Annotated in this window: 45 protein-coding genes, 1 pseudogene and 1 CRISPR repeat array (1 of these 47 cut by a window edge); of the genes and pseudogenes, 27 read left to right on the top strand and 19 right to left on the bottom strand. The window is 37.4% G+C overall.

Annotated elements, in window-relative coordinates; genetic code table 11:
- The first annotated feature begins 99 nt into the window (after positions 1-99).
- From GO621_RS09595 to GO621_RS09585, 3 genes are all read left to right on the top strand, one after another.
- Positions 100-624 carry a hypothetical protein gene (locus GO621_RS09595; protein ID WP_157566420.1) on the top strand — a complete coding sequence of 175 codons (525 nt, stop codon included), beginning with the start codon at positions 100-102 and terminating at the stop codon, positions 622-624.
- A gap of 204 nt (positions 625-828) precedes the next feature.
- Complete coding sequence (locus tag GO621_RS09590) at positions 829-1566, top strand: hypothetical protein (RefSeq protein ID WP_157566419.1); 738 nt, start codon at positions 829-831, stop codon at positions 1564-1566.
- A gap of 248 nt (positions 1567-1814) precedes the next feature.
- On the top strand, positions 1815-2264 hold the full coding sequence (locus GO621_RS09585) for a hypothetical protein (RefSeq protein WP_157566418.1): 450 nt from the start codon (positions 1815-1817) through the stop codon (positions 2262-2264).
- A 147-nt stretch (positions 2265-2411) separates the two neighbouring features.
- Here GO621_RS09585 and GO621_RS19215 read toward each other — a convergent pair whose 3' ends face one another.
- A complete protein-coding gene (locus GO621_RS19215) occupies positions 2412-2540 on the bottom strand; it encodes a hypothetical protein (protein ID WP_262884989.1) in 129 nt (42 codons plus the stop codon).
- Here GO621_RS19215 and GO621_RS09580 point away from each other — a divergent pair.
- From GO621_RS09580 to GO621_RS09550, 7 genes are all read left to right on the top strand, one after another.
- Entirely contained in the window at positions 2539-3018 is a 480-nt protein-coding gene (locus GO621_RS09580; RefSeq protein WP_157566416.1) for a response regulator transcription factor, read from the top strand. The genes GO621_RS19215 and GO621_RS09580 overlap by 2 nt on opposite strands.
- Positions 3019-3127: 109 nt before the next feature.
- Entirely contained in the window at positions 3128-3658 is a 531-nt protein-coding gene (locus GO621_RS09575; protein WP_157566414.1) for a DUF4199 domain-containing protein, read from the top strand.
- Positions 3659-3701: 43 nt separating this feature from the next.
- A complete protein-coding gene (locus GO621_RS09570) occupies positions 3702-4085 on the top strand; it encodes a VOC family protein (protein WP_157566412.1) in 384 nt (127 codons plus the stop codon).
- A gap of 318 nt (positions 4086-4403) precedes the next feature.
- Positions 4404-4796: a hypothetical protein gene (locus GO621_RS09565; RefSeq protein ID WP_232335627.1), complete on the top strand. Its 393-nt coding sequence runs from the start codon at positions 4404-4406 to the stop codon at positions 4794-4796.
- 121 nt (positions 4797-4917) lie between these two features.
- Positions 4918-5718, top strand: coding sequence for a LiaF transmembrane domain-containing protein (locus GO621_RS09560; RefSeq protein WP_157566410.1), 801 nt, complete (start codon positions 4918-4920; stop codon positions 5716-5718).
- A gap of 161 nt (positions 5719-5879) precedes the next feature.
- Complete coding sequence (locus GO621_RS09555) at positions 5880-6947, top strand: sensor histidine kinase (protein WP_232335626.1); 1068 nt, start codon at positions 5880-5882, stop codon at positions 6945-6947.
- A 3-nt stretch (positions 6948-6950) separates the two neighbouring features.
- The gene (locus GO621_RS09550; RefSeq protein ID WP_157566408.1) at positions 6951-7694 is read left to right on the top strand and encodes a LytR/AlgR family response regulator transcription factor; all 744 of its coding nucleotides are present in this window, start codon (positions 6951-6953) and stop codon (positions 7692-7694) included.
- 85 nt (positions 7695-7779) lie between these two features.
- Here GO621_RS09550 and GO621_RS09545 read toward each other — a convergent pair whose 3' ends face one another.
- Entirely contained in the window at positions 7780-8484 is a 705-nt protein-coding gene (locus tag GO621_RS09545; protein WP_157566406.1) for a DUF2490 domain-containing protein, read from the bottom strand.
- Positions 8485-8635: 151 nt separating this feature from the next.
- Here GO621_RS09545 and GO621_RS09540 point away from each other — a divergent pair, with 151 nt between their 5' ends.
- Positions 8636-10624, top strand: coding sequence for a M1 family metallopeptidase (locus GO621_RS09540; protein WP_157566404.1), 1989 nt, complete (start codon positions 8636-8638; stop codon positions 10622-10624).
- A gap of 735 nt (positions 10625-11359) precedes the next feature.
- Here GO621_RS09540 and GO621_RS09535 read toward each other — a convergent pair.
- Positions 11360-13369, bottom strand: a complete 2010-nt coding sequence (locus GO621_RS09535; RefSeq protein ID WP_157566402.1) for a glycoside hydrolase family 127 protein — start codon at positions 13367-13369, stop codon at positions 11360-11362.
- 162 nt (positions 13370-13531) lie between these two features.
- Here GO621_RS09535 and GO621_RS09530 point away from each other — a divergent pair, with 162 nt between their 5' ends.
- The gene (locus GO621_RS09530; protein ID WP_157566400.1) at positions 13532-14011 is read left to right on the top strand and encodes a DUF4126 family protein; all 480 of its coding nucleotides are present in this window, start codon (positions 13532-13534) and stop codon (positions 14009-14011) included.
- 191 nt (positions 14012-14202) lie between these two features.
- Here the strand turns inward: GO621_RS09530 and GO621_RS09525 are convergent, their stop codons facing one another.
- From GO621_RS09525 to GO621_RS09505, 5 genes are all read right to left on the bottom strand, one after another.
- A complete protein-coding gene (locus GO621_RS09525) occupies positions 14203-15102 on the bottom strand; it encodes a nucleotidyltransferase family protein (protein WP_157566398.1) in 900 nt (299 codons plus the stop codon).
- An 89-nt stretch (positions 15103-15191) separates the two neighbouring features.
- Positions 15192-16307: a M42 family metallopeptidase gene (locus tag GO621_RS09520; protein WP_157566396.1), complete on the bottom strand. Its 1116-nt coding sequence runs from the start codon at positions 16305-16307 to the stop codon at positions 15192-15194.
- A 125-nt stretch (positions 16308-16432) separates the two neighbouring features.
- Positions 16433-16843: a GNAT family N-acetyltransferase gene (locus GO621_RS09515; RefSeq protein WP_157566394.1), complete on the bottom strand. Its 411-nt coding sequence runs from the start codon at positions 16841-16843 to the stop codon at positions 16433-16435.
- 148 nt (positions 16844-16991) lie between these two features.
- Positions 16992-18836 carry a chloride channel protein gene (locus tag GO621_RS09510; protein ID WP_198170197.1) on the bottom strand — a complete coding sequence of 615 codons (1845 nt, stop codon included), beginning with the start codon at positions 18834-18836 and terminating at the stop codon, positions 16992-16994.
- 134 nt (positions 18837-18970) lie between these two features.
- Positions 18971-19594: an NYN domain-containing protein gene (locus GO621_RS09505; RefSeq protein WP_157566392.1), complete on the bottom strand. Its 624-nt coding sequence runs from the start codon at positions 19592-19594 to the stop codon at positions 18971-18973.
- Positions 19595-19899: 305 nt separating this feature from the next.
- Here GO621_RS09505 and cas9 point away from each other — a divergent pair, with 305 nt between their 5' ends.
- The 3 genes from cas9 to cas2 all read left to right on the top strand — a co-directional run bounded on the left by cas9 (position 19900) and on the right by cas2 (position 25884).
- Positions 19900-24399, top strand: coding sequence for a type II CRISPR RNA-guided endonuclease Cas9 (cas9, locus tag GO621_RS09500; RefSeq protein ID WP_157566390.1), 4500 nt, complete (start codon positions 19900-19902; stop codon positions 24397-24399).
- Positions 24400-24525: 126 nt separating this feature from the next.
- On the top strand, positions 24526-25551 hold the full coding sequence (gene cas1 / locus GO621_RS09495) for a type II CRISPR-associated endonuclease Cas1 (protein ID WP_157566388.1): 1026 nt from the start codon (positions 24526-24528) through the stop codon (positions 25549-25551).
- 3 nt (positions 25552-25554) lie between these two features.
- The gene (gene cas2, locus GO621_RS09490; protein ID WP_157566386.1) at positions 25555-25884 is read left to right on the top strand and encodes a CRISPR-associated endonuclease Cas2; all 330 of its coding nucleotides are present in this window, start codon (positions 25555-25557) and stop codon (positions 25882-25884) included.
- 261 nt (positions 25885-26145) lie between these two features.
- Positions 26146-35370: a CRISPR direct-repeat array (repeat unit 46 nt; unit sequence GTTGGGTTAAATATCAGTAATTCAAAGAATGAAAGCAAATCACAAC).
- Positions 35371-35659: 289 nt separating this feature from the next.
- Here cas2 and GO621_RS19465 read toward each other — a convergent pair.
- The gene (locus GO621_RS19465; RefSeq protein WP_449406764.1) at positions 35660-35842 is read right to left on the bottom strand and encodes a hypothetical protein; all 183 of its coding nucleotides are present in this window, start codon (positions 35840-35842) and stop codon (positions 35660-35662) included.
- Between the two features lie 408 nt (positions 35843-36250).
- Here GO621_RS19465 and GO621_RS19035 point away from each other — a divergent pair.
- A pseudogene (locus GO621_RS19035) lies at positions 36251-37537 on the top strand (DUF6807 domain-containing protein).
- A 55-nt stretch (positions 37538-37592) separates the two neighbouring features.
- On the opposite strand, the gene GO621_RS09390 reads toward GO621_RS19035, so the two are convergent.
- The 5 genes from GO621_RS09390 to GO621_RS19210 all read right to left on the bottom strand — a co-directional run bounded on the left by GO621_RS09390 (position 37593) and on the right by GO621_RS19210 (position 40789).
- Positions 37593-38648: a nucleoid-associated protein gene (locus GO621_RS09390; protein ID WP_157566346.1), complete on the bottom strand. Its 1056-nt coding sequence runs from the start codon at positions 38646-38648 to the stop codon at positions 37593-37595.
- Between the two features lie 121 nt (positions 38649-38769).
- Entirely contained in the window at positions 38770-38919 is a 150-nt protein-coding gene (locus tag GO621_RS18795; RefSeq protein ID WP_198170195.1) for a hypothetical protein, read from the bottom strand.
- Positions 38909-39370 carry a PIN domain-containing protein gene (locus GO621_RS09385; protein WP_157566344.1) on the bottom strand — a complete coding sequence of 154 codons (462 nt, stop codon included), beginning with the start codon at positions 39368-39370 and terminating at the stop codon, positions 38909-38911. Before GO621_RS09385 ends, GO621_RS18795 begins: the two co-directional genes overlap by 11 nt.
- A 425-nt stretch (positions 39371-39795) precedes the next feature.
- Positions 39796-40560 (bottom strand): ThuA domain-containing protein, encoded by a 765-nt coding sequence (locus GO621_RS09380; RefSeq protein WP_157566342.1) that lies wholly within the window; start codon positions 40558-40560, stop codon positions 39796-39798.
- 106 nt (positions 40561-40666) lie between these two features.
- Positions 40667-40789 (bottom strand): hypothetical protein, encoded by a 123-nt coding sequence (locus tag GO621_RS19210; RefSeq protein WP_262884988.1) that lies wholly within the window; start codon positions 40787-40789, stop codon positions 40667-40669.
- 118 nt (positions 40790-40907) lie between these two features.
- Here GO621_RS19210 and GO621_RS09375 point away from each other — a divergent pair, with 118 nt between their 5' ends.
- The gene (locus tag GO621_RS09375; protein WP_157566340.1) at positions 40908-41120 is read left to right on the top strand and encodes a hypothetical protein; all 213 of its coding nucleotides are present in this window, start codon (positions 40908-40910) and stop codon (positions 41118-41120) included.
- A gap of 68 nt (positions 41121-41188) precedes the next feature.
- On the opposite strand, the gene GO621_RS09370 is transcribed toward GO621_RS09375, so the two are convergent.
- The 3 genes from GO621_RS09370 to GO621_RS09360 form a co-directional block, all read right to left on the bottom strand.
- Entirely contained in the window at positions 41189-42028 is an 840-nt protein-coding gene (locus GO621_RS09370) for a sugar phosphate isomerase/epimerase family protein (protein ID WP_198170194.1), read from the bottom strand.
- A gap of 62 nt (positions 42029-42090) precedes the next feature.
- Positions 42091-42573 (bottom strand): CYTH domain-containing protein, encoded by a 483-nt coding sequence (locus tag GO621_RS09365; RefSeq protein ID WP_157566338.1) that lies wholly within the window; start codon positions 42571-42573, stop codon positions 42091-42093.
- A 219-nt stretch (positions 42574-42792) separates the two neighbouring features.
- Positions 42793-43593, bottom strand: coding sequence for a CHAD domain-containing protein (locus GO621_RS09360; RefSeq protein ID WP_157566336.1), 801 nt, complete (start codon positions 43591-43593; stop codon positions 42793-42795).
- Between the two features lie 323 nt (positions 43594-43916).
- On the opposite strand from GO621_RS09360, the gene mnmE reads away from it, so the two are divergent.
- The 8 genes from mnmE (at position 43917) to GO621_RS09320 (ending at position 52995) form a co-directional block, all read left to right on the top strand.
- Positions 43917-45311 carry a tRNA uridine-5-carboxymethylaminomethyl(34) synthesis GTPase MnmE gene (mnmE, locus tag GO621_RS09355; protein WP_157566333.1) on the top strand — a complete coding sequence of 465 codons (1395 nt, stop codon included), beginning with the start codon at positions 43917-43919 and terminating at the stop codon, positions 45309-45311.
- Positions 45312-45402: 91 nt separating this feature from the next.
- Entirely contained in the window at positions 45403-46506 is a 1104-nt protein-coding gene (locus GO621_RS09350) for a Fic family protein (protein ID WP_157566331.1), read from the top strand.
- 148 nt (positions 46507-46654) lie between these two features.
- Positions 46655-48382: a restriction endonuclease subunit S gene (locus GO621_RS09345; RefSeq protein WP_157566330.1), complete on the top strand. Its 1728-nt coding sequence runs from the start codon at positions 46655-46657 to the stop codon at positions 48380-48382.
- Positions 48375-49427, top strand: coding sequence for a PDDEXK nuclease domain-containing protein (locus tag GO621_RS09340; RefSeq protein ID WP_157566328.1), 1053 nt, complete (start codon positions 48375-48377; stop codon positions 49425-49427). Before GO621_RS09345 ends, GO621_RS09340 begins: the two co-directional genes overlap by 8 nt.
- Complete coding sequence (locus GO621_RS09335; protein WP_157566326.1) at positions 49420-49671, top strand: hypothetical protein; 252 nt, start codon at positions 49420-49422, stop codon at positions 49669-49671. Before GO621_RS09340 ends, GO621_RS09335 begins: the two co-directional genes overlap by 8 nt.
- A 212-nt stretch (positions 49672-49883) precedes the next feature.
- Positions 49884-50675, top strand: a complete 792-nt coding sequence (locus GO621_RS09330) for a HipA family kinase (RefSeq protein ID WP_157566324.1) — start codon at positions 49884-49886, stop codon at positions 50673-50675.
- Positions 50656-51036, top strand: a complete 381-nt coding sequence (locus GO621_RS09325; protein WP_157566322.1) for a DUF3037 domain-containing protein — start codon at positions 50656-50658, stop codon at positions 51034-51036. The genes GO621_RS09330 and GO621_RS09325 overlap by 20 nt, the downstream gene beginning before the upstream one ends.
- A gap of 39 nt (positions 51037-51075) precedes the next feature.
- Positions 51076-52995, top strand: a complete 1920-nt coding sequence (locus GO621_RS09320) for an AAA domain-containing protein (protein ID WP_157566320.1) — start codon at positions 51076-51078, stop codon at positions 52993-52995.
- 309 nt (positions 52996-53304) lie between these two features.
- Here the strand turns inward: GO621_RS09320 and GO621_RS09315 are convergent, their stop codons facing one another.
- A complete protein-coding gene (locus GO621_RS09315) occupies positions 53305-54444 on the bottom strand; it encodes a cystathionine gamma-synthase (protein WP_157566318.1) in 1140 nt (379 codons plus the stop codon).
- Positions 54445-54561: 117 nt separating this feature from the next.
- Complete coding sequence (gene proS, locus GO621_RS09310) at positions 54562-56034, bottom strand: proline--tRNA ligase (RefSeq protein ID WP_157566316.1); 1473 nt, start codon at positions 56032-56034, stop codon at positions 54562-54564.
- Positions 56035-56135: 101 nt separating this feature from the next.
- Between proS and GO621_RS09305 the strand changes: the two genes are divergently transcribed.
- A complete protein-coding gene (locus GO621_RS09305) occupies positions 56136-56855 on the top strand; it encodes a hypothetical protein (RefSeq protein ID WP_157566315.1) in 720 nt (239 codons plus the stop codon).
- Between the two features lie 37 nt (positions 56856-56892).
- Positions 56893-57671, top strand: partial view of an OmpP1/FadL family transporter gene (locus GO621_RS09300; RefSeq protein ID WP_157566313.1) — the 5' portion only. Its footprint extends 727 nt past the window's final position; only the first 779 of its 1506 coding nucleotides appear in the window; it begins with the start codon at positions 56893-56895; its stop codon lies beyond the right edge, outside the window.

Raw genomic sequence — 57671 nt, 5'->3', positions numbered from 1 at the left:
TGCGTTTATTTATGAGTTGGCTGCAAGGCGTAAACTGCGGCTCTTAAAAAACCGGAAATTTCTATAAAAACAAGATGAAATTAGAATGTTAAAAACATAATGAATAAAAAAGAAATTGAACAAATTAAAAGAACGAAAAAGTCGAAACGCAATGTTGAAGATTATATAAACTATTTCATTTTTATCTTTCCTTTAAGCATTGCTTTTATTGGATTCATTTTGCTCTTAAGTTATTTTATGCATAACGCGGAAACTCAATCGCTTTTAATTTCGCTAATTATGATAACATTAGGTTTACTCTTTGCTTACTTCACCTTAAAAAGGCTTAATGAAAATGTAACGTTTGAAACAATTGAAAACCAAAGCAACTTAAATCTAATCGAACTAAAACAACAAATACAAAATACCTTTAGACTAAACTCTATATTTATTTATGAAAAATTAGGAACAATTGAAGCTTTGACAAAACTTACAGGATTTTCTTGGGGAGAACTAATAACAATAATTCAAGACGGAAATACATTTTTAGTAAATAGCAGACCAAATGGAACAAACCAACCTGTTACAGTTTATAAAGACAGAAAAAATATAAAGAAAATAAGAAACATACTAACACAAAAATAGCCCTGCCGCTAACATTGGTTTGGCAAAAAACTGGCGGACGAATTAAACATTAAACTTTTATTTTACTATTTTGCTTTAGTTCCAGCAGAAGGAACAAAATTTAGCCGGTAAAGAAGCATCAACTTTTAATTATTAATTTAACTTTAGTTTTGGCTGACGAGTTTCAAATCCCAGTTCTTCGCCAAGCCTTTTCCGTTATGCACAATGCGCCTGCCAATTCATATGACGACAACTCGACTGCTTCTATTATTGACAATTTTGCAAGCTTTCATTGTTACAAGTTGTAAGCAGACAAACTCAATTATTCCAAATGAATTTCATGAAACAGTTCTGCCCAAAATTGGTAGCAATGAATGGTACTCAGTAAATTATTCTCAAAATAGTTTTAGTGTTAATATTGCTAATGAAAAACTTAAAATTGAACAAGTTAAAGAAATAAATAAATGTGAACTTAAAATTACCGGCGGAACTCTCGTTAGAATAAATAGAGGCGAATGGGGCGGAAAATTAACCTTTAAACCTGCTGACACAACCAAAAAAGCAATTGAAATTAAGAGTGGAAATATTAAGTATATATTCAACTTTAAAAATAAAATCTATTTTATAGAAGGACTTGCGCACGATGGTTATAGTGAAGGCGCAATATTTGAACTCAATAAACAAAACGACAACTTTACATTTACTAAACTTGTTGACTTTGACGATGCTCCTGAAGCACTTGCTATTTATAAAAACAAGTTTTTTATTGCGACATATAAAAACTTTTACATAATTCAAAACTTTAAAAAAGACCTCATTTTCAATGATGCATTTTGGAGTGGTTTATATCCAAACTCAATTGCCGTTCTTGACGAAAAAAATGTATTTTTAGGAATAAGAAGTGGAATTGCAAAACTCGACTTAATAAACAAGACATTGAAGTTTTATAAGTACGAGAAATAGAACACTGCACATAACATTGGTTTGACAAAAAACTGGCCGACGAATTAAACATCAACTTTTATTTTGCTATTCTGCTTCAGTTCCAGCTTAACGAATAGAAATTTAGCTGATAAAAGAAGCATCTGCTTTTAAATATAAATTTAACTTTGGTTTGGACGGACGATTTTCAAATATCAGTTCTTCTTCCAAGCCTTTTCCGTTGATTGCAACCTACCAAGACGGCACTAATTCTTTCATAATTTAACAAAATGAGCGTAACAAAAACAATTCTACTCGACATGGTTTGGCCAGCACTTTATGTCAGTGAAACCTTTTGGAAGTTTTGGTTTTTGGTTTTTGGAACGATTGTTATTGAATTATTCGTAATTAAGTACTTTCTAAAATTTTCTTGGAAAAAATCTTTTTTTGCTTCATTAATTGGTAACTGTGTTTCTGGTTTTGCAGGAACATTTGTTATGACTTGGGCAATGCTTTTTTGGCATTTAGTAGTAGACAACTTTGTTCATGGAACCTTTAATACAATAAACTGGGTTGCAACTTATATTTTGATGTGTTTAGGAAGTGTATTTTTAGAAACAATGACAATTAAAATTATTTACAAAGAACCAATTAAAAAGCTGTTTCTTCCAATGTTGACTGGCAATTTTTTAAGTTATGTTTTTATTGCTTTTATATTGATTACTAAAAAACATCAATAATTTAAAAAGAAAGCAAGGCTGCAGCCAATATTGATTTGGCAAAACTGCCGGACGAATTAAATATCAGCTTTTGTTTTACTATTTTGCTTCAGTTTCGGCTGATGAACCAGAAATTTAGCCGGTAAAAGAAGCATCAGTATTTGATTATTAATTTAACTTTGGTTTCGGCTGACGGGTTTTAAATTCCAGTTCTTCGCCATGCCCAAACTTTAACAGCAATTCTATGGCGACAGTGTAAATATTGAAATAACTGAAGATTTGGGATATTTGTGCCATGACAGATAACATTAACTTTTGGGGGAAACATAAGGCAACAATAATTTACAGCATCAGCTTGGCTTTTCTGCTGTTTCTTCTCAAATGGTTAGAAATCCGTTATATAATATTTGACTATTCATTTGAAATCTACATCGGGTTTATTGCAGTCATCTTTACTGCATTAGGTATATGGCTTGCCTTAAAACTTTCAAAACCCAAAATTGAAACCGTAGTGGTAGAAAAAGAAGTATATGTAAACAGAAATGGAAATTTTGTTCTAAATACATTACTTGTCTCTCAACTTGAACTAAGCAAACGAGAGTTGGAAATATTGAGTTTGTTGGCACAAGGCCTCAGTAATCAGGAAATTGCCGCAAAAATTTTCGTTTCATTAAGCACCGTTAAAACGCATAATCAAAATCTCTTTGAAAAGTTAGATGTGAAAAGACGGATACAGGCAGTTGAAAAGGCAAAAAGATTAAATCTTATCCCTTAAAACCTCATACTTGGGTATGAAAATAAGCGGGACAGGAGAAAAATAGCCGAAAGTATGACCCGGAAAAAGCTGCGCAATAATCACATTTGCATCAACAAAAATTAAAAAAATGACAAAGAATATTATTATCTACGGGCTTATCGCAGGCATTGTTGTTTCTTTTCTAATGCTGTTTTCTGTAAACCTAAGCAATGCTGCAGGTCACATTGATTATGATAAAGGCCTGCTCATTGGGTATGCTTCTATGCTCATCGCCTTTTCACTTGTGTTTGTTGGCATCCGCAATTACAGGGATAAATACAATGAAGGAATTATCAGTTTTGGCAAAGCCTTTAAAATAGGGATTATGATTGTTTTAATCGCTTCCACCATTTATGTTGTTGCCTGGCTAATTGACTACTTTTTTTTCATACCCGATTTTTTAGAAAAATATTCAGCACACATGATTGATAAGTTGAAAGCAAGCGGAGCAAGCCAAATAGAAATAGATAAGCAAACAAAAGAAATGGCAAGTTCTGTCAGAATATATAAAAATCCATTCTTTAATGCGGCAATGACTTATGTAGAAATTTTACCTGTCGGTTTAGTTGTTACGTTGATCAGTGCACTCATTTTGAAACGAAAATCAGCTAAAAATTAAGGCATATCAAATGAGGTTCGTAAATTATAAACCATAAATAAAAATGAAAAAAGTAACAGGTATTGGCGGCATTTTCTTCAAATGCAAAGACCCTAACAAAATGAAAGAGTGGTATAAAACCCATCTTGGTTTAGATACTAACAACTATGGAGCAACTTTTGAGTGGCGAGAAGATGCCGACCCTACCAAGAAGGGTTCTACAACTTGGAGCCCATTTACAAACGAAACCAAGTATTTTGAACCTTCAACCAAAGATTTTATGATAAATTACCGGGTTGAAGACCTTGAAGCACTTGTTGATGAATTGAAAAAAGAAGGTGTTACTATTGTAGATACGATAGAGGCTTATGACTATGGTAAATTTGTTCACATCCTTGACGCAGAAGGAAACAAAATTCAATTGTGGGAACCTAATGATGAAGTGTGATAAAATACTTCTGTATAAAGTGTTAATTTGAAACCAACAATGAGAAATTAACGGTGACAAATTCCAAACAAGTTAGATAATTCAATTCTTTTTATAGAAATTGTTAAACTTACTTTTGGGCTGTCTTTTTTAGGGTTGATGCTTCTTTTATCACCTAAAAATATTGGGGCATTTTTTTTGATTTATTTAAATCGATGCAAACACCAGTTTTTATAGGGTAAAAGAAGCATTGCATTTTTCATTGTAAAAATTTAAACAGGCTTTAATCCTTGAAATACTCCCTGTCATTTTTCCCTGCCGCTTGCAACGATAAGAAAAATGAGTATATTTAGATACGCTTTAATATTCATGCCAACAACAGAACGCCAATGCTTAGATTGCGGAGAAACCATACACGGCCGTGCAGATAAAAAGTTTTGCAACGACCAATGCAGAAGCAATTTTAACAATCAACTAAACAGCGACAGCCATAACCTGGTACGCAACATTAACAATATTTTACGGCGCAACAGGCGTATTCTCCAACAGCTTAATCCAACCGGAAAAACCAAAACTTCCCGTAAAAAGCTCGATACGCTGGGCTTTAACTTCAATTATTTTACCGGTATTTATCAAACCAAAGCTGGAAACACCTATAATTTTTGCTATGATTACGGTTATTTAATTTTAAGCGAAGAAGAAATTTTAATTGTAAAACGAGAAAACCAATAAACCGTAAAAACAACTCGCCGAAAATTTAACGTTGTTTACCGATTAATTAAAACGAGTTGCCTGTTTGGTGTTTAAACAACAAAGCTGTTCAGATACATTTGTATTGCATTTAAAATAAAACATGAATAATTTCCATTATAATCCTTCAAAAAAATCTAACAAATCATTAGCCGGACTTATCCTGACGGTGGTTGGCCTGGCATTGCTGGTACACCAACTGGATTGGTTTTTCTTCCCGAACTGGCTGTTTAGCTGGCCCATGATCCTGATTATTATCGGGCTGGCAAAAAGGGCAAATAACCGTTCCAAAAACAATTCTTCCTGGCTGATCCTGATTGTAATTGGATGTTTATTTTTACTGGAAAGAATATTTCCGGCAGAAAACGTAGTACACCTGGGCTGGCCGGTTATCCTGATTGCCGTGGGTTTATGGATTATTTTCGGCAGAAACCAGGAGAAGGTGAACTATAAGCAACCGTTTTCTAAAGAGGCTTTTGTAAATAATGATTTTTTAAACCCCGATCCTGAAGAACCGGCAGCAACAGAACCTTCCTATACAAATCAAACCAGAACAGAAGGCAATGAAGATTACCTGAACTCTTTTTCGATGTTTGGCGATGTAAAAAAGAGCATTATGTCTAAAAATTTTAAAGGTGGCGAAATTGTGAATATTTTTAGTGGCACAAACTTAGATTTCAGTCATGCTGATATTAGCGGACGGGTAGTTGTAGATGTGGTACAACTTTTTGGCGGCACCAAATTAATTGTTCCGCCGCATTGGCAGGTAGTATCAGATATAGCGCCTGTTTTTGGCGGCGTTAACGACAAGCGCATACCTCATACTGATATGGCAGCTAACGGAAAAGTGTTGGTTTTAAAAGGGGTTTCTATTTTTGGAGGCGTAGATATTAAAAGCTTTTAAGCTTCTTTTAACACCTATTTTTGTATATTAAACACAACTAATATCAGGGTTATGCCTCAGCCAAACTACTTCCAAAACAAAGGACTTTTATCCGGTTTTTGCCCCCTCTCCTCTGGAGAGGGCTGGGGTGGGACAACAGCATCTGCCTAAACTAACACAAATTGGAAAATCAGCCTTCTTTATTTAACAAGTTCCGTTTTATTGTAGGTGCCGGTTTATTGGCCTGGTTTGCCTTGCAAAGTTACCTTTTGTACGATTTTGGCTTTAGCTGGAAAGTGGCCAGCACCGATGCCGGCACTACCAGCGTTTTATTGGCTGCTGCCTGCTACCTCATCAGCAATAACCTTAAATATTACCAGCCCGAAAAAGGGCGTTCGGTTTTTATCCTGGTGCTTTGTTTGGTTTTAACTTTTCTATGGATAGTTGCCTGCCGCTGGCTGCTGCCGCAATTAATTCCGGAACCGGCATACAAATCTTTTCTGATACAATCTTTAACTATCCGTTTTTCTATTGCATTCCTCATCATCACTTGCATGGCCATGCTCAGTGCATTGCGGTACATGCAAAAAGACCAGAAAGCCAATGAGGCACGCAAACTGGCTGCCGAAACTTTAGCACGCGATGCAGAACTTTACAAACTCCGCCAGCAATTGCAGCCGCATTTTTTATTCAACAGCCTGAACTCGATCAGTGCATTAATTGGTTTTAAGCCGGATGAAGCCCGAAAAATGATCCACCAGCTATCCGATTTTTTGCGGGGAACGCTGAAAGAAGAACAGCAATGGGTAACTTTACAGCACGAATTGCAGCATTTGCAATTGTACCTGGATATAGAAAAAGTACGGTTTGGCCACCGGTTAACAACCATTTTGCGCCATAATGATACTGCGGATGCTATGCTGATCCCGCCCATGCTGCTGCAACCTTTGGTAGAAAATGCCATTAAGTTTGGGTTGTACGATACCATTGGCGATGTAACGATCAGTTTAGATGCTGTTGTAATTAGCAATCAGCTGCAAATTACCATCAGCAATCCATACGATCCGGAAACAGCTTATCCAAAGCATGGAACGGGATTTGGGTTGAGTGGTGTAAAACGACGGTTATATTTGCTGTTTGCCCGCCATGACCTGATCGAAATTCAAACCCGAAATAGTATTTTTAGTATTACGCTTAAAATCCCGCAAACTGTAAACCCTCAAAATACCGATCTTAAACCCAATGCTTAATTTATGCAGGTAAAAAAAGTATTAATTATTGATGATGAGCCGCTGGCACGTTCTATTGTGCACGAATATTTACAGCAGTTTCCGCAAATGGAAGTGGTGCAGGAATGTGGCGATGGTTTTGAAGGTGTTAAAGCGATTATGCAGCACAAACCGGATTTGATTTTTCTGGATGTGCAAATGCCCAAAATCAACGGTTTTGAAATGCTGGAACTGGTTGATCAATCGCCAGCTGTTATTTTTACCACCGCTTTTGATGAATACGCGCTAAAAGCTTTTGAAGCGCACGCAGTTGATTATTTACTGAAACCTTTCAGCAAAGAACGTTTTAACAAAGCGATAGAAAAATTCTTAGAAAATCAGCCTAAAAAACCGGAAACAACAGTGGCTTTACTGGAAACAGCAGCCAGCTCTCCGGCACAACATGACCGTATTGTGGTAAAAACGGGAACAAAAATCAAAGTTATCCCTATTCAGGAAGTAATTTATCTGGAAGCTGCGGATGATTATGTCAATATTCATACCGCTGCCGGTGCTTTCCTCAAAAATAAAACCATGAGTTTTTTTGAGAAGATACTGGACCCAGATTTGTTTACCCGCGTTCACCGCTCTTACATTGTCCGGGTGGAGCAGATTACACGCATCGATCCTTACGAGAAAGAAACACATATTTTGATTCTAAAATCAGGCGCGAAAATTCCGGTAAGCAAAGCTGGTTATGCTAAATTAAAACAGGTTTTAGGGATTTGAAAAGGTTGTTGTGATTTCATTTTTTTTGTCATTTCGATTACGGAATGACAACGGACACACTAACTTTTATCCTATAAAAACAGCATTAAAAATCAGTATAAATAGCAACTTGAAACACATTATTCCGTAAATTGCCATTCGGGTCTTTAGAATATACGTACTGGTAACCCAATTCTGTATCAATCTTTTTATTTAATCGGTAACCAAAAGAAATATACGAGCGGTTTTGATCTAAAAAACTATTGCTTGCTCTTTCCTGATGCTGCACATTTACAAAAAGTTCATTCTGCAAAGCCATATATATCCCCTTTTTAAAGCTATCTTCAACTTTAACCAACGGAACCTGGCTGCGGATGTAATAACGCAAACGCTGCGAAAATCCGCCATTTTCCATATTGATAAATCGCTGTTCTAATCGTAACCGGTTTGATAAAGTTGCTTTTCCAATTTTAGCATCAATCTGGTATTGCTCCCAAATTCTGTTCTCTGCATAAAAAATCCGGCTGCTTTTTTCATCTTCATAACTTCCGAAAAAAGCATAACCTGCGCCTGCGGCCTGGTTTTTACTAACATCATAACTAATTCCCGGCCTTAGCAAATAAGCGCTTGTATTGCTAAACTGTTTATCGGTACGATATTGCGCGTCGAATAGATAACCCCATTTTCCGGTAAGTTTCTGCTTATGGTAAATTGCCAGCCAGCCAGAATATTGGTTTTCGGTGGATTGACTATAGCTTTTCGTGATCAAACTTAAAAGCAGGCCAGTTAAGATCAGGTATTTCTGTTTCATCGTTCCTCATTAAAGAAAATTACGGGCAAATTAGTTTTGCTTATTACTATAAAAACTTACAGAAACCGGATTACGGCTTGCATAAATAATCTTGTAACACTACTTTAGCAGCATGCTGTTTTTATACCGGTAAAAACAGCATGATTAAAATATGATGAAACAAAAGCTCACTTTTTTACTACTGATTTTTTCTGTCACCCAATCTATTGCACAATCCAACCGTTGGCAGCAGCGCGTAAACTATACGATGGTTGTGAACATGAACGTGCAGACCAACCGTTTTACAGGAATACAGAAACTGGAATACACCAATAACTCGCCCGATACTTTAAAACGTGTTTTTTATCATTTGTACTGGAACGCTTTCCAGCCCAACAGTATGATGGATATGCGCAGCCGTGAATTAGGGAATACCATCATCAACAAAAAACAGGATTGGGATGCCCGCGTGAAAGACCGGATCCAAAAGTTAACACCGCAGGAAATTGGCTATCAAAAGGTGCTTTCGTTAAAGTTGAACGGCATCGCCCAAAAGTATAAAACGGAGGAAACAATTTTAGTGGTTGATCTGGATAAACCGATTCTGCCACACGGAAAAGTAGTTTTTGATATGGTTTTTGAGGCACAGGTACCGTTACAGATCAGAAGAAGCGGGCGCGATAATCCGCAAACCGGCGTGCGTTATTCCATGAGCCAGTGGTATCCTAAAATGTGCGAATACGATTACGAAGGCTGGCATCCAACTCCTTATGTTGCACGCGAATTTTACGGGGTTTGGGGAGATTATGATGTAAAGATCACCATTGATAAAAAGTACCTGATTGGCGGAACCGGTTATTTACAAAACCCGCAGGAAATTGGGTTTGGTTACGAAGCGCCGGGAACAAAAGTAACACAACCGGCAGGAAATACTTTAACCTGGCATTTTATTGCACCAAATGTGCATGATTTTATGTGGGCTGCAGATCCTGAATTTAAGCATTTATCTGCCCAAACTGCTGATGGCAAAACCATCAACGTTATTTATAACCGCGACCCAAAAAAGTTGCAGCAAGAGTTTGAAGCGTTAAAGCCGGAGAAAAAACAGAATTATCAGAACGCAGCAGATTATATTAAAAACTGGGACGACCAATGGCAGGAAGTGCTTCATGCGGCTGTAACTGAACTGCCTTATATCCAGAAAACTTTTGGCCCTTATCCCTGGAAACAATATTCTTTTGTTCATGGTGGAGATGGCGGCATGGAATATCCGATGGCTACTTTAATTAATGGCCCAGGTTTAGGTACTGTTTTTCATGAGTGGATGCATAGCTGGTACCAGGGCATGATGGGTACAAATGAAAGTGAATATCCGTGGATGGACGAAGGTTTTACCAGTTATGCTGAGGATTTGGTGAGCCGGGATTATACACAATTTAAGTATAAAAATCTGATTGCTGCTAATCCAAATGACCCGAGGTTAAAAATATTGGATTCAGTTCTAAATAAACAACCGCATGAAGATGCTTACAACAGCTATTACAACCTGGTAAAGTTAGGTTTACAGGAACCGTTAACCACGCATGCTGATCATTACGAAACCAACGCAGCTTACAGTATTTCTTCTTACTCTAAAGGAGAAATATTTTTGGAGCAGTTAGGCTATATTACCGGCGCGCAGGTACGCGACCAGATCTTACTGCAATATTACCGCGAATGGCGATTTAAACATCCTAATGCCAATGATTTTATCCGCGTAGCAGAAAAAGTAAGCAATATGAAGCTGGACTGGTACAAAGAGTACTGGATCAACACCACAAAAACGATCGATTACGGGATCGACAGTGTTTGGCAGGAAGGCAATAAAACGAAGATCAGGTTAATTAACAACGGCAAAATGCCCATGCCCATTGATTTGCAAATTACTTTTTTGAACGGGAAAAAAATGTTGCATTATATTCCGATGTATTTGATGTTTGGCGAAAAACCTGCTGAACCTGGACAACCATTACGCGTTGTAGAACAAGCATGGAAATGGACACATCCAACCTATACTTTAGAACTGAATGGAAAATTAGCTGACATGTGGCGGATTGAAATAGACCCAACTAAACGAATGGCAGATGTAAAACAGGAGAATAATTTATGGCAGGTGAAGTAAACAGAAATAGCTGAAATAGTATGGCTTGTTATATATACTGGTTTAAAGATTTTTAGGCGATAAAAGAAGCATCCATTTATGATCTTAACTGTTGGCCATTCCTAAAACGATCATCAGAAAGATGATTAAAAAGATCATGTTGATGGATAATGGCTGAGTTTGTTTATGTTGGATATTCATGTGGCAATACTTTAATTAAAACAAATAATTTTCTCTGTAGGAGAACTTTATAACGTTTTACAAAAGTTGCACCAAAATTTATTCCTGCTTCATTAAAAATTGATTTAACTGTTTAAACCGCATTTAGAAACAAAATTTTTACATTTCTTTTATCCTGAGCAAAGTTTTTGCCGATGCTTCTTTTACCACCTAAAAATCTGAGTGCTGCTTAGTTCAGCAATTCGTACAGCATAAATTTCGGACAAACAGTTACAATTTCAGGCTTAACCGTAAAAACTTTGTTTGGTTAACCACTTTTATTATTGGAGGTTGTTTAAACTTTTTGGCACCAATTTAAATTTGGTCCTTCGGCATGCCCGGGTTTGATGCCCATGCTTCTTTTACCGGATAAAATTGATGTTTACATTTAATCACTAACTGGACCTATAAGGTTTTGAAAACCTTATAGGTCCAGTTAGTGAATGGTTAACATTTTTTAGGTGATAAAAGAAGCATCGATCCCTAAAAACAAACCTAACGACCAACATTTTTAGTTGATAAAAGAAGCATAGACTTTTACTTCATCGTTTTCTTTTCTGAAACCGTACCTGTTCCTGCAACCTCCGGAAACCAAACCGTCATCTCCCCTTTTCCGCGGTTTGCCCAGGAGTAGTAGGGAATGGCCGTAAACCGAACAGGCTGTATTTTGCTTGTATCGCTTGTGTCAGCTTTTAAAACATGTCCGCTTAAAACGGTTAAACCGTTCAGCAGACCAGCATGATAAGCAGGTGTAAAAGTTGTCCCTTTCGGGATGACGATATTACTTACCTTGCCATCATTATCTTTCCATTCGGCACAATACATAATTGGCCCGCGCTGTAAAGCAACTTTACCTGCATCTTCTGCCAGGCTTGGGCTGGCTATTACTTTTTTAACCTCCATCGGCAAATTCACTGCAAGCCGATCGTTCTTTTTCCAAACCCTGCTGATCACGGCATAACCGTTTTGCATGGCATATTTTACAGGTTTTCCGTTTACTTTGATGGTTACAGAAGCTGGCTGATTCTTTTCAAAAGAATAAAGACCGGATGGGATTGCCTCATTTCTCACCCATCCCGGAATACGTACTTTCAGGGTAAATGCTTGCGGTGTTTCCGGTGATAAGGTAAACGACAGCAAACCGTTCCATGGGTAATTATTTTCCTGGATGATCTTAACCGCTTTTTTGTTGACCTGCAGATTTGCCTGGCTGCCCACAAAAAGGTTGATAAAAACAGCATCGCCTTTCTGTGCATACACATAACCCGGAAGAGCGGGAAGCAAACGGGCCAGGTTGGTTGGGCAGCAGGAACATTCAAACCAGCCAGACCTTACCGCTTCCAGGGATTTATTTACTTTCGATCCGGGGTTAACCTGCATCGCGTTGGTATAGAAAAAGGATTTTCCATCCAAACCAACACCGGAGATCAAGCCATTGTAAAGCACTTTTTCCATCAGGTCGATGTATTTTGAATCCCCGTGCAGCAGAAACATCCGCTGGTTCCAGAAAACGTTTCCTACTGCTGCGCAGGTTTCGTTATAAGCAGTTTCGTTGGGCAGTTCAAAGTTCGATCCAAACCTTTCCCCGCTTGGTACAGCACCAATTCCTCCCTGCACATACATTTTTTTGGAAACCATGTTGTCCCAAATCCGGTCGGTAGCGGTTAGATACTCCTGGTCGCCAGTTAATGCAGCTACATCTGCCATGCCTGAATATAAATACATTGCCCTAACCGCATGGCCTTCAGCTTCGTCCTGGTCTGTAACCGGCTCGTTATCCTGCCAGTACATGCCGTTTTTCCATTCATCGGTGCTTGTTTTATCGTAAGTTCTTTTGCCCCGTTCATCAATAAAGAATTTGGCTAAATCCAGGTAATCCTTTTTACCGGTGATGCGGTACAACCTCACCAAACCCATTTCCACAATTTCGTGCCCTGGCGCAACATGCCTTTTGCCCGGACCGAATGTTTTGACCAGCAGATCAGCATTTTTTAAAGCGATGTTTAAGAAATTACGTTTCCCGGTTGCTTGATAGTGCGCTGCAGCAGCTTCAAACATATGGCCGGAGTTATATAATTCGTGGCTTAACTCGTTTTCCCTAACCCAGCGTTCCGGGCCTGCCCAGGGATGCGGATGCAGCGGATCAATCGTTCTTGCCGTATATAAATAACCATCGGGCTCTTGTGCTTTGCCTACAATGGTAATGATGGAATCCAGGTAATGGTCCAACTTTGGATCGGGATGAACGGCCAGCGAATACGATGCACCTTCTATGGTTTTGTAAATATCGGTATCATCAAAAGGGAATTTAGTACAAAACTTTCCGCTTTTTGCTGCCGCCATTTCAAAGTTTTTTACACGGCCGGTATTTTCACATCGTTCAAAAGAAGCCGGAATAGTAACCGTTCGGTTGGTTTCTATTTTTGGCAGCCAGAACTGGTCTGCCAGCTTAACTTTGGTAAACGATACCGGACTAATTGTATAGTCTTTGTTTTGTGCACAGGCAACACTACTGTACAGCAAGACAGCAAAGAATAGCTTTTTCATTTTTTTCGGTCTATAGTTAACGTTCTGGTTTGGTTTCCAGAGCAATGGTTGATGCTTCTTTTATCAGCTAAAAATAATAACAAATTAGCATATTTAGTAGATTATGTTAAAAAGCAAACCATAAGAGCTACTGCATGTTAACTCTCCAATTAAACGAACATTATGACAAATTCGAAGAAGATAATTGCAAAAGCAATCGGACTTGGCGCCGTAGCCGGAATGCGTGCAACAGTTGCTCCAACCGCCCTCAGTTTCTTTTTAAACAAACATCCAAGTAAAGCCTTGGCCAAATCAGGCCTGAGCTTTTTGCAATCACCAATTACGGGCGTTATCACAAAAGTGTTAACGGCTGGCGAATTTTTAGGCGATCAATTGCCTAACGGGCCGAACCGCATTATTTTTCCGCAGGTAGCTGTACGTGTTGCATCAGGCGCTTTGGCTGGCGCAGGTTTGTTCCGTGCAAATAAAGCCGGAATTGCAAAAGGTTTAGTATTAGGCGGCGCTTCTGCTTTGGCAGTTACTTTCGCTACTTTTTACTTGCGGAAATATGTAGATAAAAAATTACACGCTAAAGATTCGATTGTTGGCGGCATTGAAGATTTGATCTCACTTGCAAGTGGTTGGGCAATTATGAAAAGATAAGAAGCAAATCCACAAGCCTCACCCTAAATCCCTCTCCAGGGGAGAGGGCCGGGGTGAGGCAAAAAAACAGCCGGTAAAAGAAGCATCCAAAATTGAATGCTTCTTTTACCGGCTAAAAATGATGATCGATTTTTTTTTGGATGAAGAACTGGAACAAGTTCAGCCCCGGGCAAAAAACTGGGCTTAAAATCTTATCCCCACAAATTACCTGGATAAGTTCCGCTGGCTACCAGTTCTGATATTTTTTGCTGAACAACCGGTTTATCTTCTTTATAAGTTACACCAAACCATTGTGCCGAAGTTGGGATCACTTTAAAAGATGCTTTTCCGGCTTTAATCAGCTCATCTGCTACTTTTGGCAGTAAAAATTCTGATTTCGGATCGGCGGCATTTTCCCCCACAAATTCTTTAAACAACGGTTCCATCAATCCATAAATGGCCGGAGAAAATCCCCAGAAATTCATCGAAGCACGTGGATCTTCATGCAATGGCGTTTCTACCCCGTTTTCTTCATACACAATCACGCCGTCTTTTTCGTAAACTTTCAAGCGCTCGTTAATTTCTAACAGGTTGTTGTTTTCATCAACCTTACAAACGCCGCGTGAAACAGAACCATGCTCAGATAAAGTTTTATCTATGCGGTAACCCATCAGCGAGAAATGGTTATCGGTAACTTCCCCGGTTAAAAACGCTGCCATTTTTTCAAAAGCTTCCGCGCCGTAAAAGTCGTCTGCATTAATTACGCAAAACGGTTCCTGTACCTGGTTTTTGGCTTCCAGTACCGCATGTGCCGTTCCCCAGGGTTTAGAACGTTCAATTTCCTGGTCGATGCCGTAAGGTTTTAAATTAAAGGTTTGAAAAACGTACTCGGTTTCAATTTTACCATTCAGTTTTGGCTCGAACTTAGATTTAAAGCTATCCACAAATTCTTCCCGGATGATGAAACTGATCTTGCCAAAACCGGCCTTGATCGCATCATAAATAGAATAATCAATAATGGTTTCGCCGTTCGGGCCAAAGCCATCCACTTGTTTCATGCTTCCGTAACGGCTTGCCATCCCGGCTGCCAAGATTAAAAGTGTTGGTTTCATTGTTTTATGTTGAATTGAAATTTAAAGTTTAGATTTTTATCCGATAAAAGAAGCATGATACTCTTTTTATCAGCCGAAAGTTTGTTTTTTTATTTAAAATATTTAAAATCCTGGCCATCCTGAATGTTCAGCAAACTTTGATAGATCAGGCTGATTACATTGTCCACATCTTCTTTATGCACCATTTCTACCGTGGTGTGCATGTAGCGCAAAGGCAAAGAAATCAAGGCTGAGGGAACGCCTGCGTTGGAATAAGCAAAAGCATCGGTATCGGTGCCGGTTGAACGGGAAGAAGCCTGGCGCTGGAACGGAATGTTGTTTTTTTCTGCCGTTTCCACCAATAATTTATTGACGTTTCGTTGTACTGCAGGCGCATAAGAAACAACCGGGCCACGGCCGCAAGCCAAATCACCTTGTGTTATTTTATTGATCATTGGTGTTTGCGTATCGTGGGTAACATCGGTAATAATGGCAACATCCGGTTCAATATATTCAGCAATCATGGCTGCGCCTTCCAGTCCGATCTCTTCCTGCACAGCGTTAACGATATACAAACCGAAAGGCAGTTTTACGTTGTTTTCTTTTAATAAGCGTGCAACTTCGGCAATCATGAAACCGCCAACACGGTTATCCAACGCGCGGCCAACGTAATAACGGTCGTTCAGTACCATAAATTCATCTTCATAAGTGATCACGCAGCCTACGTGCACGCCTAATTTTTCTACTTCTTCTTTGGTGGTGCAGCCGCAATCCAGACAAATGTTTTTTAAAGTGGGCGCTTCTTCCTTTTCGCCGCCGCGGGTATGAATGGCCGGCCAGCCGAATACTGCTTTTACCACCCCTTTTTCGGTGTAAATATTTACGCGTTTGGAAGGCGCAATTTGATGATCGGAACCGCCGTTACGGATCACATAAATTAAACCATCGCTGGTAATATAATTAACGAACCAGGAAATTTCATCTGCATGTGCTTCAATTACCACCCTGTATTCAGCATCAGGGTTGATAATTCCTACAGCCGTTCCATAATTATCTACGTATTGTGTATCGATATAAGGCTTTAAATATTCCAGCCACATTTTCTGGCCTTCTGCTTCAAAACCGGTTGGCGAAGAGTTATTGATGTATTTTTCTAAAAAAGAAAGGGATTCGGGTGTTACAACGGGCACGTGTACTTTTTCGGGTTTCTCTGTATTTTCGGGCATGTTTTCTATAAAATCCTTTTAAACGGTTTGTTTAAAAGCAAATATAGTAATCCAACTAAAAAGCGGGGAAAATGTTTAGCGCCCTTTTAAGGTGAGGCCATGCTTCTTTTATCAACATAAAACTGTTAAAGCTGCTTTTTCATCATCACAAATTCATGGCCGTTCTGCTGCCAGCTTTCTCCGGAAACCTCCAAACCAAAAGTTTTATAAAATTTTGATGCGGTTAATCTTGCATTGCACCAAATAGTTTCGAGGTTTTCTGCGGATGCCAGGTCAAGAATAAATTCCATCATTTGCCTGCCGTAACCTTTTCCTTGTTGTGCTGTCAGCGTTGCTAATTTTCGGAATTGTAAAGCTTCATCTTTAACAAAAAGTGAAACCACTACGGTTAATTCATCTGCAACAAACAAGCCGAAATGGCGGCCTTGTGCATCGTCGGCAAGTTTTACTTTATCAATTTCAAATTCAGGATACATTACTTTTTGTCTGATTGGCCAGGTTTGTTCCGCAGTAATGGATTTAATTATTGCTGACATTTTAAAAGGTTTACAGCTATCAGCAATCGGCTTTCAGCTAAAATTTAACGAACAAAAATATAGTATTCACAAAAAACATTAGTTAAAGCTATATACGAAGTGTGCTTTTTTTCTTTCGCTGATGTCTGACTGCTTAAAGCTAATAGCTTCAAGCAGAATAACCTTTTAGCAACTCGCGGTATTGGTTTAACACGGTTGATTTGGAAATAAAACCAACAAAGTTTTCGCCTGCAACAACAGGCAAATTCCAGGTATTGGTATCGTCAAACTTGCGGATAATGCTGCGCATATCATCTTCCAGTTGTATGGTTGCCGGCGGCGCTTTCATTACTTTTTCCACATCCAATTCTTCGTACATTTCGTGGTTAAACATCACGGGGCGAATATCATCCAAAGTAATAATACCAACCAGGGTACTGTTTTCGAGCACGGCAATAAAATTACGATGGCCCTGCCTCACCAGATCAAGCAACTCTGGAAAAGAAGCGTGCACGTTAATGGTTTGGATGTTTTTTTCGATCAGGTCTGGCGTATGGAGCAGCGAAAGCAGGTTACGGTCGTGCTCGGTTGTAAAAATTTGTCCTTCTTCCGCCAATTGTTTCAGGTCCGGGGAGATGGGCGAGAACCATTTGGATATTACAAAAGAAATAACCGAAACGATCATCAGCGGAATAAACAGGTCGTAACCAGAACTCGCTTCTGCAATTAAAAAAATAGCTGTTAAAGGCGCATACATTACGCCACTCATCACACCTGCCATTCCAACAATAAGCAAGTTATTAACCGGAACGTTAGGAAAACCCAACTGCACATAAACCGAAGCCAGGAAAAAACCAAGCGTGCCACCACAAACCAATGAAGGTGCGAAGTTACCGCCTACGCCACCACTATTAATAGTAATAGAAGTAGCAAAAGCCTTGAAGATGCAAACACAGCCCAAAAACAGCAGGATAAACCAGGAATGATACGGGAAATATTTTAAAAAACTAACGGAAACAACCGATTGCACTTGTCCGTTCGCCAGGCTTTTTACCGATTGGTAGCCTTCGCCAAAAAGCGGCGGCAATAAAACGCACAGCACCGAAAGCATCAGCCCGCCAATAACGGCTTTTTGAAAACGGTTTCTTTTTAAATGCTTGAAAAAATGTTCTACCTGCTGTGAGATCACCACAAAATAGCGGGCATAGAGGCCGCAGCAAATCCCTAAAATAATATAATAAGGGATATTGGTATAATCAAAAGGATGGCGTGTACGAAACTGAAACAAGGTAGCTTCGTTCAGGATAATTTTAGAAAGCAAGCTTCCGCAAACGGCTGCTACAACCAGCGGAATAAAATCGGTAAAGACCACGCCTGTCAGCAAAATTTCAAACGCAAACATAATTCCGGCCATAGGCGCATTAAAGGCTGCCGCAATACCCGCAGATGCGCCTGCTGCCAGCAACAAAGTCCGCTCCCGATAATCCAGTTTATAAGTCCGTGCAAAGTTAGAACCAATGGCAGAACCGGTTACCGCAATGGGGCTTTCCAGACCGGCAGAACCGCCAAAACCAACGGTTAAAGCGCTTTGTACAATTTGCGAGTACATTTTTGTAGAAGCAACGAGGCTGGAATTTTGTGCAATTTCATATAAAATTGCTGGTACGCCTTTTCGTTTTTCTCCTGTGAAAAAAGTAATAGAAGCTAAAGTGGTTAAAACGATACCGATAACCGGAAACAGCATGTAGTAAATCACCTGCTCTTCAAAATGGACTTTATCATGAATGAGGTATTCGATGTAATGCACCAGCGATTTGAGGAAAACGCCTGCCAGGCCGGAAGTAAGGCCAACAAAAATACCCGAAAGCAGCAGGAACTGGCTGCGTGAAACATTGTTACGGACCCACATCAGGATGATTTCGTAACTTTTGGCTTTGAGTATGCTGCTCTTTTTAAAGCTTTTTAAAAGATGGATGAATTGCGCATACTTTTTTTTACGGGTAAAATCTGTCACGTAAACTGGGTTTGGTTGGGCAAAAATAGGGAAAATAAAAAAAGGCGAGTTGCCCCGCCTTAAATGTTTTCACAACGGAATAATCCTTATTGTGATTTGCTTTCAACAACAAAAGTAAAAAATATATTTAACACTTACCTCCATCCATTAGGCCTTTTTAAAATAAATCCATTCGGTTTTTGCACTTCATCTTCAAATTGAGCATCTTTTAATTTTTTCCTGCCAATGATCATATTCCCTTTTGAAACATTTTTAACACTAACATTGAACCTATTGGGAGGAAATCCGACAAAAACGCGTTTTGACGGAAACAAAGATTGGATAGATTTAATAGGTGGGACCAAATCACTATCGCCTGTAATTAAAAATGCCGCATCATATTTATCATTAAAGGCATCTTCCATCATCGAAACTGCAATATTAACATCGGTCATTTTTTCATTTGAGTAAGGATAGGTATGACCACATTTTCTACATTCTTCGATATGAGATTGGTAGTGCCCATAAACTATCTTACAATCACTTAATGTTTCTATCGCTTCTATATACGTATTTTGCCTTCGCTCCTTATCTGGATTATTGCGGATCCTAGAAGTAAAATAATTTAAGTGTACTAATTCTTGATTAGGCTTAAGTAAAGATAATACCAATTTTTTCGGATTTAGCCAAAGCGTATCATTGCCGCTTTGTTTCATACCAAAATAAAGATTAAAACCATCTATATACGCAATAATTCTTTCGTTGTGATTTGCTTTCATTCTTTGAATATATTATCTTTGCATTACAAGAACAGCTCCATAGATAGTATCTTTGGATAGACGCTCCAGTAATGGGGCGTTTCGTGTTTAATACAAATATAGTTTAAATAATTAGAAAACAAATTTTTCTACAGTACTAATATTAACTATATTTGAGGATAAAAAATAGAAAAGGTGGGATATTTCTATATTACTATAAATAATGTTTGGAACATTATATACAGTACTGTAGGCTGTGATTTGCTTTCCCTTTTTAATTCCCCATCTTTTCTTATTTTTAAAACAAAACCTTTAGATACCTTTCTATGAAAAAAATTTTAGGACTTGACCTTGGGACTAACTCGATCGGCTGGGCTTTGATAAAACAAGATTTTGAAAATAAACAAGGGAAAATTCTTGGCTTGGGAAGTAGGATTATTCCCATGTCTCAAGATATTTTAGGAGAATTTGAAAGAGGAAATTCTATTTCACAGACGGCTGAACGTACCCGTTTAAGAGGTACGAGAAGATTAAGGGAGCGTCATTTATTACGCAGAGAAAGGCTACACAGAATATTAAATACACTTGAATTTCTTCCTCAGCATTATGCTAATAAAATTGACTTTAATGCCCGTTTAGGTAAATTTTTACCAGAAACAGAAACTAAACTAGTTTACGATGATAACGGCAATTTCATCTTCAAAGAATCTTTTGAAGAAATGCTTACAGATTTTCTAAAACACCAACCTGAGTTAATGAACAGAAAAAACAAGAAAGGTGAAGATGCAAAGATACCTTACGATTGGACAATTTACTATTTGAGAAAAAAAGCATTAACCAAAAAGATAGAAAAAGAGGAATTAGCCTGGTTGCTTTTGCATTTTAACCAAAAGCGTGGCTATTATCAATTACGTGGTGAAGAAACTGACAATAAGCCGAATAAACTGGAAGATTTTTACTCACTAAAAATAGTTGACGTAACCGCAGATGAACCACAAAAGGGCAAGAATGAAATCTGGTATAATATTATTTTAGAAAATGGCTGGATTTACCGTCGTGCAAGCAAATTACCATTGTTTGATTGGAAAGATAAGATTCGTGATTTTATTGTGACTACTGACCTAAACGAAGATGGCAGTATTAAAAAAGACAAAGAAGGAAAAGAAAAAAGAAGCTTCCGTTTACCAAAAGAAGATGATTGGCAATTACTGAAAAAGAAGACTGAAAATGACATTGAAAAATCTGATAAAAGTGTAGGCGAATATGTTTATGATGCGCTTTTACAAAAGCCTAATCAAAAAATAAAGGGTAAACTTATACGCACTATTGAAAGAAAATTTTACAAGAGCGAGTTAGAACAAATTCTGAAAAAGCAAATTGAATTGCATAATTCGTTGCAAGATAGAAATCTGTATCAACAATGCGTAGAAGAGTTATATCCGCACAATTTACATCATCAATCTACCTTATTAAATAAGGACTTTCTGCACCTTATTGTAGAAGATATTTTGTACTATCAAAGACCATTACGCAGTCAAAAAAGCTCTATCAGTAATTGCCCCTTAGAGTCAAGAACTTTTATACTCGAAGGTGTAAAAAAAACAGAACCTATAAAGTGTATTTCAAAATCACATCCATTGTATCAAGAGTTTCGCTTATGGCAATGGATAAGCAACTTGCGTATTATTAACAGAGGAAATGATGCTAATGAAACCGAAAATCATTTGCAGACTATTGACGATTTCACTGCACTATTCGATTTTTTAAATGAACGAAAAGAAATAGACCAACAGTCGTTATTGAAATATTTTAAATTAAAGGGAAGCAATTACCGCTGGAACTATGTAGAGGATAAAAAATATCCTTGCAATGAAACCCATTCTATGATAGTTAGCAGATTGGAAAAGGTAAATGACGTACCACAAGGATTTTTAACTAAAAAAACGGAAGAAGAATTATGGCATATTATCTATTCTGTAACTGATAAAATTGAATACGAAAAAGCATTGAAATCTTTTGCACATAAAAACGGCCTTGATTTAGTTAGTTTTTATGATGCATTCAAGAAATTTCCTCCGTTTCCAAGTAATTATGGTTCTTACTCAGCAAAGGCAATAAAAAAATTATTACCCTTAATGCGTATGGGTAAATATTGGAATGAAGAAAATATATACGAAAAAACAAAAGATAGAATTACAAAAATTATTAATGCGGAAGTAGATGAAACGATACAAAATAGGGTCAGGGATAAAGCTATTAATTTAACAGATACCAATCATTTTCAGGGATTACCAGAATGGTTGGCTAAATATGTAGTGTATGATCATCATTCGGAAAAAAGTGATTTAGGACAATGGAAAACTGTTAGCGACTTAGAAGAATATTTGAAATCTTTTAGACAACATTCTTTGAAAAACCCAATAGTAGAACAGGTAATTACCGAATCACTTAGAACTGTAAAAGATATTTGGCAGTATTATGGAGATGGAGTTGAAGGCTTCTTTGATGAAATTCATATTGAGTTAGGCCGTGATATGAAAAATCCCGCTGTTGAACGAAAGCGAATCACAGAACAAGTAACTAAAAACGAAAATACCAATCTCCGAATTAAAGCTTTATTAGCCGAAATGCTAAACGATAATTCTGTTGAGAATGTACGGCCTTATTCACCTACTCAGCAGGATATTTTGAAGATATATGAGGATTTTGTATTAAATGCAGCTATCGAAATACCTGAGGATATTGAAAAAATCAGCACACAAGCACAACCTACAAGTTCTGAGTTGCAGCGATACAAGCTTTGGCTTGAACAAAAATATCGTTCGCCTTATACAGGTGAAATTATCCCATTAAACAAACTATTTACACCAGCCTATGAAATAGAACATATTATTCCTCAAAGCCGGTATTTTGATGATAGCTTTAGTAATAAAGTAATATGTGAAGCAGCTGTAAATACTTTAAAAGGCGGTCAAACTGCTTTACAATTTATCCAAAATCATTATGGGCAAATTGTAGAAGTAGGTATGGGTAAAACTGTTATGGTTTTTACTGAGGACGCCTACACATCTTTCGTAAAACAGTACTACGATAAAAGCCGAACAAAGAAAAATAAACTGTTAGCATTAGATATTCCTGAAAAAATGATTGAACGGCAAATGAATGATACCCGTTACATCAGCAAGTTTATTATGCAGGTCTTATCAAATATTGTAAGAACAGACAAAGATGATGACGGCGCAAACTCTAAGAATATATTGGCAAGCAATGGACAAATTACGACTAAACTGAAACAGGACTGGGGAATGGATGCTATTTGGAATGAATTGATCTTACCACGCTTTGAAAGACTGAACCAAATAACGAATACAACTCACTTTACAGTTTACAATGAAAAATACCAAAAATACTTACCGGCTGTTCCATTAGAATTACAAAGAGGGTTCCAAAAGAAAAGGATAGACCACCGCCACCATGCTATGGATGCATTAGTAATAGCTTGTGCTACCCGTAGCCACATCAACTTCTTAAATAACCAAAACGCTTTAGATAAAAATAAATCAATAGAGCAAAAGCAACAAGGTCGTTATAATTTAAGAAAAACGCTTTGCGATAAAAAATACAATGACGGTTCTTCTGAAAATTACAAATGGGTATTTAAACAACCGTGGGTAGGATTTATCCCCGAAGCAAAAAGTAAATTAGAACAAGTTGTGGTAAGTTTTAAACAAAATTTGCGGATCATTAATAAAACTGTCAATCAGCATGACATTATAATAAAGGGCGGAAAAAAAGATAAGTTAAAACAGCAAAAAGGGGAAAGTTGGGCAATCAGAAAACCATTGCACAAAGATACAGTATCAGGATCGGTTTCATTAAGAAAAACAAAACCAGTTTCATTATCCACTACCTTTGAATCACCTGAAAATATTATTGATAAGCCTTTAAGAAAATATATAAAAAAACTAATTGCAGAAGGCTTGGACAAGAAGAAATTAGTAAAGCACTTTAAAGAAAATAACAATCAGCTATATGGGCAAGATATTTCCAAAGTAGGCATTTACTATTGGGAAAATGATAATGTTGCATCCAGAGTAAGCCTTGACATTACTTTTAATAAAGCAAGAATTGAAAGTATTACTGATACTGGTATTCAAAAAATTCTATTGAAACACCTCGAAAACAGTAAAGACAATCCTGAAATTGCTTTTTCGCCTGAAGGAATTGAGGAAATGAACAAAAACATTGTTGTGTTAAACAATGGAAAATTTCATCAACCCATTTTAAAAGTACGAACTTATGAAACTAAGGGAAATAAGTTTGCAGTAGGTCAATCAGGCAATAAGAAAACAAAATTTGTTGAGGCTGCAAAGGGCACAAACCTTTTCTTTGCAATTTACCAAGATGAAAACGGCAAACGAAGTTTTGAAACCATTCCTTTAAATATTGTAATCGAGCGCCAAAAGCAAAAACTATTATCTGTGCCAGAAAGTAACGTAGATGAACAAAAACTTTTAATGTTTCTATCTCCGAATGATCTTGTTTATGTACCGACCAAAGAAGAAAGAGAACATATTTCAAACATCAACTTTAGCAATCTTGATAAAGAGCATGTAAAAAGAGTTTATAAAATGGCAAGTTCAACCTCTTATCAATGCTTTTTTATACGAAATGATATTGCAACATCAATTGTAAACAAAGTAGAGTTTTCTGCTTTAAACAAAACAGAAAAATCAGTTGATGATATAATGATTAAAGAGTTTTGTATAAAACTTTCTATTGATCGTTTAGGAAATATTAAACCTGTTTTTAATACTCAAATTTAACATTTTAATAAAACACTTCTTTTACGACTAAAATTTAGAACTGAAATTCTGGACTGCACAAATGATGTAATTTAAACACGTAAAAAAAGCATTGACAAACTTGGAAGTTAAATGTAAATTACCTCTATGATCAAACGCACCCTCCATTTCAGCAACCCGGCCTACCTCAGCCTAAAAGAAAGCCAGTTACAAATAGACCTGCCGCATTTAAAAGTTTTAGGCGAAAAGGAATCTAAAAAAACAGTGCCGGTTGAAGATGTTGGGATTGTGGTATTAGACCATCAGCAAATTACCATTACCCATGGTTGTATGGCTGCATTGCTGGAAAACAATGCAGCCATCATTACCTGCAACCATACGCATCATCCAACCGGAATGATGCTGCCGATTGACGGGCACGATACTCAAAGCGAGCGTTTCCGTTATCAGATAGATGCTTCCCAACCTTTAAAAAAGCAATTGTGGCAGCAAACTATGCAGGCTAAAATACTAAACCAGGCTGCGGTATTGGCAGATCGCGGTATCGCGTACGAGAATATGCTGCACTGGGCAAAATCAGTAAAATCAGGCGATCCGGATAATTACGAAGGCCGGGCAGCAGCTTATTACTGGAAGAATGTGTTTCCGAAGAAAATAGAATTCTTTCGCGGGCGCGAAGGAGATCCGCCCAACAACCTTTTAAATTATGGTTATGCTATTTTAAGGGCTATTGTAGCAAGGGGACTGGTTTGCTCCGGCCTGCTCCCTACCCTTGGCATCCATCACCGCAACAAATACAATGCCTATTGCCTGGCCGATGATATTATGGAGCCTTACCGCCCTTATGTTGACCGGATCGTTTTAAAGATCATTGATAATGGCGAGAACTTTTTGGAGCTGGGCACTTCCATTAAAACACAATTGCTTGGGATTGCAACGGTTGACGTGGAATTTGAAAAAGGCCGCAGCCCTTTAATGGTTGGCCTGCAAAACACTACGGCTTCGCTTGCCAAGTGTTATGAAGGGACGGCCAGGAAGATTGCCTACCCCTTTATCAGAAACTTTGAAGCTAAACGAAATTATAAAGCCTTTACCGAGGGTGACTTCAGCAAAGCTGCCGAAGCGGAAACAGGTTATAAAACAGCAATTGATGATATAGATTTACCTTTTTAATGAATGCGTTTAAATGAATACCGCATCTTGTGGATATTAGTATTGTTCGACCTGCCTACCGAAACTAAAAAGGAAAGGCAGATTTACAGTAAGTTTCGTAAGGACATTATGAAAGATGGCTTTGCCATGTTCCAGTTTTCGATTTACCTGCGCCATTGCAGTAGCCGCGAAAATGCCGACGTACATATTAAGCGGATAAAAAAAGCATTGCCTGCCAAAGGGCATGTAGGCATTATCACGATAACCGACAAGCAGTTCGGGATGATGGAACTGTTTTATGGGAAAGAAGAAAAAGCCCTGCCAAACACGCCACAACAATTAGAACTATTTTAAGGTGGTCCATTTCGTATTACCAGCTCAGCCATACTTCTTTTAGCAATAAAAAATCTGCACTTATATTTTTAAATATAGAACAGATAAAAAAGAAAGTTTAATGATTTTATAAGGTAAAAGAAGCAGTAAAGAGTAGCTACCCCTTTCCATTAGAAAAACAAAACAACAAAAATAAAAACCCCGGAAGCTAAAGCAACCGAGTTTTTTATTTTCTGATTTTTTGATTAAACTACTGATATTTAACTCCTTATAAGCTGATAGGTTGGGTTAAATATCAGTAATTCAAAGAATGAAAGCAAATCACAACAATGGAAATGCTATTGATAATTAATATCTGTTGGGTTAAATATCAGTAATTCAAAGAATGAAAGCAAATCACAACTTGAATCTGTGAAGGCTATAAATGCTCAAAGTTGGGTTAAATATCAGTAATTCAAAGAATGAAAGCAAATCACAACCTTTTAGCCCAATTATATATTTTTCGGCATGTTGGGTTAAATATCAGTAATTCAAAGAATGAAAGCAAATCACAACTACACCAACATGGGTAGTTGAGCATCATAAGTTGGGTTAAATATCAGTAATTCAAAGAATGAAAGCAAATCACAACATGTTATTGCTGCTGTTGCTTCGCAAATTGGTTGGGTTAAATATCAGTAATTCAAAGAATGAAAGCAAATCACAACAATACTGTTTAACTCGTTGGCATAGCGTGCGTTGGGTTAAATATCAGTAATTCAAAGAATGAAAGCAAATCACAACTAAAAATCCGATGCCCAACTTACAGGGTAAGTTGGGTTAAATATCAGTAATTCAAAGAATGAAAGCAAATCACAACATATATAGATGATACTTGCCAAATTTGCGGGTTGGGTTAAATATCAGTAATTCAAAGAATGAAAGCAAATCACAACTGACTAAATATGTTGGTGGAAATGACAAACGTTGGGTTAAATATCAGTAATTCAAAGAATGAAAGCAAATCACAACAAACAGCAATTAGGTATTAAACAGCAATTAGTTGGGTTAAATATCAGTAATTCAAAGAATGAAAGCAAATCACAACCCGACACAAAAAGATTAATAATCTGTGCTTGTTGGGTTAAATATCAGTAATTCAAAGAATGAAAGCAAATCACAACACAGACAACGATAATTTAAATAACTTTTTAGTTGGGTTAAATATCAGTAATTCAAAGAATGAAAGCAAATCACAACCGGACGGAAGTTGGATAGTAGGTGTAAAGGTTGGGTTAAATATCAGTAATTCAAAGAATGAAAGCAAATCACAACACCACGCGGAGTACTTATAAACAACGCGTTGTTGGGTTAAATATCAGTAATTCAAAGAATGAAAGCAAATCACAACCGAATACTATCAGATGGAGCGGGCGGATGAGTTGGGTTAAATATCAGTAATTCAAAGAATGAAAGCAAATCACAACAATACAAACATCTGGATCGGGCAATGGCTCGTTGGGTTAAATATCAGTAATTCAAAGAATGAAAGCAAATCACAACAATTTGGCGTACCAGCCGCTGTTTATTACGTTGGGTTAAATATCAGTAATTCAAAGAATGAAAGCAAATCACAACGCTCTGCCAGGTCGTATTCCACACCGTTTTGTTGGGTTAAATATCAGTAATTCAAAGAATGAAAGCAAATCACAACGCGGAATTGATAGGATAACTTTTTTAAGCGTTGGGTTAAATATCAGTAATTCAAAGAATGAAAGCAAATCACAACACAATACCAGAATCACACGCATTACACTTAGTTGGGTTAAATATCAGTAATTCAAAGAATGAAAGCAAATCACAACATGATAAGGAACATAAGTTTAAAGGGATTGGTTGGGTTAAATATCAGTAATTCAAAGAATGAAAGCAAATCACAACTTAATTCCGTTTAATTTTGTTGTGTAATTTGTTGGGTTAAATATCAGTAATTCAAAGAATGAAAGCAAATCACAACACTTCGTCGCCAATTTTTAAGCTATTGATTGTTGGGTTAAATATCAGTAATTCAAAGAATGAAAGCAAATCACAACATTTAATTATGGGCATGCTGCACCAGTTTAGTTGGGTTAAATATCAGTAATTCAAAGAATGAAAGCAAATCACAACATTGAATTTGAGATATTTTTAATTCCATTAGTTGGGTTAAATATCAGTAATTCAAAGAATGAAAGCAAATCACAACTGCTGCCAGTTGTCTGAACCCGCCGCCGTTGTTGGGTTAAATATCAGTAATTCAAAGAATGAAAGCAAATCACAACAAAGATCAATTGATTGCATTTAATACTTATGTTGGGTTAAATATCAGTAATTCAAAGAATGAAAGCAAATCACAACATACTGCTCGGAGGGTGGAAGTTGCTCGGGGTTGGGTTAAATATCAGTAATTCAAAGAATGAAAGCAAATCACAACTGCAGATGACGGCAATAGTTTTTTGTCCGGGTTGGGTTAAATATCAGTAATTCAAAGAATGAAAGCAAATCACAACAGCAGCAGGGAAACTACAGACCTGAGCGGCGTTGGGTTAAATATCAGTAATTCAAAGAATGAAAGCAAATCACAACCCGTTCCAGCAGTTCTTCTGTTGATTTTTGTTGGGTTAAATATCAGTAATTCAAAGAATGAAAGCAAATCACAACCATTAGGCAATGCGCCCATCGGTGCTGTTTGTTGGGTTAAATATCAGTAATTCAAAGAATGAAAGCAAATCACAACCAATATTTGTATGGAAACTCTTCAAAAGAAGTTGGGTTAAATATCAGTAATTCAAAGAATGAAAGCAAATCACAACGGAAGAAAAGCTTTAACCGCTGCGAAGTAAGTTGGGTTAAATATCAGTAATTCAAAGAATGAAAGCAAATCACAACGCAGCTAGATTTCATTTGTTATTTACGTTAGTTGGGTTAAATATCAGTAATTCAAAGAATGAAAGCAAATCACAACACGCCGATAAGGCTTTGGCAATACTATGTAGTTGGGTTAAATATCAGTAATTCAAAGAATGAAAGCAAATCACAACAAGTTAAGGTTTTTTTATGCCCAAACCATAGTTGGGTTAAATATCAGTAATTCAAAGAATGAAAGCAAATCACAACCACACAAGTAAAAAGGCTTACACACAGGTAGTTGGGTTAAATATCAGTAATTCAAAGAATGAAAGCAAATCACAACAGATAGCCGTTAACCGAAACAAAATGGAAGGTTGGGTTAAATATCAGTAATTCAAAGAATGAAAGCAAATCACAACAGTTCCTGCATCCAGCTAATGTCTTCTTCTGTTGGGTTAAATATCAGTAATTCAAAGAATGAAAGCAAATCACAACAGTTAATGGCTCTTTAAATTCTAAAACAAGTTGGGTTAAATATCAGTAATTCAAAGAATGAAAGCAAATCACAACAATAATGCCTACATTGACTTTCATTTTCATGTTGGGTTAAATATCAGTAATTCAAAGAATGAAAGCAAATCACAACTACAAACTTCAGGGTTATTTTTTCAAGTACGTTGGGTTAAATATCAGTAATTCAAAGAATGAAAGCAAATCACAACAAATACCGCGTTGGCGAAAATTGGGTTTTTGTTGGGTTAAATATCAGTAATTCAAAGAATGAAAGCAAATCACAACCGAAATTCAAAGACTTAGAAAATGAAAAAGTTGGGTTAAATATCAGTAATTCAAAGAATGAAAGCAAATCACAACAAGATTCAAGTATTAAGCTCGTGCCTGATGGTTGGGTTAAATATCAGTAATTCAAAGAATGAAAGCAAATCACAACAGCAGTATGATAACCCCATGTTATGGGAAAGTTGGGTTAAATATCAGTAATTCAAAGAATGAAAGCAAATCACAACATACTGATGATGATGAGCAGCAGCTCAAATGTTGGGTTAAATATCAGTAATTCAAAGAATGAAAGCAAATCACAACATTATCGCCTTTTATTTATTGGTTGCCTTAGTTGGGTTAAATATCAGTAATTCAAAGAATGAAAGCAAATCACAACAAAGGATCAGGGTTCTGAAAGACCATAATGTTGGGTTAAATATCAGTAATTCAAAGAATGAAAGCAAATCACAACTTAACCTGAAATAGATTATCTTTTTGAACAGTTGGGTTAAATATCAGTAATTCAAAGAATGAAAGCAAATCACAACAAATCGTGTAAAACATGGTATTTTTTATCGTTGGGTTAAATATCAGTAATTCAAAGAATGAAAGCAAATCACAACAAAGCAAAGAAGCTTATGAAAAATACAGAAGTTGGGTTAAATATCAGTAATTCAAAGAATGAAAGCAAATCACAACTCCGCATTCAAAACCCCTTTTCCGTCCATGGTTGGGTTAAATATCAGTAATTCAAAGAATGAAAGCAAATCACAACGATGATGCTCGCATTTCCGGTAACGCTATGGTTGGGTTAAATATCAGTAATTCAAAGAATGAAAGCAAATCACAACTTCTTTTTTAAATGGGCTTTGAAACAAGACGTTGGGTTAAATATCAGTAATTCAAAGAATGAAAGCAAATCACAACATGCCTTTCGCTTTTCGCGTAAATTCTAATGTTGGGTTAAATATCAGTAATTCAAAGAATGAAAGCAAATCACAACAAGCAATGGTTGTATCAGATCAAGCATAAAGTTGGGTTAAATATCAGTAATTCAAAGAATGAAAGCAAATCACAACGGTAATCAAAACAGCTCGCGACCAATCCAGTTGGGTTAAATATCAGTAATTCAAAGAATGAAAGCAAATCACAACACTTGATAAAGGGTAAATATTTTTGGATATGTTGGGTTAAATATCAGTAATTCAAAGAATGAAAGCAAATCACAACTTGATGAAGTTTTTACCAACACATGCAGACGTTGGGTTAAATATCAGTAATTCAAAGAATGAAAGCAAATCACAACAACTTGTGCTTTGGTTCTCGCGTGCAGCGTGTTGGGTTAAATATCAGTAATTCAAAGAATGAAAGCAAATCACAACTACGGCCAGCATATTTTTTATTTTGTGTATGTTGGGTTAAATATCAGTAATTCAAAGAATGAAAGCAAATCACAACAAGTTGCCTTTTACCTGGTGCTGATCAGTGTTGGGTTAAATATCAGTAATTCAAAGAATGAAAGCAAATCACAACGCGTATTGGAACGCGCTGTTTTGGTACATTGTTGGGTTAAATATCAGTAATTCAAAGAATGAAAGCAAATCACAACAGTAATTGCAAAGGGTTTGCCGGCCACAAAGTTGGGTTAAATATCAGTAATTCAAAGAATGAAAGCAAATCACAACATACTTAATATGATAAAGAGAATTAGCAGGGTTGGGTTAAATATCAGTAATTCAAAGAATGAAAGCAAATCACAACTATCCTACATATCAAATGACATAGGTACTTGTTGGGTTAAATATCAGTAATTCAAAGAATGAAAGCAAATCACAACAGTTGTTAACGGATGATTTTGAAAACCGCGGTTGGGTTAAATATCAGTAATTCAAAGAATGAAAGCAAATCACAACTCCGATTGGTTGAGGTACTCTTGCAATTTTGTTGGGTTAAATATCAGTAATTCAAAGAATGAAAGCAAATCACAACCAAGTTCTGCCGGAGGTATCAAAACAACCAGTTGGGTTAAATATCAGTAATTCAAAGAATGAAAGCAAATCACAACAATAACCTTAAACAACCTTACACATCATGGGTTGGGTTAAATATCAGTAATTCAAAGAATGAAAGCAAATCACAACACTATGATAATATACCTTCGATTTTATCACGTTGGGTTAAATATCAGTAATTCAAAGAATGAAAGCAAATCACAACACATTTAATAATGCAATTATGAACAGAAGTGTTGGGTTAAATATCAGTAATTCAAAGAATGAAAGCAAATCACAACATTATAGCGATTTATCAGATTCTGCTTTGGGTTGGGTTAAATATCAGTAATTCAAAGAATGAAAGCAAATCACAACTATTTCTCAGGAATTGCATGTAGTCTTCCAGTTGGGTTAAATATCAGTAATTCAAAGAATGAAAGCAAATCACAACTACAAAGTAAAATGAAGTATAATATGGAGCGTTGGGTTAAATATCAGTAATTCAAAGAATGAAAGCAAATCACAACTAGTGGAATAAACATTTGGAATTGAGGTTGGTTGGGTTAAATATCAGTAATTCAAAGAATGAAAGCAAATCACAACTCGGCGCTGATCTCGCCGGCTTTTTTATCTGTTGGGTTAAATATCAGTAATTCAAAGAATGAAAGCAAATCACAACCAAAGCCCTGGTTAAAAGTAACGAGGGTCAGTTGGGTTAAATATCAGTAATTCAAAGAATGAAAGCAAATCACAACTATTGTACCCCACTTAACAAGTTTGATACCGTTGGGTTAAATATCAGTAATTCAAAGAATGAAAGCAAATCACAACATGCTTACTGGGTTGATTCATCTTATTTAGTTGGGTTAAATATCAGTAATTCAAAGAATGAAAGCAAATCACAATTAGTTGGAGTATTATATAAAAAAACTACATGTTGGGTTAAATATCAGTAATTCAAAGAATGAAAGCAAATCACAACCCCAGTCTGTAAGCATTGGCAACTGTTCGTGTTGGGTTAAATATCAGTAATTCAAAGAATGAAAGCAAATCACAACCCAAACAAGACGGTACAAAACGTTATATCGTTGGGTTAAATATCAGTAATTCAAAGAATGAAAGCAAATCACAACCAGCACTATACAACATAGCAAAATTATGAGTTGGGTTAAATATCAGTAATTCAAAGAATGAAAGCAAATCACAACCAGCTTCTGAAATCAGGTTTGAAACTTCAAGTTGGGTTAAATATCAGTAATTCAAAGAATGAAAGCAAATCACAACCGTGAATGTGGTGGGTTGCCCATGTGAAAGTTGGGTTAAATATCAGTAATTCAAAGAATGAAAGCAAATCACAACCAAAAAACGTTGCTAAGTTTCCTTTGATTGGTTGGGTTAAATATCAGTAATTCAAAGAATGAAAGCAAATCACAACTACTGCTTTTTATTGCAGCGTCCGGCAGCAGTTGGGTTAAATATCAGTAATTCAAAGAATGAAAGCAAATCACAACGAATAAATGGCTTGCCATCGCCTGGCAATAGTTGGGTTAAATATCAGTAATTCAAAGAATGAAAGCAAATCACAACTTGCAAGCAGATGCCAGCCAATAAGCGGCAGTTGGGTTAAATATCAGTAATTCAAAGAATGAAAGCAAATCACAACGGAAGTCCTGCGGATGTGATTTCAAGTTTGGTTGGGTTAAATATCAGTAATTCAAAGAATGAAAGCAAATCACAACGCCACGCGGCGTGCTTATAAACAACGCATTGTTGGGTTAAATATCAGTAATTCAAAGAATGAAAGCAAATCACAACTACCCGTTATCTGGTATTCGTGTAAATCTTGTTGGGTTAAATATCAGTAATTCAAAGAATGAAAGCAAATCACAACCGTATCAAAATCGCCCGTACAGTAATCGTTGTTGGGTTAAATATCAGTAATTCAAAGAATGAAAGCAAATCACAACACAGAAGAATAATTAACCGGAACCAAAATAGTTGGGTTAAATATCAGTAATTCAAAGAATGAAAGCAAATCACAACGTCTGCTGTAGGTGTATAAACATCGTTTAGGTTGGGTTAAATATCAGTAATTCAAAGAATGAAAGCAAATCACAACCCGGTCTATTAAATCCATTTTGGCCCACTTGTTGGGTTAAATATCAGTAATTCAAAGAATGAAAGCAAATCACAACAATATCTACCGGGGCAAAACGCCTGGCAACGTTGGGTTAAATATCAGTAATTCAAAGAATGAAAGCAAATCACAACCAGCGACCGTTTTTTGCTTGTTCATTATATGTTGGGTTAAATATCAGTAATTCAAAGAATGAAAGCAAATCACAACGTAAACAACGGCATAAATGCAATAGAAGTGGTTGGGTTAAATATCAGTAATTCAAAGAATGAAAGCAAATCACAACATACCTTGCAATAAAGATTTAATTTCTAATGTTGGGTTAAATATCAGTAATTCAAAGAATGAAAGCAAATCACAACGCTTTGGTGTATGGAAATGAAAAAACACTTGTTGGGTTAAATATCAGTAATTCAAAGAATGAAAGCAAATCACAACACCTGCGCTGGTTGGTTTCGCAAGTGTGCAGTTGGGTTAAATATCAGTAATTCAAAGAATGAAAGCAAATCACAACATATAGGTTGCGATGGTAACGCGTACCCTAGTTGGGTTAAATATCAGTAATTCAAAGAATGAAAGCAAATCACAACTGTATAATTTGCGCACTAAAATCTTTTTGAGTTGGGTTAAATATCAGTAATTCAAAGAATGAAAGCAAATCACAACCAGGAACACTTGGTGATTTTGCTAATAAAGGTTGGGTTAAATATCAGTAATTCAAAGAATGAAAGCAAATCACAACGCTATTTGATTGGTTAACTATGTTGGCTGCGTTGGGTTAAATATCAGTAATTCAAAGAATGAAAGCAAATCACAACAAAATAAGTACCTATGTCATTTGTTATATAGTTGGGTTAAATATCAGTAATTCAAAGAATGAAAGCAAATCACAACTATGGCAATAATGAGGTTATTGCAGTTGGTGTTGGGTTAAATATCAGTAATTCAAAGAATGAAAGCAAATCACAACAAGCTATCGGATTCGATGTACCAATTGAACGTTGGGTTAAATATCAGTAATTCAAAGAATGAAAGCAAATCACAACCATCGGAAACATATTGCTGCGGATAATTAAGTTGGGTTAAATATCAGTAATTCAAAGAATGAAAGCAAATCACAACAATACCGCATGTTTACAGCCTTCATCAATTGTTGGGTTAAATATCAGTAATTCAAAGAATGAAAGCAAATCACAACGATTTAATCTTTTCTTCGGCAGCAATTTCTGTTGGGTTAAATATCAGTAATTCAAAGAATGAAAGCAAATCACAACCCTTGCGGTTCGTCGCTTATTACTTCATCGTTGGGTTAAATATCAGTAATTCAAAGAATGAAAGCAAATCACAACTACCATTGGTAACTAACAGGATTAGGGTAAGTTGGGTTAAATATCAGTAATTCAAAGAATGAAAGCAAATCACAACCCGATAAGTGTAAGGCTCGCTTTGAGTTGCGTTGGGTTAAATATCAGTAATTCAAAGAATGAAAGCAAATCACAACAATTTGCCATTTTTTTACGTCGTCCTTATTGTTGGGTTAAATATCAGTAATTCAAAGAATGAAAGCAAATCACAACATTTTAGTTCTTCCAGCGGTTTTACTTCGGGTTGGGTTAAATATCAGTAATTCAAAGAATGAAAGCAAATCACAACTATAATGGCCAGCATAGGATTTTAGCCTTTATTGGGTTAATATCAGTAATTCAAATAACCAAAGCAAATCACAATTACGTCCAAAGCCCAACCAAACCACCCGCTTTCCCCAAAAACGGGTCAAAATCAGGAACCGGCAAGGCCGCAATCCGTTCATCCGCTTTTGGCCTTTCGCCAGGTTGTCCTCTCATTACATCCCAGCTTCTTCCATCCGGGTACGCGCCAACCACACCAAAATCAGTACTGCTGCCTAAATTTTTATGGCCAACTCCAGCCGGGATTACGATAATATCTCCGGCTTCAACCTTAACTTTTTGTCCTCTTTCTCCGCCTAAATGCAGCAAGGCTGAGCCGTTGTAAATGCCTAAAACTTCGTGCGAGGTGCTGTGGTAATGATGAAACGGATAAACGCCGTTGCGCCAGGAATTGGTCCATTTATATTGGGCAAAATGTTGTTCCAGCCAGCTTGCCCCAGCCGGACCGGTTGCTGTAAAAGCTTTTTGATAATGCAGCAGCGGATATTGGCTGTTAGGGATAATGCCATCATCTTTAAAAAAATGAGTTTCAGGTTTAACTATATTTTCTGCCATTGTTTTTATATTGAATAGCGTAAAAGACGATAAACCGAGCAATGATAAAAACCGGGTCCTGTTCATGCTTCTTTTATTTAGGTTTTTTGTTATTCGAGGATGGCTGCAACTTATCCGTCCTATTATACTTCCTTGTGCTTTCCATCTGATGATATAAATATTAAAAAACAATATGGTTTTACCATGCAGGTGAAGAAATTAAACTGTCCATGCTTCTTTTACAGGCAAATAATTTAAAAAAATGGATACTAAAAGAAGCATCCTTATTTCAAATGTTACAAATCAACCTTAATTTTCTACTTTAGAAAAATCAGAAGCAACTATTTAAATACTTTTGATAGCATCAACTACCAAACCCTTAAAAAATGGATTACATAAAGTTGTTTAAAAGCTTCTTTTTTATGGCTTTTGTCCTGCTTATTACTTTGCCGGCAGAGGCACAAAAAATTGCTGTTTTAATGGTTAACCTTGATGGTAAAACTGAAAATATTGCTGTGCCTGTAAGTGTTGACCTGGATAAAATAACCACCATTCCTGATTCTGCGATTAACTTGTTTGAAATAGCTGGTAACAAACGAAACGTTATCCCTTTTCAAATAGAAAATAAAGGCCGGCGCTTTTTATTTTTTTTAGTAAAAGCAAACGCTAATCCCGGAAAACATCGCTATGAACTGGTAAAAGCCCGCACGCCCGAAGTAAAAGAAGCTATCCAAATAGTAAAAGACAGCGGTTATGTAACCATTACAGCAAATCATAAAAACCTGTTACGATATAATTACAAAACCGTTTATCCTCCGGCAGGTGTAGATACTGTTTTTAAAAGAAGTGGCTTTATCCATCCGCTATGGTCTCCTAAAGGACAAAGGTTAACCCGGATAGGTGCGCCCGACCATTACCACCATTTTGGTTTGTGGGACCCCTGGACACATACTTATTTTGAAGGTGATACAGTAGATTTCTGAAACCTGAAAGAAAAGCAGGGAACTGTGCGCTTTGCAAATTTCACCTCGTTAACCAGTGGTGCTGTTTATGCTGATTTTCAGGTTTTGCAGCAACATATTGCGTTTAAAAAGCAAGGCCCGGAAAAAGAAAAAGTAGCTTTAAACGAATTGCAGTCTGTACGCATTTATCAGCCTGCAACTACTGCGGATTATTATATTGCCGATATTACCATACAGTTGAATTGTTTAGAGAGTGCAGTTAAGCTTTTAGCTTATCGCTATGGCGGCCTCGGATGGCGTGCCACCGAAAAATGGGATGGTAAAAACAGTATGATGCTAACTTCTGAAGGGAAAACACGGGATGAAGCAGATGGCAGCAAAGCGCGCTGGGTAATTGTACAAGGCCAGATCGACCAGGAATATGCAGGTGCAGTGATGATGTCATTCCCCACCAACTACAATTTCCCGGAACCTTTAAGAGTATGGAAATCTGATATGAATGGCCGTGGTGATGTTTACGCTAATTTTTCTCCAACCAAAGATAAAGACTGGCTACTAACCCCGGGAAATGATTATGTGCTGAAATACCGGTTTGTGGTATTTAACGGCCATTTTAACCAGGCAAAAGCAGAAGCAGCATGGCATTACTTTGCTTATCCGCCTAACGTAACTGTTGAAATTATAAATCCGGCTAAAATAAAACAGCATTAAAAACAAAACGAAAACTTCACTTCTACCCTAAAAACCCCAAGCAGTTGTTTAATTTTTACGCTTCCTCCTTAAAATACAGCTTGTAAAAGTTCATGCCTTTATCATCATCAAAACCTTTTTCTACCAGTTCTTTACGGCCGTGAATATAAACATGAAAATTCTTATCCAGCTTTAAAATGCTTTTGTAAACGCGCGATTGCTTTTTAACGGCCGCATCAGAAATAGCAAAAGAATCATCGACCGGCGTTTCAAATTCTTCTTCAAAGCTCTTTTTATAATCTAAAAATGAAGCGATGCCTTGTTCGTTGCCAATGACTTCCTTGGAAAATTCTTCCAGGTCAAACTGTTCTTTTTCTTTAAAGTAATTGATGGATTTATTCAGCAGATCGATTTTATCTGCTTTAGAAACTTCAAATTCTGAGTCCAGTTTATTCGTTACAAAACTTTTGTAAACGCCCAAAACCTGCTGCGTCTGGTTGTAATTATCATTGCGGATTTTCAGTTTCAGGAAATCATCTTTCCAGTAAACCGCTTCGGTGTTGCGGTTGGTTTGATCGATTACGGCAACCTGGTAACCTTGCTCCTTTTCGGTATTGAAGATCAAACAGCCTTTATCCAATTTGCTGATATTAATGGCTTCCTGCTCATAACTCAGGCCAAAACCGCTTTGCTCAGGGTAAACTTTTAAATAGGTTTCTTTTGTTTCCGATTTAAAAATGCCAATGGCATCCAGCAGTTCGCCGTCCAATTGTAAATCTTTAAACAAAGCCACATACAATTCACCAGATTTGATTTTGGGGTGATTGGAAACATCGTATAAATATTTAGCCAACTGCTCGCTGTTTTGGTGGAAGTTTTCAGGCTGCTCAAAAATAGCAGATACAAAATGATAAACTTCGTTCAGGTTTAAATCCCCGCTGGAATGATGCAGGCGATAGCGTTCGTTCACCTTTTCATACGGACTTAAAAAGTACTGCATCAATAGTTTGTTCAGCGTTTCGTCCAACTTCGGAACGGGCGCTTCCGATAAAACATAAAATTCATCCTGCAATTTATTGCCCACGCGGTGGATGGAAAGTTGGGCAAGGGAAGCTTCAAAAAAAGAGATCATAAAAACAGCATTAGCTGCTGCGAAATTAGGGGTTTGGGTTTGGTTGTTGAGGTAAGATTGCAGGGTTTTGTATAAATGCTGCTTTTAAGGGATAAAAATCAATATGTTTTGAAAGAAATTTCTATGCAATTTTTATTTCCCCTTCTCTAACTTTTCGCATAAAATCTTTCTGCTGCTCTAAAGTCATACCTTCCATCCTTGCTGCTAACTTTTCTTTGATTGCCCTAAAAAATGCAACTGTATCAAATGTTTTTTCTGTTTTAGTCTTCATATTTTAAAAATTCTAAAGGAGTTCTGATATCAATTAAAGGATAGCCTAATTTTAAATTAATCGAATTAAACTGTTTAATCTTATCAAAATTAACAATATGTTTAAAGTTCCAGCTTACCAAACAATCTAATCTGTTTACAGATGCAATTGCAATATGATAAGCATCATTTGTACTTGCTTTACCTAAAGCCTTATCAAAAATGTAAGTTTCAGCAAGTATTTTTGCATCAGAATTAAGATCAACATAATGATAACATTCTACAGGACTAAAATTTTTCACATTTTGAATATGTTGAGGCGCAAGGCTTAGCTCCGTTTCATTAACTTCCGAAAAATAAACATCAAAATCTTTGTTGTAAATCCTGTCGAATAAACGCTTTGTTGAATCCTCAAATTCTTCACCATAATATCCACCAATAACAGAAGTATCTATGTAAATTCTTGGCCGCATTAAACAGAAATTGGATAACCAAATTAATCAATTATATTTTCTTTACAAATTAATATTATAATTTAAAATACATGTTGTGTAAAACCTTTTCACATCTATTTTATCGTTGTGATAAGTTATCTTGTAAATACTTTTCATTCCCAATACTGCAATTTTATTTACTCTAACTTTGAGGTTGTTTAAACTTTTAGGCTCCTTTTCAATTTGAACAATCCTTCGATATGTTCAGGATTCGATATGCTCAAGATCGGCGCCCATGCTTCTTTTACCGGGTAAAAATTGGTGTTTACATCTAATCAATCCAAAAAATGATGGTTACATTTTTAGGTGATAAAAGAAGCATCAACCCAAAAAAGAAGGCCAAAAAAAATGTTCAAACAACTTCTTTTTCAAATTATACAAATTATAACAACAGCCGCTGCCAACTATTTTTTCCCGGTAGCTGCCCACAAAATCCCCGCATATAAATGGTCCAGAAAAGCAGGTTCGCTAAAGTTGGTTGGCAAATGGCCTAAAGCGGTGTAAAAAGCCCTGCCGCCATCATAATTGTGGTACCAGGCAAGCGGATGTAATTTTCCCATTCCTTCGCCTTTTCCCCGCGCGCCCCAGTCGGCTTTTGGGTTATAAGTAGATTCATCTACGCCCAAAATATAATTTAAGCCCGAAACTTTTTCAGGGCCAAATTCATACCATTCCTCCGTCCATAGTTTACCGTCAGCAAAACCTTGCAAACCTGGGAACTTGGGGTCGAGCACTTTCATTTTAGCCGTTTGCACCGTTGGATGAATATGGAACATCCGGCCAACCAGCTTGGTGTACCATTCCCAATCGTACTCTGTATCGGATGCACTGTGAATGCCTACAAATCCTTTACCGGATTCGATAAAGCGTTCCATTACTTTTTGCTGGTTGGCATCAAAAATATCTCCTGTGGTATTTAAAAAAATCACGGCCTGAAACTGCTCCAGGTATTTATCGGTAAATCCGTTAGGGTCTTCCCACAAAACCACATCAAAATAATTGTGCACACCTAATTGTTGCAGGGCCAATACGCCTGCATGTATAGATTCGTGGTGCCAGCCCCTGGTGGTGGTTACCAATAATACTTTAAACTGCTTTTGCGCTGTTGCTGTAAAAGCAAAAGTTAATTGCAGCATAAAAACAGCAAGAAAAAGTTTGAAAGGTTTCATGAGGTTAATTGAATTTAAGAATAGTGAAATTAATGAAATTTAACAGCAAGATTTTCGCTTAATTTAATTTTTGAGTTTTTCAGGATGGATTACCTGCATCCTATTTTTATCCCAAAATAGTACCGGTAAAAGAAGCATTGGCTTGCAACTTCTTCAGATAATACTGGTCATATTGCATGCAGCCAAAGGCACAAATTATATTCTTGCTGCACAATAAAAAATTTTTCATGCTGATTGTTGTTTTAAGCTTCTCATCCTTTTTTAAATAATATTTTTGGCCGACTATACCAAACAGACCATAAAAATCATAAAAACATAATTATATTTGCTGCAGTTAAAACATTTTTATGAAAACTTTAGGCCTTCTTGTTGGATTTATTGGTATCCTGATCCTTGCTTGTACGGTAATTTTAACACCTGCCCATTCTTTTAACCCTGCTGATTCCAACAATGGAGTTTCGGCCAATGCAGCGATATTTTTTGGCGGCCTGATTGTTTTTGGCGCCGGTGTGGTGATGTATGCAAACTCCATAGAAAAAAAAGCGCAGGGGAAAAAGTAAAAATTTGCCTGATGGTGCAGGAAGTTTAATGTGGCCCATGATTTTTAGGTGGTAAAAGAAGCATTGGCTTACAACTTCTTCAGATAATCCAGGTCATATTGCATGGCAGCCAACGGTTCCAGCGTATATTCTTCCTGCTCTACAAAGTAATTTTTCATGCCGGCTTGTTTGGCTTGTGCCAATAAAGCTTTCAAATCAATATCGCCTTTACCAAATTCGGTGCTGTGTTTTAACGTTTTGCTCATATCTTTTAAATGCCACAGCGGGAAACGGCCCGGATATTTATTAAAGTAAGCAGTTGCATCATTACCAGAAAGGATCATCCAGCCCAGATCCGCTTCAAAAATTACTTTTTTAGGGTCTGTTTCCGTTAACAAAACATCGTACAAAACCTGCCCGTTCTCTTTTTCAAACTCGTATTCGTGGTTGTGGTAACCAAAGATTAAGTTGGATTTCTGGGCAATTTCAGCAGATTGGTTAAAAATATCTGCGCAATGCTTGTAATTGCTAACGGTTTGTCCGTTAGAAGGCATGGTAGAACAAATGAGGTAAGTTTGACCGGCTTCGGCAGCTTCATCTACTGTTTTTTGCCAGTTTTTTGGGTCGATGTGTACGTGTCCGCTCAATAACCTCATCCCTAAATCCGAAGCAATTTTTTTAAATTCTTTGGGCTGCAAACCGTAGTAACTGCCTTTTTCGCTTCCGGCAGATTCGAGGTTTTTATAGCCGATGGCAGCCAGTTTTTTCAACGTTCCGGTTGCATCGGCCAGCATATCTTTTCGTACAGAATATAATTGGATGCCTGCATTTTTTACCGGCATGGCAGCAGCAGGAAAAGAATATAAGGCGGCACCGGCAGTAAGCATAGCGGTTGATCTGATAAAGTTTCTTCGTGTTTGCAGTTTCATAGTTGGTTTGAATTGGTACTGCAAGATGCTATTTTTATGCCGATAAAAACAGCATCAGAATATTATTTTGTTCCTCCTTTCCAATTAGAATAAGGATTTGTGGCGAGATTAGAATTGTAATATCTTGGATCATAAGTTACTTCTTCCAGTAAAAAACCGGGGTTTTCAAACAGGTCGCTTTCGCTTTTCAGTTCAATTTCTGCCACAATCAAACCTTCGTTTTCTCCGCCAAACACATCCACTTCCCAAACTTTTCCGCCCAGCGGTATGCGGTAACGGGTTTTGGAAGTCCCGGTCAGCTTAAAGTTTTCCAATAACTCTTTTCCATCCCGAAGCGGGATTTCATACTCGTATTCTTTCCGCGTGAAACCTTCTGTTGCCCCTTTTACGGTGATAAAAGCCTGATCGCCTGCAATCCTGATGCGTACAGTTTTTTCTTTTTCGTTTACCAGATAGCCTTGCCGGTAAGCTTTGCCTTCGGGCTTGTTAAATTGTTCCCACTTTTCTGGATCAACCAAAAACTTTCTTTCTATCTCTAAACCCATGTTTATTGCTTTTTTAAATACGCAGTTGTTTAAACTTTTTTCTGGCTTTCCTTTTTGGGTTGATGCTTCTTTTATCGCCTAAAAATGTTAATCATTTTTTAGATTGATTAAATGTAAACACCAATTTTTACCTGGTAAAAGAAGCATGAGTGCCGAGCCTGAGCATATCGAAGGATTGTTCAAATTCAAAAGCAGCCGAAAGTTTAAACAATTATTAGATTATTGCGGCTGATTTTTAACCGGTATTTCTTTGCCGGCACTAACCTTTTCCCTAAAATTATTCCCTTGTTCGGTAATCGTTTTTTCTAAACCGGCATTGCTGGCCTTGATGTTGTTAATTGCGTTATCGCCTGCTTTTCCGGTGCCGTCTAAAACTTCAATCGCTACATTATGGTCGTGCCAGTTGCCAATAATTTCCTGCAACTGATCGAGGTAAGACTGCTTTACCGCCACTTTATTTTTCAATGCTTTAGCTGCCACTTTCTGGTTGTAGGTTAACAGCTTGATGTTTTTCCGGGCATTATGCAGCTCATCGTTAAAAGCAGGGTTTGCAAAAAAACTTTCGATTTGGGTAATTTTATCCTTATAAAAATGACGAATGGTACGGTTTTGTAAAGGCTGGATATTATTTTGCAGCGCTATATGCGCTTTTTTGAGCTGCTTTAAATACTTGCTGCCTTTCTTTTTAAACTCTCCGGTACCTTTATCCAGTATTTGCTGCTGATGATCATTAAATTCCTGGTTGTTAAGCTGATGTTCTTTTGCCAATTTGAGGTTGATGTAAGCGCTGCGGATATCTCCTGCTTTTCTGAAAATCTTTTTAACCGGTTTAAAATGCGTTAAAAGATCTTTGCTATCCGGGGCGAACGCATATAGCGTTAACAGGGCTTTTAACTTTTTTACATTCACCCTGAACTGATGTAAATCTTCCTGGTTTCCGGAAGCTAAAAAAGCTTTTAAAGGCTTTTTCATATTTTTCCAAAGCTTATCCAACTGGTTGATCTCTTCCTTTTTTTTCATCGTCTCATCATCTCCTTTAAAATACAACAAATTAACCTATACTTTAAACAGAATCTATCGGTAAATGATTTTTAAAAAATGAATAATGCAGGGTTAAATATCTGGTAATACTTCTTTTACCACTTAAATTTCGGCATTTATATTTTTGCAGATACTCTTTTTACCGGCATAAAAAAAGCATCTGCCCAAACTTTTAATACGGCCGGTTTTGTCCGGGCAGTTAACATAATTCATTTGGCCTCTAAAGCTACGTTTGCCCTAATATTGTAATCTTAGCGGATTGTCAAATTACTAAATCAAATCATTTCGCGAAATTTGTGCCGATGATAAATGAAAGCACTTCAACACCAATCCAAACAGAAGATACTATTGTTGCCTTAGCTACCGCAAACGGTGCGGGCGCTATTGCCGTTATCCGGCTTTCCGGTCCGCAGGCTATCCAAATTGTCCATACTGTTTTTAAGGGCAAAAACCTGTTGAAACAAGCTTCGCACACGCTTCATTTTGGTTTTATTGCAGATGGCGAAGTGGTTCTGGATGAAGTAGTGGTTTCGCTTTTTATCGCCCCAAAATCTTATACCAAAGAGAACGTGGTGGAAATAAGTTGTCACGGCTCGCCTTATATCATTCAATCCATTATTAAATTATTGATGGTAAAAGGGGCACGCGCAGCCAAACCGGGCGAATTTACCTTACGTGCTTTTTTAAACGGACAATTGGATTTATCGCAAGCCGAAGCCGTTGCCGATTTGATTGCTTCCGATTCTAAAGCTTCGCACCAAATTGCCATGCAGCAACTGCGCGGCGGCTTTAGCAACCAGTTGCAGGTTTTGCGCGACCAGTTAATTCATTTTGCTTCGCTGATTGAACTCGAACTGGATTTTGGTGAAGAAGATGTAGAGTTTGCCAACCGCGATCAGTTAAAAAGCCTCATCCTGGAAATCAACAAAGTCATTTTTGAGCTGGTCCGTTCTTTTGAACTTGGAAACGTAATTAAACAAGGCGTAAACACCGTTATCGCCGGAAGGCCAAATGCCGGAAAATCAACCTTATTAAATGCTTTGCTGAATGAAGACCGCGCCATTATCAGCCCAATTCCCGGAACCACACGTGATACGATTGAAGAAATTTTAAACATTAACGGCGTTAATTTTAGGTTGATTGATACAGCAGGTATCCGCGAAGCAACTGATGCAATTGAGGCGATTGGTGTGCAAAAAACGATGGATAAAATTAGCACGTCTGCTTTATTGGTTTATGTTTTTGATGTGAACGAATTATCCGAAGCAGAACTCAAAAGCGATATCGAAAGTTTACAACGGCCAGGAATTCCAACCCTTGCCATTGCTAATAAAATAGATTTGCCTGTTAAAAGAAGCATTACGTTTGGTTCTTCGGAAGCAATAAAATACTTAGAAATTTCTGCCAAAGAAAAACAACACATCGATGAATTGAAACAACTGATTTATGACACTGCCATTCAAGGCCGTTTAACCGGCGAAGAAACGGTTATTACCAATATCCGCCATTTGGAAGCCCTGCAAAGAACCCAGGAATCTTTAGAACGTGTTTTATACGGCATGGAAAACCCGGTAACTTCTGATTTTTTAGCGATGGACATTAAACAGGCTTTGTATTATCTGGGCGAGATTACCGGTACGGTTACGACGGACGATTTGCTGGAGAATATTTTTAGCCGGTTTTGTATCGGAAAGTAACTTAGCATATAATAAAATAATGAGCCGATTAAATAATTAATCGGCTCATTATTTTATTATATTTGAGCCAATTAATAAATGCAATCGGCTCATGTTGTATAACTGGCAAATTCAAGGCTGGCCAAATTTTACTTATAATTTAAAAGAAATCCAACATTTGGTTGTTCGTTTTGCGCATGAAACAGGCGAGGTGAATGGCATTGTACAAGCGCTACCAGATAATTTGCAGCAAGAAACATTATTGCAGCTCATGCTTGCTGAAGCAGTTAAAACTTCAGAAATAGAAGGCGAGTTTGTAAGCAGGGAGGATGTAATATCATCTATCAGAAATAACCTGGGATTGAATGAAACACTTGTTCCTGTTAAAGATCTGCAAGCAGCCGGAGTAGCTCAGCTAATGGTAGAAGTCAGAAAATCTTTTCAGGAACCATTAAGTACAGCAATGCTAAAACAATGGCACAAATTTTTGATGACAGGCTCAAGCCATATAAAAGCCGGGGAATGGCGGAAAGGGACAGCAACTATGCAAGTGGTTTCCGGTGCTTATAGTAGCGAAACGGTTCACTTTGAAGCGCCTCCTTCCTCAAAAGTGCCCAGTCAAATGGAAAAATTTTTGACTTGGTTTAATCTTGCTGCTTCTGAAACAGAAGGAGATGTTGCCCAGGCGCTATTAAAATCTGCTGTTGCCCATTTGTATTTTGAATCCATTCATCCTTTTAAAGATGGTAATGGCCGGATTGGCCGCGCAATAGCAGAAAAAGCTTTGTCGCAATCCTTAAAAAGGCCTGTTATGCTTAGCCTTTCTAAAACCATAGAGAAAAACAAAAAAGCGTATTACGAAGAACTGAAAAAAGCCCAGTGTACCTTAGAGATTACCGACTGGATAAAATATTTTGCTACGGTTACGCTGGAAGCACAAGTGGATGCCAAATTAATGGTTCAATTCTCTTTAAAAAAAGCCCGGTATTTTGAGCAATATAAAAATCAATTGAACGACCGGCAGCTAAAAGCGGTTAATAAAATGCTTGATAAAGGAGCAGAAGGATTTGAAGGCGGAATGACTGCAAAAAAATATATGGCAATAACTGGTGCTTCTAAAGCTACAGCAACGCGCGATTTGCAGTACTTGTATGAAATTGGCGCTTTGGTTGTGGAAGGAGCAGGAAGATCGGTTAGGTATGGGTTGGGTTTTTAGGTAAATTGGTTCACTTATTACAATTGGTAATTATTTTAATCGGACATTGCCTATTGTTAACAAGCTGATCATGCGATATAATACAAAATAGATATCAAAACCGTCTCATAAAATTCTGTTATATTATTAACTTCGATCTCTATAAATTATGGGACGATCAACAGTACATTACGCAGATAATAAAACTAATAACGCTTTAAAAAAGCTGCATAATAAACTTCGTCCGGCAGGAACACCAGCACAACGGGTAGAATATATAATCGAATTACTTCTTCTAAAAATTTTTGAAACTAAAATAAAGCAGGACGATGAGTTTAAGCCACTTCGAAAGCTTTTCTCTAAAGATAATATTTGGAAAAACCCAAAAACAGGAGTAGAAGAAACAAATGAAAACCGTTTATTTTCTTATTTACCAACCGTTTCTAACGAACAAATTTTATCTGAACTTAACGATAACTTCTTTCCATTTTATTCAAGCATTCAGCACATTGCGAGACAAGTATTTGAAGGAAATTTACCACAAAAAGTACAAGACCAATTAGTTTTAATCGAGGAAGTTTTCAATAATTCAAACTTTACCAATAACGTAAATACCGGAAATCTTGGCGAAGTAATAAGCATTGTAGCAAACGATATTGAAGAATTACGTTTATTAAAAACAGATTTGCTGGGCGATGTACCTATTGATTTCATTGCAGAACATAAAGAAATTTATGTGATAAAAGAAGTATTGAAAAGTGGTGCAAAATATCCAATGGTTAAGTTGAAAGACTATTTGATATTGAATGAACATAAAGTTAAACCTTCCCAAAATTCTGATGTAAATTATGAAGTTCTTGGAGTAAGCAACGAGGTTGGAATTTTCTTAAATGAAAAACTGCAAGCAGAAGAAACGAACCAAAGCTATTTTGTAGTAGCTAAAAATGAGTTTTGCTGCAACCCTTACAGAATAAATGTAGGTAGCATTGGTTTAAATACGAATGATTACGACAATCAAATCATAAGCGGTGCATATATTGTTTTCGCTTGTAAAGAAGATGAACTTAATCCAAAATATTTGGATGCGCTTTTTAAAAGTAAAGGCTTTTTAGGTTATGTAAATGATAAAGCTAATGGCGGTGTAAGAATAAACTTTAAGTTTGAAGATATGAAATCTTGGGAAATTCCTTTGCCTTCTATTAATGAACAAAAAGCTATTGTTGCACAAATCGAAAAGCAAAAAGCGATAATTGAAGGAGCTGAAAAAGTATTAAAAAATTGGGGGATCGATGAAACGGTTTTTACAAATTTACCTTTTTCAGAACTTGACAAACACTTATTATTTGTTTCAAGCTGTGCAACTCCTCTTGGTGGCTCAAATGTTTATATTGATGCTAACGGTGTTTTAGATTTTTCTGATGCTGTATTAATTTCTAAAGAAGTTCATGCAAAAATGAAAAGAACACAAGTCAAAAAAAGCGACGTGTTTTTAAATATCACTGGTGCTTCAACTGGAAGAAGTGCTGTAATGTATGAAGATTTAGAGGCAAATGTTAACCAACACGTTGCTATTTTAAGAACAAATAAAACATTATTACCAGAGTATTTATCCTCTGTTTTGGATACTCCTAATTTACAAAGTCAGATTGATAAGCTTCAAATAGGTTCATCAAGACAAGGACTAAATTTTGATCAAATAAGAAAACTCAAAATTCCGATTACTGATATTGATTCCCAACGTCAAATTATTTTAGAGCTAAATTCTCAACTGCAAATATTAAATGGGATTAGCAAAATGAAAGTCGATGCAGAAAAGAAAATTAATAAAATATTAGCAGATGTTTGGGGCATTGAAACGGTAGAACCTGTAGCAATGGAGGCAGAAGAAGTTGGATAATAAAATAGAAAGCACTGGCCTGCAATTAGGAAATGAGCTAAAACAGCTTATTGCGCAAAGCCGGCAAAATGTGGCAGTAACTGTAAATGCCGAAATTACTTTGTTGTATTGGCATGTGGGCAAACGTATCAATGATGAAATATTAGGCAATGAAAGGGCAGAATACGGCAAACAGATTGTACGATCATTGGCACAGCAATTAACCGAAGATTATGGAAGAGGCTGGGGAGAGAAACAATTGAGGCAATGTATGCAGTTTGCAACTGTTTTCCCTGACGAGCAAATTGTATACGCACTGCGTATAGAATTTAGCTGGACTCATTTGAGAATGCTTATTTATATGGATAATCCCATAAAACGGAATTTTTATATCGAGATGTGCCGTATGGAAAAGTGGAGTACAAGAACTCTTGAAAACCGAATTAATTCTATGCTTTTTGAAAGGACTGCGATAAGCAAAAGACCGGAAGAAACAATAATAAATGATATTGAGGCATTAAAAAACGAAGCAAAACTAAGCCCGGATTTGGTATTTAAAGACCCTTACTTTTTAGATTTCTTAGGTTTAAAAAACAATTTTTCCGAAAAAGATTTAGAATCGGCAGTCCTGGCCGAATTACAGGAATTTATTGTTGAGTTAGGTAGTGATTTTGCTTTTATGGCAAGGCAAAAACGCATTACTATTGACAATGAAGATTACTATATTGATTTGCTTTTTTACCATCGAAGGTTAAAATGCTTAGTAGCAATAGAATTAAAAATCGGCAAGTTTACCGCAGCAGATAAAGGCCAGGTAGAACTGTATTTACGCTGGTTAGAAAAATACGAAAAAGTAGCAGGTGAAAATCCACCAATTGGCTTAATACTTTGCACACATAAAAATGAAGAGCATGTAGAGTTGATGCAATTGGAAAAAAGCAACATCCGAGTTGCGGATTATCTTACAGAATTGCCCGAAAAGAAATTATTAGAAACCAAACTTCATCAGTCTATCGAAAGGGCAAAAAATAGGTTAATCCAAAATGCTGATCAGAATAATGGCTAAAAAAATTAACGAAGCAACTTCTACTGATTTACCCATTATTCAACGTTTAGTAAGTGAATATGGCTGGAAAGTTGGCGACACTTTGTTGTATCAACAGATTTATGATATCCCCGAAAACTTAAAACAGGATTATCCTACCTTAAAAAATATACGGCCGGATATTGTATTGCAAGATTTGAACGGTGAAGTATTGGCGGTGATAGAAAAAACTATCTATCATACATACACACCCACAACTTTATAGACGAACAGATTATTATTCTAAAAGATAAAAGATGTTTTTGCATCTAACCTGGCATCAAAACAAATGATAGATGGGCAGGGAATATTTGAAAATCCTATTTATGAAAGGTTGATAGGGACAAAGGAGTCTATAAACCAGAAGTTTGATGGGAAATTTGATTCTGTGTTAAGTAATTTGATAAATGCATTTTCTACAAATAGAATTTATAGCTAATGATTAACCATCCACCCGAACTCCGAACCGTTAACGTAACCCGTTATGTTACGCCTTTGCGGGAAGGCGGTTCGCTCCCGGCAATTGCAGAAGCAGACGACGGCTTTTTATATGTATTGAAATTCCGTGGCGCCGGTCAGGGTGTAAAAGCTTTAATTGCCGAATTAATTGGCGGAGAAATAGCGCGCCTATTAGGTTTTAAAGTACCGGAATTGGTTTTTGCTAACCTGGATGAAGCTTTTGGCCGCACCGAACCCGACGAGGAAATACAGGATTTGCTTAAATTCAGCGTTGGGCTTAACCTGGCACTTCACTATCTTTCCGGCGCTATTACGTTTGATCCGCTGGTTACTACTGTCGATCCAAAATTAGCTTCACAAATTGTTTGGCTGGATTGTTTGCTAACCAATATGGATAGGACGGCGCGCAACACCAACATGCTCATTTGGCACCGGGACTTATGGCTGATTGATCACGGTGCATCACTCTACTTTCATCATTCCTGGCAAAATTGGGAAGAGCAGGCGTTGAGGCCGTTTGTATTGATAAAAGACCATGTTTTACTGCCGCAGGCAAGTGAATTGGAAGCAGTTGATGCGCAATTTCGGGCAATACTGACTCCTGAACGTATTCAGTCTGTCGTTGATTTAATTCCTGACGAATGGTTAACCGTAAACACAGAAGAACTGGCCGCGGAACGCAGACAGGTTTATGCCCGTTTTTTAGAACTGAGAGTAGCCAATTCGGCAATTTTTGTAAAAGAAGCACAGCATGCAAGATCACTTATTTGAGTATGCCGTAATTCGCGTTGTGCCAAGGGTGGAACGGGAAGAATTTCTAAATGTAGGCGTGATTTTGTACTGCGCAAAGCAAAAGTTTTTGCAATGCCAGGTTACTTTAAACGAAGAGCGCATTCGTGCTTTTGCTGCGGATCTGGATCTGGAGGAATTGAAAGAACATCTTTATTCCTTCGAAAAAATTTGTCTGGGCGGCAAGCAGGGCGGGCCGATTGGTTTGCTGGATGCGGCTTCGCGTTTTCGCTGGTTAACCGCAATGCGAAGTACGGTGGTACAGTCTTCCAGGGTCCATCCGGGTTTATGTGCAAATCCACAGGAAATGCTTGTCCGCCTGCATGAGCAATTAGTTCTTTAGCTATAATTCCGATGCTGTTTTTACCGGCCTTTTTTCTGGATGAAGCTGCTACCTTTGTGCGTGGATTATTTTAAAAACCTGCTGGAGTTACTGCGGATTGAGCGGGAAGAAGACCGGAAGACTTATCAGCAATTAACAGAAACCTTATCTGCAGCAGAGCGAAGGGCAAACGGCATTACCTGGTATCCGGTTGCGATCAAAGGATCAGAATTAAGCCGGGGAGATTATGTAACGGTAGAAGTAGAACGCACAACGCATCAGGATTTGGTGCATCAGTTTCGTTTTGGTGCTTCCGCAGCTTTATTTTCCAATCATGACCCTAAAAATGACCGCGTTGCCGGTACCGTTGCTTATCAGGGAGGAAACCGGCTCAAAATTACTTTACGTACGGATGAATTACAAGACTGGACACGGCAAGGCAGGTTAGGGATCGATTTATTGTTTGATGACAACAGTTACGATGAAATGCAGAATGCCATTAAACTGGCATCAGCATTAAGCGAAAAACCGGCAGAAGGAAATTTAATTCAAGTTTTAACCGGAGAAAAAGCACCTGTTTTTAACACTGAAACTGCTTCGGTTAATTTGCCTTCCTTAAATTTTTCGCAGCAGCAAGCGGTTCATAAAATACTTTCCGCAGAAAATCTGGCTATTGTTCATGGTCCGCCGGGAACTGGCAAAACCACAACTTTGGTACAGGCTATTAAAGCTTTGATCGCACAAGAGCAGCAAATATTGGTGGTAGCACCAAGCAATACGGCAGTTGACCTGCTTAGCGAAAAATTAGCAGATGAAGGCTTAAATGTACTTCGTGTTGGTAATCCTGCGCGTGTTTCGGAAAAGTTGACGGCGTTGACAACCGACAGCAAAATGGCGGAACATGGCCTGATGAAAGAGGTTAAAAAACTGAAAAAGCAGGCCAGCGAATATAAAAACATGGCGCACCAATACAAGCGTAATTTTGGCAAAGCCGAACGTGACCAGCGCAAAGCACTTTTTCAGGAAGCCCACCAGATTATGAAAGAAGTTGATAAAACAGAGCAATATATTTTAGATGATCTGGTGAGCAAAGCGCAAGTAATTACCGCCACTTTAGTTGGCGCCAATCATTATACCGTCCGTAATCTTAAATTTAATACGGTTGTAATTGACGAAGCCGGACAAGCGTTGGAACCTACCTGCTGGATACCCATTTTAAAAGTCAGAAAAGTGGTTTTAGCCGGAGATCATTGTCAGCTGCCTCCGACAGTTAAATCAAGCGAGGCAGCCCGGAAAGGTTTAAGTACAACTTTATTAGAGAAATGCGTTGCTTTGCATCCGGAAGCGGTTATATTACTCGAAGAACAGTACCGGATGAATGAAGCCATCATGGCTTATCCTTCAACAGTATTTTATCAGGATAAATTAAAAGCAAATGTTTCGGTAGCACACCGGTTATTATTTTCGGAAGATACACCGCTCAATTTTATAGATACTGCTGGTTGTGGTTTTGATGAAAAACTGGAAGGAACAAGCACCACCAATCCGGAAGAAGCTGCATTTTTATTTAAACATTTAACACAATTAGTTGCGGAACTGGAAACGTATTATTCCGCAGAGAACTTTCCTTCTATTGCGATTATTTCCCCTTATAAAGCCCAGGTTGAGTTGCTGAAAGAAAAATTCAAAGATTCGCCTGAACTACAAAAGTATGAAAGCCGGATTTCTGTAAATACCATTGACAGTTTTCAGGGACAGGAACGCGACATGGTTTACATCAGCCTGACGAGAAGCAATACTACAGGAGAAATTGGTTTTTTGGCAGACATACGAAGAATGAATGTAGCCATGACACGCGCCCGGAAAAAGTTAGTGGTAATTGGTGATAGCGCAACGTTAACCAAGCTTACTTTTTATGCAGATTTTATTACTTATGCCGAGCAGCGAAATGCTTATCAAAGTGCCTGGGAGTTTGTTTAAATTTTGATGCTGTTTTTACCGGTATAAATATTACAATTATAAAATATATCCTATTGCCCCCGGCACTGTAATTACATACAATTTTGAAAGGCAAAAGGGATCAGTTATATAAATTAAAGATTAAATTATTTTTCTCATCTAATTTAAATGACTTCAAATAAATTTATATCTGATCATAATTATTGTTTATGTCAATAGCATCAATTATTTCAAAAGCATCGTCTTTCTAACGTAAACCTACGCTAAGATTTACCCGGTAAAAGAAGCATGAACTAATTGCTAATTGGAAAATTTTAAACAAGTACATCTTTAACTTAGCGCCTGCTTCAAATCTTCCAGCAAATCTTCCACATCCTCTACGCCAACGCTTAACCGCAGCAAATTATCCGTTACGCCAACTTTATCACGATCAGCCTTTGGAATGGAAGCATGGGTCATGGTTACGGGATGGTTGACCAAAGATTCTACGCCGCCTAAAGATTCTGCCAAAGTAAAAACCTTAAAAGAAGAAGCTACACGAAAAGTTTCTTCCAGCGATGCGTCTTTCAGGGTGAAAGAAATCATGCCGCCAAAATCGCGCATTTGCTTTTTAGCAATTTCATGGTTGGGATGATCGGGAAAACCCGGCCAGTAAACTTTGTCAGCCTTTGGATGGCCTTTGAGGAAAGCAGCAATTTGTCTTCCGTTTTCACAATGCGCTTTCATCCGCAGGTGCAAGGTTTTAATTCCGCGCAAAACCAAAAAACTATCTTGTGGGCCAGGCGTTGCACCGGTTGCGTTGTAAATGAAAAACAAATCTTTATACAGTTTTTCATCATTCATAATCAACGCGCCCATTACAACATCAGAATGCCCGCCCAAATATTTAGTAACAGAATGCATTACAATATCGGCACCTAAATCCAAAGGTGTTTGCAGGTACGGCGATGCAAACGTATTATCAACCGCTAAAAGAAGCTTATTTTCTTTTGCTATTTTAGCTACTGCTGATAGATCAACAATCTGCATCGTTGGATTGGTTGGCGTTTCTACCCAGATCAACCTGGTGTTTTCGTTGATGTATTGTCTGATATTTTCAGGGTCAGAAAAATCAATAAAATGAAATTTGATACCAAAAGGAGCATACAATTTAGTAAACATGCGATAAGAACCACCGTAAAGGTCATTTCCGGTTATCACTTCATCTCCCGGCCGGAGCATTTTCATTACCGCATCCGTTGCGCCCATTCCGCTCGAAAAAGCCAACCCAAATTTGCCGTTTTCCAGCGCAGCCAAACAATCTTCTAAGGCTTTACGGGTTGGGTTTGTACCGCGCGAATACTCGTAACCTTTGTTATCTCCTGGCGATTTTTGCCAGTAAGTGGAAGTCTGGTAAATAGGTGTCATTACGGCACCAGTTGTTGGATCAGGCCCCTGGCCTGCATGTATGGCTTTTGTTCCGAATTTCATGTTTCAGTTTTAAGTTGTCTGTTGCGGGTTGTCAGTTCAGGTTGTAAGTTCAGTGTCAACTTTATACCTATAAAAGAAGCATAAACAGACAACTGGCAACTCACCACTAACAACCAATTAATATGCCCGTGCAAATAACACTCTTTGGGTTGATGGTTTTCCGGTAAGGATGCATTTGCCTTCTTCCTGCGGATTATTTAAAGGAATGCAACGGATAGTTGCTTTAGTTTCTTCTTTGATGCGCTGTTCGGTTTCGCTGGTACCATCCCAATGGGCAGACAGGAAACCCGGTTTTTCGTCTAATAAACGTTTAAACTCATCGTAAGTATCAACAGGTGTAATGTTTTCATCACGGAATTTTAAAGCTTTCTGATAAATGTTCTGCTGGATTTCTTCCAGTAAACTTTCAATACGTTCTGCTAAACCTTCCTGCGGAACCGTTTCTTTGGTTTTGGTATCCCGGCGGGCTAATTCTACCGTTCCGTTCTTCATATCACGGCTACCGATAGCCACCCGTAAAGGAACGCCTTTCAATTCGTATTCGGCAAATTTAAAACCCGGGCGTTGGGTGTCCCGGTCATCAAATTTTATGCTGATATTTTTTGCACGTAAATCTTTGGTTAACCCTTTTACAAAAGCGGTTATGTTCTGCAATTCTTCATCGTGCTTGTAAATCGGAACAGCAACAACCTGTACCGGTGCTAATTTAGGCGGAATGACCAGGCCGGAATCATCAGAATGTGCCATAATCAATGCGCCCATTAACCGGGTAGAAACGCCCCAGGAAGTTGCCCAAACATAATCCAGTTTGCCTTCTTTACTGGTAAATTTCACATCGAAAGCTTTGGCAAAGTTTTGCCCCAGGAAGTGGGAAGTTCCTGCTTGTAAAGCTTTTCCGTCCTGCATCAATGCCTCAATACAATAAGTATCCAAAGCACCTGCAAAACGTTCGTTAGCTGTTTTTTTTCCTTTCACAACTGGTAATGCCAGCCAGTTTTCTGCAAAATCGGCATAAACATCCAGCATTTGTTCTGTTTCTGCAATAGCTTCTTCTGCAGTTGCATGTGCCGTGTGGCCTTCCTGCCATAAAAATTCTGTAGTGCGTAAAAATAGGCGCGTGCGCATTTCCCAGCGTACTACGTTTGCCCATTGATTGATTAATAAAGGCAGGTCCCGGTATGATTGGATCCAACCGCGGTAAGTATTCCAGATGATTGTTTCTGATGTTGGACGTACAATTAATTCTTCTTCCAATTTTGCTTCTTCATCTACAACAATATTGCCCTCTGCATCGTTTTTAAGACGATAGTGTGTTACAACAGCGCATTCTTTGGCAAAGCCTTCTACATGGCTGGCTTCTTTAGAAAAAAATGATTTTGGAATGAATAAAGGGAAATAAGCATTACTATGGCCGGTATCTTTAAACATCTTATCCAGGGCTGCCTGCATCTTTTCCCAGATGGAATAACCGTAAGGTTTGATCACCATGCAACCTCGTACAGCAGAATGTTCAGCTAAATCAGATTTTATTACTAATTCATTAAACCATTGCGAATAATCTTCGTCTTTACTAATAATACTAATACTCATAAAATGGAATGAATTTTGACTGAAATAATTTGTTTTGATTTTACATCCAAATCTATAAATTTATAGTAAAATAAACTTTTACAATTAATTACACTAACACAATGAAAACGAAGATCTTAAAAGGTATTGTCATAATGAGTGCGGTAGTATTGGGAGCTTGTACAACTACCAAATATGCTGCACAGCAAAAAGATTACAACGACGATGTGTATTTTTCTAAAGCAAAAGCAGGTGACCAGGTAGAATATGCCAACAGTAACCGTTATAACAACAATGATGGGTATTACGATAACTACGCTTCCCGTATCAACCGTTTTAACTATTACTCGCCGTTTGCTTATGATAGCTATTTATATTCTCCTTATAGCTACTATGGAGCTGCTGGTTTAGGTTTAGGTTTAGGGCTGGGCTATGGGTTAGGCTCATTATATTCCCCATACTCTTTTTACTCTCCTTATTCCATTTATTCACCTTATTCTATTTATGGAACAGGATTATACGGTTATGGTGGCTATGGTGGTTTATATTCTGCTTATGGTACAACCATAAGCACTTATGGAGGAAGGCCATACAGAGGTAATGGTAATCCAAACGCTACTTATCGCGGATCATTGACCAATGGCATTACAACAAGAAGTTCTGTAACTAATGCTGGCGCAAGAACTTATAATGGTAGTGGATATAGTCAGCGTCCTGCTACCCAGAATATTCCTCAAAATTCTTTGCCAACTTATTCTGCACCCTCTTCTATAGGTGGCGGCGGTGGTTTTAGCGGTGGCGGTGGCGGTCGTGTTAGCAGTTCACGTCCTGGAAGAGGATAAAAAAATACACCTTTCTCTTTTATATTTATAAAATTATATGAATTTAAAATATGCCTTAACAGGGGTCGCTATAGTAGTGGCCTCTCAGGTTTCCTATGCACAATATAGTGGAGATGCTTATCGCTTTTCACAAACACAAACCGGTGCTACCTCCCGTATTAAAGCCATTGGCGGTGCTTCTACCGCAGTAGGTGGAGACTTAAGTTCTGTGAGCGGAAACCCTGCCGGTATTGGTTTTTTCACTAAATCAGAACTAAGTATAACTCCTGAGTATAATAATTCGAATGTACAATCAAATTATTTTGGACAAAACAGTAATAGTACCAACAACCATGTTAATTTAAATAATGCTTCTGTGGTTTTTTACAACCGGCTAAGTACACCGCGTGGACGCGATAAAACCAAAGGCTGGCTAAGTTTTAATTTGGGTGCATCTTATAACCGTACTAATAATTTTTATAGAACAGAAACCTATGCAGGTACCAATCCCAGCAGTTCAATTGCTAATTCATATGCACAATATGCTAATATAGACAATGCTGCTAATGGAGGGGCTGGGATTACTGATGGCACGTTACAAGCTTGGGCGTATAATCAATCTTTGATTGATTTTTATAATACTCCTAACAGATTTCAGTCTAATGTGGTTTCTGCAACCAATCAGGCCAACAGCAGTGTTACCAGCGGAGGACAATCAGAATTTAGTTTAGCTGGTGGTGCTAATTACAGCAACAAATTATATTTAGGTTTTGGTATTGGTATTACCAGTTTGAGGTATAACACAAGCAGAACTTTTAATGAAACTGGCACTGCTTC

This window comes from Mucilaginibacter arboris (assembly GCF_009754915.1).
Taxonomy (GTDB): domain Bacteria; phylum Bacteroidota; class Bacteroidia; order Sphingobacteriales; family Sphingobacteriaceae; genus Mucilaginibacter_A; species Mucilaginibacter_A arboris.
This window is presented reverse-complemented; position numbering and strand designations above follow the sequence as displayed.

What these genes read in the sequence shown, in the direction of transcription:
- GO621_RS09595 (WP_157566420.1), top strand. Translation starts at nt 100, where the DNA reads ATGAATAAAAAAGAAATTGAACAAATTAAAAGAACGAAAAAGTCGAAA.
- GO621_RS09590 (WP_157566419.1), top strand. Translation starts at nt 829, where the DNA reads ATGCGCCTGCCAATTCATATGACGACAACTCGACTGCTTCTATTATTG.
- GO621_RS09585 (WP_157566418.1), top strand. Translation starts at nt 1,815, where the DNA reads ATGAGCGTAACAAAAACAATTCTACTCGACATGGTTTGGCCAGCACTT.
- GO621_RS09580 (WP_157566416.1), top strand. Translation starts at nt 2,539, where the DNA reads ATGACAGATAACATTAACTTTTGGGGGAAACATAAGGCAACAATAATT.
- GO621_RS19215 (WP_262884989.1), bottom strand. Translation starts at nt 2,540, where the DNA reads ATGGCACAAATATCCCAAATCTTCAGTTATTTCAATATTTACACTGTC.
- GO621_RS09575 (WP_157566414.1), top strand. Translation starts at nt 3,128, where the DNA reads ATGACAAAGAATATTATTATCTACGGGCTTATCGCAGGCATTGTTGTT.
- GO621_RS09570 (WP_157566412.1), top strand. Translation starts at nt 3,702, where the DNA reads ATGAAAAAAGTAACAGGTATTGGCGGCATTTTCTTCAAATGCAAAGAC.
- GO621_RS09565 (WP_232335627.1), top strand. Translation starts at nt 4,404, where the DNA reads ATGAGTATATTTAGATACGCTTTAATATTCATGCCAACAACAGAACGC.
- GO621_RS09560 (WP_157566410.1), top strand. Translation starts at nt 4,918, where the DNA reads ATGAATAATTTCCATTATAATCCTTCAAAAAAATCTAACAAATCATTA.
- GO621_RS09550 (WP_157566408.1), top strand. Translation starts at nt 6,951, where the DNA reads ATGCAGGTAAAAAAAGTATTAATTATTGATGATGAGCCGCTGGCACGT.
- GO621_RS09545 (WP_157566406.1), bottom strand. Translation starts at nt 8,484, where the DNA reads ATGAAACAGAAATACCTGATCTTAACTGGCCTGCTTTTAAGTTTGATC.
- GO621_RS09540 (WP_157566404.1), top strand. Translation starts at nt 8,636, where the DNA reads ATGATGAAACAAAAGCTCACTTTTTTACTACTGATTTTTTCTGTCACC.
- GO621_RS09535 (WP_157566402.1), bottom strand. Translation starts at nt 13,369, where the DNA reads ATGAAAAAGCTATTCTTTGCTGTCTTGCTGTACAGTAGTGTTGCCTGT.
- GO621_RS09530 (WP_157566400.1), top strand. Translation starts at nt 13,532, where the DNA reads ATGACAAATTCGAAGAAGATAATTGCAAAAGCAATCGGACTTGGCGCC.
- GO621_RS09525 (WP_157566398.1), bottom strand. Translation starts at nt 15,102, where the DNA reads ATGAAACCAACACTTTTAATCTTGGCAGCCGGGATGGCAAGCCGTTAC.
- GO621_RS09520 (WP_157566396.1), bottom strand. Translation starts at nt 16,307, where the DNA reads ATGCCCGAAAATACAGAGAAACCCGAAAAAGTACACGTGCCCGTTGTA.
- GO621_RS09515 (WP_157566394.1), bottom strand. Translation starts at nt 16,843, where the DNA reads ATGTCAGCAATAATTAAATCCATTACTGCGGAACAAACCTGGCCAATC.
- GO621_RS09505 (WP_157566392.1), bottom strand. Translation starts at nt 19,594, where the DNA reads ATGAAAGCAAATCACAACGAAAGAATTATTGCGTATATAGATGGTTTT.
- cas9 (WP_157566390.1), top strand. Translation starts at nt 19,900, where the DNA reads ATGAAAAAAATTTTAGGACTTGACCTTGGGACTAACTCGATCGGCTGG.
- cas1 (WP_157566388.1), top strand. Translation starts at nt 24,526, where the DNA reads ATGATCAAACGCACCCTCCATTTCAGCAACCCGGCCTACCTCAGCCTA.
- cas2 (WP_157566386.1), top strand. Translation starts at nt 25,555, where the DNA reads ATGCGTTTAAATGAATACCGCATCTTGTGGATATTAGTATTGTTCGAC.
- GO621_RS19465 (WP_449406764.1), bottom strand. Translation starts at nt 35,842, where the DNA reads ATGATGGCATTATCCCTAACAGCCAATATCCGCTGCTGCATTATCAAA.
- GO621_RS09390 (WP_157566346.1), bottom strand. Translation starts at nt 38,648, where the DNA reads ATGATCTCTTTTTTTGAAGCTTCCCTTGCCCAACTTTCCATCCACCGC.
- GO621_RS18795 (WP_198170195.1), bottom strand. Translation starts at nt 38,919, where the DNA reads ATGAAGACTAAAACAGAAAAAACATTTGATACAGTTGCATTTTTTAGG.
- GO621_RS09385 (WP_157566344.1), bottom strand. Translation starts at nt 39,370, where the DNA reads ATGCGGCCAAGAATTTACATAGATACTTCTGTTATTGGTGGATATTAT.
- GO621_RS09380 (WP_157566342.1), bottom strand. Translation starts at nt 40,560, where the DNA reads ATGAAACCTTTCAAACTTTTTCTTGCTGTTTTTATGCTGCAATTAACT.
- GO621_RS19210 (WP_262884988.1), bottom strand. Translation starts at nt 40,789, where the DNA reads ATGAAAAATTTTTTATTGTGCAGCAAGAATATAATTTGTGCCTTTGGC.
- GO621_RS09375 (WP_157566340.1), top strand. Translation starts at nt 40,908, where the DNA reads ATGAAAACTTTAGGCCTTCTTGTTGGATTTATTGGTATCCTGATCCTT.
- GO621_RS09370 (WP_198170194.1), bottom strand. Translation starts at nt 42,028, where the DNA reads ATGAAACTGCAAACACGAAGAAACTTTATCAGATCAACCGCTATGCTT.
- GO621_RS09365 (WP_157566338.1), bottom strand. Translation starts at nt 42,573, where the DNA reads ATGGGTTTAGAGATAGAAAGAAAGTTTTTGGTTGATCCAGAAAAGTGG.
- GO621_RS09360 (WP_157566336.1), bottom strand. Translation starts at nt 43,593, where the DNA reads ATGAAAAAAAAGGAAGAGATCAACCAGTTGGATAAGCTTTGGAAAAAT.
- mnmE (WP_157566333.1), top strand. Translation starts at nt 43,917, where the DNA reads ATGATAAATGAAAGCACTTCAACACCAATCCAAACAGAAGATACTATT.
- GO621_RS09350 (WP_157566331.1), top strand. Translation starts at nt 45,403, where the DNA reads ATGTTGTATAACTGGCAAATTCAAGGCTGGCCAAATTTTACTTATAAT.
- GO621_RS09345 (WP_157566330.1), top strand. Translation starts at nt 46,655, where the DNA reads ATGGGACGATCAACAGTACATTACGCAGATAATAAAACTAATAACGCT.
- GO621_RS09335 (WP_157566326.1), top strand. Translation starts at nt 49,420, where the DNA reads ATGGCTAAAAAAATTAACGAAGCAACTTCTACTGATTTACCCATTATT.
- GO621_RS09330 (WP_157566324.1), top strand. Translation starts at nt 49,884, where the DNA reads ATGATTAACCATCCACCCGAACTCCGAACCGTTAACGTAACCCGTTAT.
- GO621_RS09325 (WP_157566322.1), top strand. Translation starts at nt 50,656, where the DNA reads ATGCAAGATCACTTATTTGAGTATGCCGTAATTCGCGTTGTGCCAAGG.
- GO621_RS09320 (WP_157566320.1), top strand. Translation starts at nt 51,076, where the DNA reads ATGAAGCTGCTACCTTTGTGCGTGGATTATTTTAAAAACCTGCTGGAG.
- GO621_RS09315 (WP_157566318.1), bottom strand. Translation starts at nt 54,444, where the DNA reads ATGAAATTCGGAACAAAAGCCATACATGCAGGCCAGGGGCCTGATCCA.
- proS (WP_157566316.1), bottom strand. Translation starts at nt 56,034, where the DNA reads ATGAGTATTAGTATTATTAGTAAAGACGAAGATTATTCGCAATGGTTT.
- GO621_RS09305 (WP_157566315.1), top strand. Translation starts at nt 56,136, where the DNA reads ATGAAAACGAAGATCTTAAAAGGTATTGTCATAATGAGTGCGGTAGTA.